Source organism: Prochlorococcus marinus subsp. marinus str. CCMP1375 (assembly GCF_000007925.1).
In the GTDB taxonomy this organism is placed as follows: Bacteria; Cyanobacteriota; Cyanobacteriia; order PCC-6307; family Cyanobiaceae; genus Prochlorococcus_E; species Prochlorococcus_E marinus.
Map to the genome: position 1 here is coordinate 115344 of NC_005042.1, position 56331 is coordinate 171674.

A 56331-nucleotide genomic window follows, 5' to 3' on the forward strand; every position below is an offset into this window, starting at 1 on the left:
AATTGGTAAGGAAAAAGCAGAAGATGGTTTAGTTGAATTAGGTAGGCATAATGTTATCCCTAGTTATTTTGAACAAAATCAATCTGAAGCGCTTGAACTTAGCAAGACAGTATTAGACACCTTATTTGATGTTGTTCCTGATTGGAGCAATACAAAAGTAAGATCATTATTAGGAAGCCTTGGTTTTAGTAATGATGACGTTTTTAAAAAAGTTGCTGATTTAAGTGGAGGCGAAAAAGCCCGTGTTGCATTGGCTTTGATCATAGTCAAGCCTTGTAACTTGCTTCTCCTTGATGAACCTACTAATCATTTAGATATACCAGCTAAAGAAATGCTTGAAGAAGCAATTAAAAATTATGAAGGTTCTTTGGTAGTTGTTTCCCATGATCGTTACTTCATCTCAAAAGTTGCAAATCGAATTGTAGAAATTAGAGATGGTCAGCTAATTTTTTACTCTGGTAATTATGATTATTATAAGGATAAAAAAAGGCAGCAAATAGAAAAAGAAAAAGCATTACTTGATGAAGCAAAAAAAGAAGCTAAAAGAATTGCTAAGAGAAAACTTCAGCGAAAGAGTAAAAAGAAATAGATATCAGTTCATTATGAATTAAATAGAAATTAAATTGTAGCTATAGACTTCTGAACCCTCTTATATCTATAGGCTTAATATCAATTTTGATTGTAATATTATTTCTTAAAATTAAAAATTTCATTTTCTTACTTATTCCATTACTATTTATAGTATTAACGACATCTTGAGGGTTTTTAACATCTTTGTTGTTGATGGAAATGATAACATCATTTACTTTTAGACCCCTTTTTTCTGCAGGTCCACCTGGTAAAACATATATAATTAAAGCTCCTTTTCCATTTGTAGGAGATAAATTAACTCCTATCATTGGATGAATAGCTCTACCTCGTGATGCTAATTGATTTGCAATTTCTATTGCTTTATTGATTGGAATAGCAAATCCTAAACCTGCTCCAGGACCAGAACGAACCAGTGTATTGATTCCAATTACTTCACCTTGAGAATTAAGTAATGGGCCGCCAGAATTACCAGGATTAATTGCAGCATCAGTTTGAATTAAATTTAATCGCTTATCAGATATACCTAGTTGAGATACATTGCGATTTAGATTGCTAATAATACCTAAGGTTACTGTTTTTTCTAATCCATACGGGTTCCCAACTGCTATTGCCCAATCGCCAACTTCAATTTCCTCAGAATTACCTAAATAAGCCTTTGGCCAAGGTCCTAAGCCTTTAAGTCTTACCACCGCTAGATCCGTCAGGTAGTCTTGTCCCACTACCCGACCTGGAATTCTTCTTCCATCAGAGAGCCCGACCATAAGCTCTTCGCTGTTTTCTACTACATGTGCATTAGTAAGAACAAGTCCTTCCGAAGCAAAAATAACGCCACTTCCTTGCCCTCGTTCAATTCTTGGTCTTTGATATTGTCGATTTGGATTAGCAAAGAATCTTTCAAAATTTGGGTCAATCAATAAATTTGGAGGGAATATATTTCTGTTATTAGTAAATACTTTCCGTTGAGTTTCTATAGTAACTACAGCAGGGCCACTTTTTTTTAATGCTTCAGATACAAACGATTTGTTTGCAATTAGTTGAAATTGTTTGCGTTCAATTTGACTAGTTAAAGGAACTATAAATGCTGTTCTTGCTGAGGTATTTGTCCCTAGAATTAATAGACTTAAGGCATAACCATATATAGGTTTGTATTTCTTCATCAACTCAGAAATAGTTTTTGAGGTTAATTTAATGGTCATTTTATTTTTTGTATTCATTGATTTTTTGGGGGCGTTTCCAAAGTGTTTTTCATGCTTGAATTTTCTGAATGCCTATTGCTTGAATTGAGTATAGGAAGTTTTCCTTATAAGCTAGTTCAAAATGATATTGGCTTTTTCACTTCTTTAATAATTGCCTGTTTTATGTTTTTCTCTAATTTTTTAAGTATTTTTCTTTTTTTAATGCAAGTTTTTGCTTAGTCTTTAATTGAGGGAAAGTGAAATGACTTTTTGATGCCTAGAAAATTATGATGAGCTCTATTTTCCCCTTTGTATATGCTTTGATAGTAATTGTGTTGCTATGGCAGGCATTGCGAGTGATGTCTAGAGGTTTGTTTGCTGCGAATGCTCTTGAGAAAGCAGATAACCCCTTGAAAAAAGATCGTACAGGGCAATTTACTATTCATCCTGAATTACTCAATAAAGATGGGAAGATTACTGATGAGGATCTTCTTACTGTACGCTTCTCAAATGATTTGGATCCTCCAAAGCAAACAGAATCTTCGTCTGAATAAAAGATGTGAGATTCTTAAGTCATACAAGCATTCATCGAATTTAAAAGGGAGTTAATTGTGGATCAAAGAACACGTGTAGTTGCAGCAGTTATTAAATCTTTGAGGTTGCCCCCAAGATTCAGATTACGCCTATTAAAGGAAGATCCGGTTCGTCTAGAATTAAGTCTGACTCCTGCTTATGGTAAAGAACCCATACAAGTGGGTTTGGTTGAATCTCTTGATTTGGTAGCGCGTCGTGATCGAGAAGGAAGAATTCCTAGAGATTTGCAAGGTACGTGGGATTGGACTGTTCGTCATGGCAAGGTAAGTACTGGTGGATGGAATCCTTTTTTGAAAGAAGCGTTGCAAACAATGTTTGAAACTGGACTACCTGCAATTATTTATGAAGAGCTAACAGGTGAGGATTATCATCCTGTTGATGGTGCAAGACATGTTCGATAAAAGGTCTATATGAGTATTTTGAGGTCTTCAACGCTTTTTTGTTCTTAACTAGATAGAATTTGTTTAATCTCCTAAAAGACTATGTCACCTGAAGACATTGAGCCTCGTTATGGATTTGTAAATTATGCTGAAATCTGGAACGGTAGATTAGCAATGCTTGGAATTGTTATTGGGTTGAGTACAGAACTATTAACTGGTCAAGGTATTCTTGGTCAAATTGGATTCGGTTAATTGCTAGAAACTTTTGTTGAAGTTTGAGAATGAAAAGTTGAATAAAGATACAGTCCCACATTTTTCTGTTGGTGAGCTTAATCAAGCTATAGGGAATCTTCTTTCAAGAGGATTTGCTCCTACTTTTTTACTTCATGCCACCGTATCAAAAGCCCAATTAAAGAATGGTCATCTATGGTTAACACTAACTGATGGGAAGGCAAGTATTTCTGCTGTCATATGGTCTTCCTCTTTGAAGAATATTAGTTTTCGCCCTGTTGAAGAAGATGGAGTTGAACTTTTAGGAAAATTAAATTTTTGGCAGAATCGAGCAACGTTAGTTGTTCAAGTAATCCAAATAAGGCCAACGCTTTCGACCGTTTTAAGACAATTTGAAGTAGTTCGCTCTTTATTAGTTAATGAAGGTTTGATAGCTGATGAAAGACGCAGACCATTACCAAGGTTCCCCAGTGCAATTGCTATTTTTACTAGTGTGCCAAGCTCTGCCTATGCTGATATGTTGCGGACCGCAAAGGAACGATGGCCGTTAACGAAGTTATTAGTAGTTGCTATTCCTGTTCAAGGTGAAGTATCTGTAAAGATAAGAGAAGCTTTGTCCAAATTAGCTGATTCTTATTTACATCTAGGGGTGCAAGCTCTGGTCTTGGCAAGGGGAGGCGGTAGTCGGGAGGATTTAATGGTTTTTGATAACGAGGAGCTTTGTAGACAATTAGCAGAATTTCCCATTCCAGTAATTACTGGACTTGGTCATGAAGACGATTTGACTGTGGCAGATCTTGTTGCAGATCATAGATCTGCAACTCCAACAGCAGCAATTGTAGATTTATTACCAAGCAGAGAAATGGCAAAAAATAATTGTATTCAGCTTCGTGCAAGGTTCAAAGATTATGTCACTTGGACTATTCAAAATAAAAGTAGGGAAATTTTAGACAGAAAAAATACATTGGTTAATTTTTCCCCTTTTTTACAACTGAGAAAACAGAAGCAACTACTCTCTCAAATGACCAAACTTTTGATTGCACTTTCTCCTACAAGCTTATTAAAAAGAGGGTTTTGTATAGTTCGCAATAATCTTGACACCGCTGTTAAGTCTGTTAAAGATTTAAAAGTTGGTGACCAAGTAACCATTGAATTAAGTGATGGTTATACACATTCAAAAGTTCAGACTATTTTTCCTAATAAAAAGATATAATAGTTAAATCAAATAAGTTTTGGAGAAGCTAAATTGATTAAGAAAGATCAAGACTCAAATAACAATAAATTATTCAATCAAGATAAAGTAAAAGATTTATCCTCTGTAATTAATAAGTTATCTTATGAGGATTCTCTAAAGCAATTAGATGATATTTTAAACAAGCTTCAAAATGAAAGCCTTCTTGTAGAAGATCTACAGGAAAACTATCTTAAAGCAAAATTATATTTGAAGCATTGTGAACAATTATTAGATAAGGTCGAACAAGAAATTCATGAAATAATACCTAGTGAAATAGATGAAATTGCTAATAATTAGTCATTCCGTTTCTTCTGCTTTAATATCAATCGTTGCTGAGCTAGCAGGAATGTTATTATTTATTTCTTCTGGTACGATGTTATTATTTGAACCACATATTGGACAGAGTATTGAATCTGTAATATAAGATGAGCCGCAGTTAGTACAAGTTTTTATATTCGATTTCAAGCTTCTCCAGCTCAACCAAGCTACTCCACTAATTAAGAAAATTATAAAAAATATTAGAAATAATAATCCGCCTGCTATATCTACAAAAAATCTACCTGCAGAAGTAGGCAATATAAAAATAAATATAATACCGAGCCAAATTATTGTTGATGTTCTATTCATATTTTAAATGGAGATATGAATTGTCTTTGTTTTTCTATGACGATTGACTTGATTACTAACTAATCCAATACTCCAACATTGCCCAAAATAAATAATTAATCCAACTAACCAAATCCAAAGAGTTAATACTAAAACACCACTTATAATCCCATATGCTTGAAAACGTGAGCCTAAAGAAAGGATAGTTCTACTTACTGCAGAATTTAGTAAAGTTAATAGCGTACCAATCATTATTGACCCAGGGATTAGTGGTCGAATAGGTACTCTCCTTCTTGGTACTAATGCTTGTAGTAATAGGGCCATAATTGTAAAACCCATAAAAGGAATAATTACTTGGCCAACTTCTATTAAGGGAATTTTTGATAAAGTATTTGTTAATTGAGGACTATTATCTTTTAGGTCTGTCCATACTGCCCCTGGAATCATTCTTAAATAAGAACTTATTTCATCTATAACCATTAATACACCTACTAGAAGCACAACTAAAAATGCTTCTATTCTATTTCTAATGAGTCTAAAAGCTTGCATTCGCAAAGGAATGGGACTTGTCTTAGAAGGCAGGGCATCTTCCCATAGTCTATCGGCTCCTCTTTGAAGCGTTAAATATGCATTTCCTGCAGTGATAATCAAGAACATTGCACCTAAAATTCCAGCACCAAATCCTTGATTTACAAGTTTTATTAAAGTTGTTTCTACCAATCCAACTACTGAAGGTGGAAGTACTTGCGATGCTAAACCAATAATTTGTTGATCAAGACCTTGTTGATTACCTAAAAACCATGACGCGACTGAAAGAGAAATTAATAATATTGGAAAGAAAGATTGTAGTGTGTAGTAAGCAAAGGCGGCACTAAGGTCAACACAGTCACATCGGTTCCATCTTTGAGATGCATACCATAAACTTCTTAAAAACCAGTTAAAATGGCGACGCCAGTGAATTACCACTCTCTATTGATATCAGATATTTTAATTTTAGTGTAAATATAGTAAATTGTTAGTGCTAGCTTCTTATTTTATATTTCTAAATAGATTATTTTTTCTACATTATCTATGTGCTAAGCCTTAGATGAGTAATGATCACTATTTATTGCATTAATATATTACCCCAAGGAATAAGTCTTTCTAAATCCTGTTCGCAATCAGCTGCTATTAAAGGGAAGTTAACTGCACTTAAGTCTTCTCCTACTTGAACTGAAGTTGGAGGATTGTCTAACCATTTTATAGAACATCCAAGTTCCTGTAAAATTAACCATGATGCTGCTAAATCCCATATTTTTGGTGTTGCTTCAAGGGCTCCAAAAGTTTGTCCAATTGCAACGCTTAGCATATTGAGGCTAGATACACCTAATAAGCGTATTTTTCCAGGAAATCTTTTCTTTGGTTGTTTTTGCAATACACTAATTGATCTACTGCATACAGATACACAATCACTTTTTGATAAATTAGTATCTCTAGGGTTTATTTGCTTGTTATTCACCCATACACCTTGCCCTTTAATTGCGACAACTCTTTTTTGAAGTGCTGGTATATCAAGAATTGCTGTTTCTGGATTTCCATCTACAAAACGTGCTATTGAAATTGCCCAAAATGGTATTCCTGCTGCAAAGTTTGTTGTTCCATCAAGAGGGTCTACTATCCAATATGCTTTAGAAGATGGAACTAATTTAGAGCCTTCTTCACTTAAAACACCTTCTTGTTTGTTGGTTATCGTATTAACTCCATCAACAATAAAATTGTCACTCCATCTATCACAGCTAGTTATTAAAGTTCCATCATCCTTTAATTCAGAATTTATTTTACCAAAGTCCCTTAATTGTCTTTCAGCGACTTTGTCAACTAAATCATGAAGCAATTTAAATTGATCTTTATTTAAGATGCTGGGTCTCGTTTCATTCATAATCAAATAACTATAAAAGTCCAATGCATGCTTCTTCATTTAATGATAAGTGATTTGGTAAGTTTTTTTCACTTAAGGCATTAGTATCTTTATCTTCACAATTTTGTAGTTTCTTAATACCTGTCTTTCTCTGTAAGGTAATTAGGTTTGTATTATAATCAGTGATAGATTTAATATGATTAACTTCTGCTTGAGTTAGGTCTCTTTGAGAAACTATAACCTCACGTTGAGTAGTAATTCCTGTTTTAAGTCTTAGTATAGATAATCTTAAAGACTCTTTTGAAGATTGTATTGCTTCATATGAGTTTTTTATACTTTCTTTAGATATGTTTAATTTATAGAAAATCTCTTCCACTTCTTTTCTTATCTCAGTTTTTTTTAAAGCAATTCTTGCTTCTAATTCTTTCACTTTTTCTTTCTTTGCATTGTATCTTGCTTTGCTATAACCACCGTCGAATATGGGCCAATTAAATTGAAGCCCAAGAGTATTATTTTGACTATTAATACTATTATTAGTTCGAGGCGAAGAGACGAATGTTTCGCCTTTGGATAGGGAACTATCAAATGTATTATATATTGATACTGTTGGCTTTTTACCTGCTAGTGCAGCTTTTGCATTATTTTCATTCATTGATATTTGAAGTGAAATCTGATCTAGTTCTTTTCTATATTTAATAGCATAATTAATACTTTCTTCTAGAGAAATTTTCCATATCCCAATAACTTTGGGCTTAGATCCAATAATTGGAGTTGTATTTGGCTTTAGATTTAGTAATTGCGCCAATTTCCTTTGGTATATTTTTTTATTCCCTAATCGATCTGCAAGCAATTGTTTGTCATTAGATAACTGTGTTTTAGCGTCAAGAACATCTAACTTTGAACCTATACCAGACTTAAATCTTATACGTGCTTCATTTAAGGAAATCTTTGAAGTTTTAATTGAATCTTTTGCTATTCGAATGTCTTGCAGTGACTTTTGTAAATTAAAAAATTGATTTTGAGCTTCTAAAACTAAGTCACGCATTTTAATAGTATAAGCAATTCTTTGACGTTCAAATTCATCTCTAGCTGCGGCAATTTGAGGAATTCTTGCAGGATTAATGACATCCCATTTTAATGTTGCCTTCAAGCTTGCTTTTAGTTGGTTGCTTGATGTATTCGTAGATAATTTATTAAATGTATTACCTTTAAGATATTGAGGAAAACCTGTACTTGAGATGTCAAGATTAGGATACCAAGCAGATACTTCACTTTTTAATAAGTATCTTGTTTCTTCTATCCTTTTACGCATTATTTTAAGTTCATAACTATTTGCTTTAATTAGATCCTCTAAATCCTCTAATTTAATTACTTTATTATTTAGAATTTTAAATTTCTCTAGTGATTTTCTTACTTTTTTTGACCTATCGCTGCTAGCAATTTTTACTTTTTCTATTTGACCAATTAATTTGTGTTTACTATCTTTAATTCTTGCAGATGACGATAGAGTTTCATGATTTTTGATTGAATAATCACCTGAAGATGCCAATCCGACATCCAGCATAATATTAGCTAGTGTAATGCCAATAAATACTTTAAAATAAATATTTTTCAAAGGACTAAAGTTTATATTAGCTATCATTTTCTTGTTCTCCAATCAGATGCTCTACAAAGTCGTCTGGACCTAATATAATTTTTATTGGAATCTTTAGATTATTGGCTACTTCTTCAACAGTGACATCATCTAGAAATTTTAATTCATCATGTTTCAACATTACTGATGGCAGTAGAAGTTCATCCCCAAGCTCTTTATTTTTTAGTCCATTAATTATATCTTGACCAGTTAGTAACCCAGTGACGACTTTCTCTTTGCCCCAATATGGGCTAGCTAGTCCAAAAACTTTGAGTGAAAGACCCTCAATTCTATTCATTCTTAAGGATATAGGGCTGAGAGCTTGCTCAACTAGTTTACCTACCACCCAACTACATGTTTTTTTCTTTGAAATTTTTTTGGGTAGATGTTGGGTAACTATATCCATGGCTTCTAGAAATGACCTGATGCTTCCTACTCCATTTTCTTCTTGCGGAAGATCTTCATAAGCCACCCTATGAGGAAGTTGTTTGTTTGCTATTAAATACCATTCATCAGAGAGCCATGCAAACCGACTTCCAATTTTAGATTGGAAGTCGGTTTGCATTCTCTCCACTAAACTAATGACTTTCTTTGCGCATTCTTCATTTACGGGTTGCAATCCATCTTGATCTGGCCTGAAGCGTGTAAGACCTACTGGAACCACTGCGGTTGAAATAATAGCCGGCCATGTTCCCTGCGCATATTGGAATAGATCATTAATTGTTTTGGCGAGATTTTTACCATCATTAATCCCAGGGCATACAACTATTTGGGCATGCAATTGAAGTTTTTTTTCTGCAAACCATTTAATTTGTTCCATTATTAATCCTGCTTTATCGTTTTTTAATAATTGACTACGTAATTTTGAATCAGTGGCATGAACTGATACAAATAAAGGAGATAGTCGTTGTGCTTCAATCCTTTCCCAATCCTTTGGCATTAAATTAGTTAGCGTCAAATATGAGCCATAAAGAAAACTCATACGGTAGTCATCATCTTTTACATAAAGAGTTTGCCTGCGTCCTGCGGGCTGTTGATCTATAAAGCAAAACGAACAATTGTTATTGCATTGTTTGAGACCATCAAACAATGCTTCTGTAAAAATTAGTCCTAAATCATCATCCAAATTTTTTTCGAGTTGAATATTATGCCTTTCGCCATTCTTATCTAAGACTTCAAGTTCTAATTCCTCTTCTGCAATTAAATATTTGTAATCAATCAGGTCTCGAGGCTTTACTCCATTAATTGTTAGCAATTGATCTCCAGCCTCAAACCCTAGATCCTCTCCGATTGACCCTGGATCTACAATTTTGATTAATGCTGGGTCTGGCTTGTAGCCCTTAGTTACCTCGGTTAAAGAAGGTATTGCAGAATTTGGAGAAGGTTCCTTCCACACAGATTAGAGAATTGTTCTTTTAGTTTGCTATCAAATTGTATTATTTTTCCATTTCGAATAGAAAAATTTTTAAGGCCTCCACAAATGGAGAAGCTTGTAGTTTTTTAATCTTATAAGTAATTTGATACATGCGAAAAAGTAAAATCTTTAGATATTTAATTTAATTGCTTTTTAATTTCTTGTGCTGACAGGCTTACTTTGTAAACCTCTGCTTACTATCAACAATTTGAATTGATTTAATCCTGAGCTACTTCTTTTCCACTAAAGACTCCTCTGATTTATCTGAGGGATATTTATCTAGGCCCAGAACCTTGAGATTCTGGGCTAGTGCCCTTGTGGTGTTGCCTGTGTTTCTTCAGGCACCTTGGGTCCACTTTTATCCTTTGTCAGCACTTTTATTTACCTTTGTATTATTAGGATTAGGAATTTCATTAGTTGTATTTTCTGATGATCAATGGGGTCGACTGGGGTCTCTTCTTGTAGGAGTAAGTGGAAGTTGGCTTGGCGGCTGTTTGTTTTGGGGATGGTTGAGAATGCACCCTGTTTTACATCTTCCAGTAGAGGCAGTTGCTTTGCCAGTGGCATTTGTTGGACTTTCCACTAGATGGCGTATCGGTTCTGCTTTTTATTTGGCTTGTTTACTTGGAACAGCTTTTACTGATTTCATGATGGTTTTAACAGGTGTAATGAAAAAATGGCCAGATATAGTTGCTGCGCCTATAGATCAAGCAGCTCAGGCTCTTAACAAAACTTCCTTGAATCTTTTTAACCTTCCAACTTTATTACTACTTTTCATTGCAGCTATTTTGATAGTTTTTTTATCAGATCAAATGAATCAAAGAGGTATTGTTAATTCTCCTGCAGGGGCGGCTTGGTTAGTAGCAGGAACAGCTTTGACAACAACACTTTGGGTTGATGGGCTTTTTCTTATCACTACGATTATTCAACCAAAATTAAGTGGATTGATATAGATCGTAAAAAGATTAACTATGAACTCTGCGCGTATTACTTCTAATTCTTGGGATGTGATTGTTGTAGGTGCTGGTGCTGCAGGGTTGATGACATGCATTGAATTGCCACCTCACTTGAAAATCTTGCTTCTTAATCGTAATACGAGCAAAAGATCTGCAAGTCGATGGGCTCAAGGAGGTATTGCTGCAGTTACTCGAGAAGAAGATAGTTTACAAAGTCATGCAGATGATACCTTCAGAGCAGGATGTGGTTTGTGTGATACTGATGCAGTGAAAATGCTTGTGGAACATGCTCCTCAATGCGTTGAGCGGCTTCAGAAGTTAGGAATGGAGTTTGATAGAGACTCTAAAGGATTAGCTACAACACTAGAAGCTGCTCATAGTCATAGGCGTGTATTACATGTTCAGGATCGCACAGGGAGAGCTTTAGTTGATGTACTGCGAGAACAAGTTGAGAAAAGATCTAATATTGTTCATTGTCGAGGCGTAAGAGTTACGCAGCTTTTGGTTGAGCATAATTGCTGCGATGGAGTACAAGTTTTAGATGGTCCTTTGCTTTATTGGATTCAATCCAAGGCTGTTGTTTTAGCTTCTGGAGGGGGCGGACATTTGTTTGCAAATACAACAAATCCTGCTCAAGCCTGCGGAGAAGGTTTGGCTTTGGCTTGGAAAGCAGGTGCAGCTATAGAGGATCTTGAGTTTTTTCAGTTTCATCCAACTGCACTTAAGCTTCAAGGGGCTACGTCTTTCTTAATTTCAGAAGCTGTTAGAGGTGAGGGAGCTGTATTAGTTGATCGTGATGGCAATAGTCCTGTCGCTCATTTGTTGAGAAAGGATCTTGCTCCTAGAGATCAGGTTAGTAGAGCTCTTGTAAAGACAATGCAATCGCAAGGTGTAAGTCATATAGGGCTTGATTTAATGAATATTCCTCCAGAAAAAATTTTTGCGCGCTTCCCTTCCATTATTCAAAGATGTCGAGAAATGGGTATTGACCCCCTGAATAATTTGATACCAGTTGCTCCAGCAGCACATTATTGGATGGGTGGCGTTGCTACTGATATGCAAGCAGCAACATCAGTTTCAGGACTTTATGCCGTCGGAGAAGTTGCATGTACTGGAGTACATGGTGCAAACCGACTGGCCAGCAACTCCTTATTGGAATGTTTGGTATTTGCAAGTCAAATGTCTGTTATTAATGTAACGGAATCCTCTCGTAAAAATATCATTTCAAATCAAACTTTTCTGACTAAACTTTCAAATAATTTAGATTGTGAGCAAAGTGAGAATGACTTGCAATCTTCTATAGAAGACTTAAGAAAATTATTTTGGAAAGAAGTAGGTGTTAATCGTTCTAAGAAAGGAATGCAAGATGCTTTGAACAATATACGATTAGATTTAGATTCTCTAAATAAGAACGCTTTGTTAGAGTTAGTTAGTAATCAATCAATTGATATATGTAATTCGTTTGATGAAGGTACTCGAAGGAAATTGAATCTTCTTTTGGATTTAAATCATCGTAAATTGACGTGCTTATTAACTTTAAATGCCTGCTTATTTCGGACGGAAAGTAGAGGAGGACATTATCGATTAGATTCACCCGCAACATTACCTTATTGGAGATGTCACTCTAGGCAGAAAAAAGGTCAAACAATCTCAACAAGACCAGTTAGAGAGTAATTTATCAAGAATTATTAGAAATCTCTAGATCCTTTATATTCACTAAGCTCAGCTAATTGATCAAGACTTTTAACTCCAGACTCTATTTTACCTTTTATTTCCCATGACGGGAACCCTGTTATACCTTTACTTTCGCAAAGCTCAGGCTTGCTATTATTTCCATCGATAGCACATTCAATTGATATTAGATTAGATGCTGCTTCTTTACCAAACATTTCCTTTTGATCATGACAGTGAGGACACCAATATGCACTATAAAGAATAATATTTTTCTCTTTTAAGTGATTTGCTAATTCAATTGCTGCTAAAGAACTCTTATTTTCTATAATTGGTCCTAAATTACTATCAATTATTAAAGTTTCTTTTTTATTTGGATCTACTGAAGATGACCAAATAAGTCCTCCTAATAAGACAACAATGGTTATTAATAGTCCTCTAAAAAGCAAGTCTCTCTTTTCCTCCCAGCCTCCACCAATTATCGTTAATATTAAAATTAAGCTTGATATGACAGCAGACAAAATACAGAAAAAACAAAAAGCTTGAATTTTCATGACCATTATTCCCATTAACACAAAACTAAAAATAGTCATGCAAGTAGAGATAATAAATAATCCCCACCAAGTATTCCTAGAAAGGTCTATCTTTTTTCCTGACTCCAAAGGCGAAAAAGGAATTATTGCTAGAAAAAGTATTGCTAAATAACTAAGAAATCCTACAAAAGATAAAGGAATCTCGAAGCCATTGATCGCAAAAATTGTTCCCCAAGCGCTTTTTAAGACTTTGTCACACCCTTCGAGACCACCTGGGCATGAAAGTGAATTGATCCAACCCCATCTTTCCAAGGTGATTGAGCCTGTATCTATCACTCCTATTGTTCCAAGGATTGCGATAAAAATTCTTGCCAACTTGGAACCTTGATCTTGTCTTCGACGACTTTTAAGGCGATTTGTCCCCATTAGTGATTTGATGAAATGCTGAGTTTTGACAATTTTACTGATAGTAGTCTTTTTTTTTAATTTAAAATGGCCATAAAATTATAAAGAACATTGATTTTATTTTCTCTTTCAATAATGATTGAAAGAGACTGCATTAGCCAATTATAGAGAAAACTACTCTTAATTTAGAAAATAATCCAACCGTTGCGTTTGTGCATTTGGGTTGTGAAAAGAATTTGGTGGATACTGAACATATGATGGGCTTACTAGATCAAGGGGGATATTCAATAAGCACTAACCCTTCTGAAGCATCTCTTGTAGTAGTTAATACTTGTAGCTTTATTCAAGATGCAAGAGAAGAATCTGTTCGTGTATTAGTAGGTCTGGCTGAGCAGGATAAAGAAATTATTATTGCAGGGTGTCTTGCTCAACATTTTCAAGAAGAGTTGCTTCAGTCCATACCAGAAGCAAAGGCAATTATCGGTACGGGCGATTATCAAAATATTTTGAATGTTCTTCAAAGAATTGAACAAGGGGAAATAGTTAACCAAGTTTCAAACAATCCAACTTTTGTTGGTGATGAAAAATTACCTCGATTTAGAACCACTGGTAAAGCAGTTGCCTATTTAAAGATCGCAGAAGGCTGTGACTATAGCTGTGCTTTCTGCATTATTCCTAAACTCAGAGGAATGCAACGAAGTCGATCTATTGAATCAATTGTTGCAGAGGCTAATCAACTAGCTAAACAGGGTGTTAAAGAGCTGATTTTAATAAGTCAAATAACCACGAATTACGGATTAGATTTATATGGACGCCCTTGTCTTGCAGATCTTCTAAGGGAACTTGGCGACGTTGAAATTCCTTGGATTCGTGTTCATTATGCATATCCTACTGGGCTGACTTCTGAAGTGATAAAGGCTTTTAGGGAAGTTCCAAATCTATTACCTTATTTAGATTTGCCGTTGCAACATAGTCACCCTGATGTTCTGCGATTAATGAATCGACCTTGGCAGTTAGATTTAAATGCTTCTTTGCTCGATAGAATTAGATCTGAATTGCCAGATGCTATTTTTCGGACATCTTTGATAGTTGGCTTTCCTGGCGAAACTGAAGAGCACTTTAATCATTTGGTTTCTTTTGTTCAAACCCAGCAATTTGATCACATTGGTGTATTTACGTTTTCTTCTGAAGCAGGTACTAAAGCAGCATCTCTTGCTAATCAAATTCCTTTTAGCGTTGCTGAAGCTCGTAAAGATAAGATAATTTCTATTCAACAACCTATTGCTGAACTTAAGAATCAAAATTGGATTGGACGAACTGTAGATGTATTAATTGAGAGAGAAGATAAAGATAGTGCAGAATTTGTAGGACGTTGTGCGCGCTTTTCTCCAGAAGTTGATGGTTTTGTAAGACTGCAAATTAATAATACTTTTACTAATCAACTGAATATAGGGATGATGACTCCTGCTCTTATTACTGGCGCAGATTTATATGATTTAACGGGGCAGGTCGTTTGAGTGGGAATATGACTACAGTTTAAGTGGTTTAAGTATTTAAGTACTTAGAAGAAAATATCTATTTAATGAATTAGGGATTTATTTGATTTTAAGTAAATAAACTATATTAATTTAACGGCTTTTAAGATTTTATTCATAGCAAAAGCTGCTCCGAGGCCTAGACCGACAAGAGCTAAATAGAATAAGATTCCCATTTGAAAGATCAACTTTTCATTATTAGAACAGATTTAGGTGCCTTTTGTGTAAAGCACAGTTAGTTTTTTTAGTCTTGTACATAAGGCTTTCCATTTGTTAGGCAGAACTCAGCTTTTTGCAGTTCTCTCCCAAGATAAAGAGCATGGTCAAGTTTGGTTAAAGGTTTTGGAACGTGCCCTTCTGTGATTTGGATGCCAATCTCTTTAGCACTTTTTCCTTTAAAGACCTTAATAGGGCTACGTTCTTTATTGTCATTGCATTTTAATGGCTCACCTGTTTCTGGATCTGTTGCTAACCCTGTTTCGTCAATATTGTTGCTGAAATGCTCGACTATTAATTCATTTGTTTCATGGCTCACTTTGATTAGAAAATATCCAGATGGGTCCAGTTCAATAAATCTTTGGGAATACTTCTCATCGAGATTATTTATAAACTGTTCTTTTTGGGAAAGAATCTGCTTCATAATTTTAATTTAGCAAAATATTTACAAATAGAAAATCAGAAGCTTGTTAAAAGAAATATTTTGCTCAGAATATTTAAATTCATTTGCAGCAGGTTTATTAAATAATGTGCATTATACTAAGAATTTAATATTGCTTAATAAGTAAGTAGAAGACAATATTTAATTTAGAATTATATTTTTTATAAGTATAAGCAAAAGAAGATTAATAAGAATAAAAGAAATGTAAATAATTCTTGGATTTTTTAATCCTTTTGGGGCTGTCAGTTCGATACCTAAAAACTTAAATAAAGTTTGCTTTTCATTATTGTCATAGGCTAATATTCCTTTTTTTATTGAATCATTACTATCTTCAATAGAAGTTTTATTTGGTTTATTATTTACTTCCATAGAGAAATTAATCTTTGATTGATTATAAGTCAATTTTTGTATGTATGAATGGAACTTCATTGTTTGAAGCATTGATTTCTTCTTTCATCATATTGTTTGCTTTAGGGAGCCAATCTTTAATAATTTGAGCCATTGTATTGTCATACCAACGATGAAGACTGAAACGAGGTGTTGCCGTAAAACCTCTTCTCATCTTTTGATTTCCGCCTGCTCCTGGGTCAAATTCCTTGATACCATTTTTTATCGCCCAAGAAATTGGTGAATAGTAACAGAGTTCAAAATGAAGATTCTTTATTTCTTCTTTACTTCCCCAATATCTGCCCCAAAGAGTTTGATAATCTGTAATACAAAAAGACATTGCAATTGGTTCTTTTGGATTGCCACGATTTGCATTAAATAAAACAATGTTGTTAGCTAAATCTTTATTGGCTAACCTTTCGAAAAATGCTTTGGTTAAATACTTACTTCCCCATGCACCCCATCTAGAGCAATGAGCTTCGTAGAAATTGTGCATCATCTCCATCATTGCTAGGTTAATTTCCTCGCCATTTATTATAGAAATTCTTAAATCTGTTTTTGTAATTGATTGTCTTTCTTTTTTGATATTACGACGTTGATTGGAATTGAACCTTGCTAAATAATCTTCAAAAGATTGCTCACCATGAGAGCTCCAAAGAGTTTGTTTATTAATCCAACTTGAACAATTAGCGGACTCACCATGTTTCTTCCATGATGGATCTACGTACAAGAAATTGCAGCTCGAAATATTATTATTAATTGCAAATTCATCAATAATTTTCATCATGACTTCTGTTATCTCTCTAGAATCTTTTTCAGAAGAAATAAAGAATTTATATCCCTCTATAGGACTAAGTGGGCTCATTCCTATTAATTTTGGGTAATAAGGTACGCTCAAGCGATTCGAGAGATTTGCGAAGGCTTGGTCAAAAATAAATTCTCCATAGCTATGATTTTTTAAGTAAAGAGGAGCTAGCGAAATTAATCTATTATTCTCCCAAAGTGAAAGATGTAATGGTTGCCAACCGTATCTTGATGAGACACTCTCTGATTCTTCTAGTGCATTTAACCAATTCCAATCATAGAAAGGCAGCACCTTTTTGTTGACGAGGTGCGCCCATTTTTCTCGTGGGATTTCTTTGATTGATCGGTGCCAACGAAATGTTGTTGATGATTTCAAGATCTTTTCCGTAAGTATTTGATCATTACTTCATTTTTTCCTAGTTCTTCTATTCCTTTGAGATGCCAAGCATCTGATTTAGTTAATTCTATTGGCAGACTATTTTTGCCTGATGCAGTCCATGTGTATTTTCCACCTAACAGCCTAGGGGTGAAAGTAAGTTGCAATTCATCTACTTTGTCTTCTAATAACAGAGATGTAATAAGTTGAATACCTCCAAGAAGAACTATTCTTGAGCATCCTTTTTGATTTAGATCATGAAGAGTTCCTGACCAATTATCTTGCATTACAATTTGTTGTTCAAATCCCTCTGAAGTAAATATTTGTGTTTTAGCTTTTGGTATTAATAGCCATCTTGTAATGGGTTGTCTGAAGAATTGCCATGTTTGAGGAAATGATGATTGCTTACTAATTATTAAAGAGATTGGTTGAGTAGAGCGCCCTTGAGTATGTCTTTCTCGAATCAATTTTGAGTCATGAATTAGGCAAGTATTTTTATGAATTTTTAGTGTTCCGCTCCCCATTAAAGTTGCATCTGACCATGCTAAAGCTTCCTCTAATACTCTTCTGTCGCCTTCGCCTCCTAGATTGGCTTTCCCTCCATTGGAAGGAGCTAGCCTCCCATCAAGGCTTATTGCTAGAACTAGACGGATCCAAGGTAAGCTCAACTATAATTATTTATATGTGTTGGCTTTTAAGTCATTTAAGCTTGTTATGTCTGTATATATTTCTGCAGCATTGTTAGGACTTTCTTGAAGGCGAATCTTATGAAGACTTGCACCAATACTATGAATAGGATTATTTAATATATCAGCGATATGAAGAGCAATATTTTCTGCCGTGGGGACACAATTGGAAAAGTGAGTGATGTCTTTATTTAAAAAAGTGTGATCGAAAGGTTCTATCACTAAATCTTCTACTAATTGCTCAAGTGAAGCAAGGTCACAAAGCATTCCTGTTCTTTTGTCAATTGTTCCTTTAACTGTAATCTCGACGAAGTAGTTATGCCCATGTCCGTTTGTTCTGGCACATTTCCCATAGATCATTTCATTTTCTTTTTGCGAAAGCTCTTCTCTTGCAAGACGATGAGCGGCCGAAAAGTGTTTTTTAATGGTTAAGAATGCTTCCATATTTTTTCCAAGATAGTCAGCCCATAGTGAGGGTTGTTCATAGAGCCTTAACGAGACTAGCGGCAAATAACACTTTAGTCTGTTCCAGATTATTCGTGTCAATGCTTCTGTAGTTGGCAAGCAGCCTTCTGGCTTGGACATATCAAACTCTGGCCATGTTTGATTTAAGCAGCGAAAATCAAGCTGGCTTGTTACTTGCTGTTTAATAGCATGTTTAACTTCTGAAAGGTTTAGAACCATGCCATCTACATTTAATGATCCTGCCATAGAGACAATCAATTCATAGTTATGTCCATGGCCAGGAGGTATTGCACATTTTCCAAATTGCTTTGAATTATCATTAGCTGATAATTCCGGGAGCGAATATTGGTGACTTGCACTAAATAATGCTCGACGAGTTATTACACAGTGGCGTCCTTTCCCATGTGTATTCATAGATGTGACACCATTCATTGAATTTTCACATCAAGATCACCATCTTAATTACTTATTCGCTCATCTGTTTTTATGACTTATAAATTGAGACCTAATCAAGTGATAAAAAAATTAGGAGGCCGCATTATCTATCTAGTAGGAATGATGGGTTCAGGAAAGAGCACTACAGGGCCGCATCTTGCTAAATTACTGAAATATAGTTTTATTGATCAGGATGAATTAATTGAGAAAGTAGCTAAATCTTCCGTTTCACAGATTTTTAGAGAAGAAGGTGAAAATGGTTTTCGTGATATTGAGACTCAAGTTCTCAAGCAAATTGGTCAAAGACATTCCTTGGTTGTTGCAACTGGAGGAGGTCTTGTAACTCGTTCTGAGAACTGGGGTGTTTTACATCAAGGAATTGTTATTTGGCTGGATCCAAATCGGGAACTTTTGTTTGCAAGGTTGAAGTCTGATAAAACGGTTGTTCGCCCGTTGTTGGACAATAAAGATCCTAAAGACGTCTTGGACTCTTTAATAAAGCAACGCTATTTGTCATATGCTGAAGCAGATTTACATATCTCTATCGAGAGGGAAACACCTGAAGAAGTTGCCTTAGTAATTTTCAAAAAATTGTCTGAAATAATTAGAGTTCAGGAGGATTAAGACGCACAGCAAACCATTGGATATTAAAACCTGGAGTTATCTCTAGGTCGCATGCAGTATCTAATAACCTTTGCGCGGCTTCTACATTAGAAGGATGTTCTTTCAAATCTTCAGGCAGCTCATCCATTTGATTCAACCAATTTTCTAACCATTGAAGAGTTTCTTTTGAAGTAAGTAGTTTTTCATTTTTGCAAGGTTCCATGACTACATAATTTTCATTATCTCGAATTAGTGGATTAGACATTTTTAAGTGATTTATAAAATTGCTGGATCAGTCTCTATTAATTTCTTTTCAAGCTGATCACGCCAAGTAAATAAAGGATCTAATCGAGGATTGTCTGCAAAACCAAGACATCCTTTGCCAAAAAGAGATTCTCCTGATGAAAAAGGAAATCTTAGTAAGGACAATTGAGCTGCTACTGCTATATCTGCAATACTTAGAGAATCTCCAACCAGCCATGGTTGTGAAGAAACAGAATTTGATAGTTTTTCAAGACTGTTGAGTAATGCAGTACTTTGCCCTTGATTCAGAACTTCTGTTAAACCATTCATAAATTCACAAGGCAAGTTGTCAATTAAACCTTTAAATGAGTTTGGTAAATCATTAGGTAATAGCGCTTTTCTTAATGATGGGTCTATTGCTGCTGCTTTGATGAGTTCCAAACGAGCCGCTTTTGCCAAGGTTGTATCTGCCCAATCTTCGATAAGATGAGCCATTGCTGCTTCGTGAGGTTTTTTAGGTAAAAGCTCAGGTTCATTTGTGATAGTTTCTATATATTGAATAATTTCACTTGAGTCAGAGACAATAGTTTCACCATCTTTTAAAACAGGCACCTGCCTTTGACCAGAAAGTTTAAATACATTAATTTGGCCGATTCCAGGAGTGATTTCAACGACTTTGTATTGCAGGTTTTTGGCTTGCAAGAACAACCGGACCTTCAGACAAAATGCTGAATGCTCAAATTGATAGAGTTCCAACATAAAGTTTTCGAGTCAAACAAGGTCAGAGTAGCTATTAAGGATATGAAATAGAGAAAACAATGGGTGAGTTCTTTTCCAATGTTTCTAGATATCCAAAGTATCTCATAACAATTATCCTTGGCGTTTTTTTTGCTGCTATAGAACCATTGGTTCGCAGGAGTAGTAATCCTATAACTGCAATATCCCTTATAGGGGCTTTGATTAGTGGTCTTCTCACACTATTTTTTATTGTTAAAGGTATGGTCTTTCCCTCATCTTTGATTTAGTCATGGCTCAAAGTCGCCGCGTTGAGAAAGTAGCTGCACTGATCCGAAAGGAGATGAGTGAGTTGCTAAGCAATGGGATAAGAGATCAAAGAGTGAATACCACAATGATTACAATTACTGAAGTTGAAGTTTCTGGAGATCTTCAGCATTGCAAGATTTTTGTGAGCATTTATGGAAATGAGATTCAGAAAGATGAAGTTTTTTCTGGCTTAGAAGCCTCTCAATCTTTTCTTAAAGGCGAATTGGGAAGGAGATTACAGATGCGACGAGCACCTGAAGTTGTTTTTAAATTAGATCGAGGAATGGAAAAGGGGATATCTGTTTTGAATCTTTTGGAAAAGCTGGAGGCAGAGCGAAATATTAAAGATAAAAAATTGATTGAATTCCAAGAGTAGCTTTGTCTTCCCCACTTCGAAAAGATCTTCGTCAAAAGGTTGCTCAGCTTGTAGTTGTAAGAGCTAGTGGTCATGCACTCGATTCTCAAAGGAAATATCCCTCATGGGAACTATCGAATTCAGAACTAAAAACGCTTTTGGAAGAAGGAGTGGGCGGAGTAATCTTGCATGGGGGAACTGTTCATGAAATCAAAGATAGATGCAATAAACTCAGCACTTGGTCTAATCAACCAATTCTTCTATGTGCAGATGTTGAAGAAGGAGTAGGCCAAAGATTTGAAGGCGGTTCGTGGATGCCACCTCCTATGGCTTTAGGTCTTAGATACTTGAAAAACCCTAAAGAGGCTCTTTTATTAGCTCAAGAATACGGCAAATGTATTGGGGCTCAGGCTCGTCGATGTGGATTGAATTGGGTGTTGGCACCAGTGTGTGATGTAAATAGCGATCCTTTGAATCCTGTAATTAATATGCGGGCTTGGGGATGTAACCCTAATACTGTGTCTGCCCTTGTATGCGCTTTTCATAGAGGCCTTGTATCTGAAGGAGTCCTCAGTTGTGCAAAACACTTCCCTGGGCATGGTCATACCCAAGTGGATTCTCATTTGGAATTACCAATTGTTGAAAGTGATATTGCCCGATTAGAGGAAATAGAACTAATCCCTTTTAAGGCTCTTATCGAGCAAGGAGTAAATAGCGTTATGTCTGCTCATATACTTTTTCAAGCGATTGATCCTACTTCTTTAGCGACGTTTTCAGAAAAGATATTAAGCGGTCTCCTTAGAGATGAAATTGGCTTTGAGGGCATGGTTGTTACTGATGCTTTGGTAATGCAAGCGATTAGTCATAGATATGGCAGTGGAGAAGCAGCGGTAATGGCTTTCGAAGCAGGTGCAGATTTGATTCTTATGCCTTTGGAGCCTGTTCAAGCTATTGATGCAATTGTTGAAGCCCTCCTTTCTGGGAGGATCCCTTTTGAAAAACTTGAATATTCTTTAGAGCGAAGGAATCGAGAAATGTCAAAGTTAAATATAATAAGTAAGAACTCTATTGAGGAGGATTATTCTTTTCAGATAGGAGAAGAATTTGAGCAATCAAAAGAACTCTCTTTAGTTGATAATATAATTGATATTTCTATAGAAACTAGAAATGATTCAAATTTTCAATATTCTCCAGATTTAGTTAATTTAATTAGAATAGATGATCTTTTACCATGCCCATATCTATCTAGCTCGTCACCGGCTTTGCGGATTCCATCACAATTTGGATGTAAAAATGTTATTTATCATCCCTTGGGAGTTAGCCCTTGGCAAGATAAACCAATGGAGCCATTAGAAATAGACCGTTTTAATCAAGGACCTTTTTTACTTCAATTATTTGTTCGCGGGAACCCTTTTAGAGGTAATAAAGATGCTAATGAGCCTTGGGTAGAAGTTGTTGAACAGTTGCAGCAAAAAAATATTCTTAGTGGTTTAGTTGTATATGGCAGCTTTTATTTCTGGGAAAAGTTATTAGTTGTTTTAAAGTCTTCTATACCAGCTGCGTATAGCCCTGGACAGATGCAAGCAGCGCAGCAAAAAATTCTTGATTTTCTTTTTAAAGCTAATAAGAATCAATTTACTGAAAAAAATAATCGTGTAGAGTTTACAAATTAAATTAGATAATGATCAATATTGTATTGAGAATTTATGAGTATTGATCCAAATTTGCCTTTAAGTGGGAAAACAGTAGTTCTTACAAGGTCCCAAGATCAGCAAGCAGAAGCTCGTATTCTCTTTGAGGAGCAAGGGGCTAAAGTCTTAGATATGCCAGCACTGGTAATTGGTCCTCCGGATGACTGGACTCTTTTGGATAAAGCTTTATTAGATTTGAATAATTTTGATTGGATTATTTTTTCAAGTGCTAATGGCGTTAAAGCAGTTGATGAAAGAATGAAATTCGCTGGTTCCTCTTTATCGAATAAGCCAAAGAATTTGAACATTGCTGCAATGGGAAGAAAAACGGCTGAAAAATTGAAATTACTAAATCTGATTCCTGATTTTGTACCACCAGAATTTATTGCTGATAGCTTTCTTAAGCACTTTCCTCTTTCCAGAACATCTTTGAGAGTTTTGATTCCCAGAGTTCAAACGGGGGGTAGAACACTTTTAGCTGAAACTCTTAGTGATGCAGGTGCTTCTGTGATGGAAGTACCTGCTTATGAATCAACTTGTCCAAAAAATATTCCAATAGAAACTGTTAATGCAATAAACAATGGGAAAGTAGATTTAATTGTATTTAGTAGTGCTAAAACTGCATTCCATACTTCTAAATTGCTACAGAAATTCTTTGGCCATAAATGGAAGGAAATATTATTAGAAGTGAAGATTATTTCAATAGGACCACAGACTAGTATTAATTGTAAAAAATATTTTGATCGCTTAGATGGAGAGGCAATAAAACATGATTTAAATGGCTTAGTTCAGGCGTGTATTCAATCTATTAAAGTTTAGTCTTTATTTATAATTTTCCATGTCCACTCTCTACAAGCTCTTTGAAGTTATCTAGATTATTTTGTAATTCATTCGTTACTAGCTTTCCTAAAATATCTTCTTTCATAAATCTAGCTAATGCCTTAGGTAACTCATAGGAAATAATTAGCTTTACAATGGTGAAGTTTTCTTTCTCTTCATAAAATCTTACAGATCCTTTTGTTGGTAAACCTCCAATAGATGACCATTCTAATTTTTGCTTGTCAATTCTTTCATTGATTTTAGCTTGCCATTTAAAGCGAAATCCATTAGCAGCTAATGTCCATTCAGTTAGATCTGGAAGTGTTGTAGTTTCATTTTCAATAGTCTTAACTGATTCGATCCATGTCATCCAAAGGGGCATTGCTTCAAGATCACTCCATACTTGCCAAACCTGCTCAACAGGAGCAGTTATTTCACTAAATACAGTATGTTCAAGCCATTGTCCCATGTTAATTAACAGATGAATTCTTTTCTAGTTTGATTGCTTTGTTAAGCATTGCAGAAGCGGCTAGATGTCCGCTCATTGTTGCCCCTTCCATTGAGTCTATATAATCTTGCTGTGTAAAACTTCCTGCTAAGAAGAAGTTGCTTACAGGGGTAGATTGATTAGGTCGAAATGGTTCCATTCCCGGAGCTTCACGATATAAAGATTGAGTTAGTTTGACAACATTACTCCAAATTAATTTGAGATTTTTTGCTGATGGGAAAAGATCTCTAACTTGCAAATCTGTGTGAGCAACAATTTCTTCTGTAGATTTGGGAATCCAAGGATCTCCTGGAGTGAGAACGCATTGAAGTAGAGATCCAAGTCCTTTTTTTTGATAATCTTCTGGACTTGTTAGAGCTAGATCTGCAAAACAGCTGAAATCTGCATCTGCTGTATATAAAAGGTTATCTAGGCCAGAAGGAGTTTCGAGATCTTTTTGAGCAGCTTGATTTTTTAGTTCAGTGACCCATCCGTCATATCTGAGTTGAACTGTTGCTACCGGGACTGCTTCCAATTTGTCGATAGCAGCAAATTCAGGGAAAATCCGCCATTCTTTGGGAAGTAAATTTTGAATACCAGGTACATCACATGCAGCAAGATATTTGTCAGCTTTAATTACTTTTTCTCCTTCAGGTGAATTCATAATCATTTCAGTGACCTCGGGATTATCAATACTTTTAAACCGAAGCTCTTTAACTTTGTGCCTCAAATGGAGGCGCCCTCCTCTTGCTTCGATATATTCAAGAATTGGCTTGGTTAGCCATTTGTGCGGAGAGCCTTTGAGAAGATTTAATTTGGAAGCTTCGGTTTTTGCTGCAAACATCATAAATATTGTGAGCATGCATCTTGCAGAGATTGCTTCACAATCAATAAAGCCTAGTGCATAAGCTATGGGGTTCCACATCCTTTTGATGCTATTCAGGCTTCCACCATGACTTAAAAACCATTTTTGAAAACTAATGCTATCTAGAGCACGAATTGTTTTCATTGCTCCATCATAATCAATTAAACCTTGAACAATAGGGCTTGTGCCTAGTGCTAAAGCATTTCTCAATTTATCTACCCAATTAAGTTGTGGAGTAGTGAAGAAAGCTTTTAATCCATTAAATGGAGCTCCAATAGCAAATCGAAAATCTAGAGATTTTACATCTCCTCCTTTGTTAACAAATAAATGGGTGTGCTCTTTTGCTAAAAGATTATCAATTGCCCCTACTTTGTCCATTAGAGCAAAAAGGTTTGCGTAATTAAAGAAAAAGACATGAAGACCCATTTCAATATGATTACCCTCATTGTCTTCCCAGCTGCCAACCTTCCCTCCTAAGAAGGGTCTAGCTTCATAGAGATCGACTTTATGGCCAGCATCTACAAGATCTACTGCTGCTGAAAGTCCTGCGAGTCCAGCGCCAACTATCGCAACTTGCATCGCTTTATTTAGAACAGTCTAGTAATGTCATTAACAATAGAGGAAATGTTGTAGAAGACAAAATTGAATGTTTATTAATAAAGTGAGGTTATGGTATAGCTAACTATTTTATGAGTGGTTCTTCCTTGCCAAATACCGAAACTCATACAGCAAATGATGGCAAAGGTATTTTAATTACCCAAGCTGCAATGGTTCAGTTGGCGCGACTTTGCCAAGAAAAAGGGTCTGACCAGTTGCTTCGTGTTGGAGTCCGTTCAGGTGGATGTAGTGGGATGAGTTACACGATGGATTTTGTAAATTCAGATGCTATAGAGCAAGAGGACGAAGTTTATGAATATCAACCATTTGATGGAACTGCATTTCGAGTGATTTGTGATCCCAAAAGTCTTTTATATATTTATGGAATGCAATTAGATTTCAGTAATGAATTAATAGGTGGTGGGTTTAATTTCACTAACCCAAATGCCACACAAACTTGTGGGTGTGGTAGCTCTTTCGCAGTTTAGATATCTATGTAAAGCTACAATTTACTCACTATTGGTAATCTAATGGATTCAGTAAATGAAAGCCTTTTTGATAGTGCTATGTCTAGATATAAATCTGGGGCAGATGCCAGTGAGGTAATAAAAGATTTTGTAAGCATTACTAATGCAGCACCTAACCAATCTTCTGGATGGACTTGTTTGTCATGGCTACAATTGCTTTGTGATCAGCAATATGAAGCTCTTAAATCAGCTCGAATTGCGGTGAAATTAAATGCCCAGGACCCTCAATCTAGAATTAATTTAAGTGTTGCTCTGCTTGAAACAAATTCGAAGGGAGTAAGAGAACATATTGAATTTGTCAAAAGAGCCTTGTTACTTGTTCCAGAGTTGCAAGAAGAATTAAAAGAGTCAATTGAAGATGGACTGAATCGTAAGCCTAATTGGGATGCTTTGAAAAAGATTCAGGTATGGTTGGATCTTTAATGTGGCTCGATTACTTCTTATAAGTAATGGCCATGGAGAAGATTTTTCCGGAGCATTATTAGCTGTTGAGCTTAAACAGTTAGGTCATAATGTTGACGCTTTCCCTCTGGTAGGTAAAGGTAATGCTTATAAGAAAGCCGGGATTAAAATAGACGTTAGGCGGAAAGAATTCAGCACAGGTGGATTGGGATATACAAGTTTTCTTGGTCGTATAACAGAACTTCTTCAGGGGCAACACTTCTACTTGCTATGGAGTTTTATTCGTTTGCTGGTTTCTTCATCGAAATATGACCTTTTAATTGTTGTTGGAGATGTACTGCCAGTACTTGCTGCATGGATGAGCTGTAAGGATTTTGTTGTCTACCTGGTTGCTTATTCAAGTCATTATGAGGGCGTATTAAAATTGCCATGGCCTGCTGCTAATTGCTTAAGAAGTCGGCGGTGTTTAGAGCTTTATACTCGTGACAACCTTACTGCTGAAGATCTTGGTGAGCAATTGAATCGATCCGTTGTGTTTTTTGGAAATCCATTTATGGATCCAGTCTTAACGCCTAAGAAACAATTCCCAGAAAAAATTTTTCGCTTAGGCGTATTGCCAGGCAGTCGCCGACCTGAGCTTGATAATAATTTGTTGATGGTTTTGCGAGTTTTGAAGTGTTTGCCAAAACCCATCTTTGCTAATACAACTTTTAGTTTTGATATGGCTTTAGTTGATGCTTTGAGCACTTCAGATCTTAATGAATTAATTGCTAGTAATGGTTGGCATATAATTGAGCATTCTTTGCAAAGTAATTCCTTTACTTTAAGCAGTGGCTTTTGTTGGTTAAAAGTTCATAGAGAGTCTTTTGTAGAGCTGTTGCAGAGTAGTGACGCTTTTCTTTGTATGGCTGGAACGGCAACTGAGCAGGCTATTGGTCTTGCAAAACCAGTTATTCAATTACCAGGTAAAGGGCCTCAATTTACGTCTTCATTTGCTGAAGCTCAAAGAAGATTGCTTGGTCCCACAGTGTTCTGTGCAGAGACGAACATTACTGAGGGAAATAATATCTTTTTTGACACATCACATTTAATTTTAGAGGTATGCAATCGAATGACTAAAGCCAATAAGTTACAGAGCCTTTGTTATCAACAGGCTGGCTTAAGGCTTGGGACCAAAGGAGGAACCAAGCGTATTGCCCAATCTATAAACCATCTGATTCTCTAATTTAAATAGACATCCAATTTAGGGAATAATCTATTTAATAGGAGTGAGTAATCGCTTTTAAAGCATTAGTTAACTCAGGGTATCTGAATTTAAAGTTAACCTGAGCCAGTCTGTTAGAAACTACTTGTTGTCCCTCAAGAACAACCTTGGCACCATCGCCCAACAATATTTTTAATATTGGGCCTGGAACAGGTAAGAGATTTGGTCGATTAAGAGTTTTTCCCAAAAGATTAGTGAACTGCCCCATAGACACAGGGTTTGGACTCACTCCATTGAAGATCCCTGACCAACTGTTGTTTGTAAGCGCATTTTCTAGTATTTGACATAGATCAGTTCTGTGTATCCAACTCATCCATTGGAGGCCATTACCTATAGGACCTCCAAATCCTGCTCGAAAAATAGGAAGCATTTTGCCTAATGCCCCACCATCTTTTTCTAGTACAATTCCTGTTCTGATTATTACCAATCTTGTCCTTGTAGGTTTAGTTGATGCTATAGCTTCCCATTGGGAGCACAGTTTTGCTAAAAAATCTTGTCCTGCTGGACTGTTTTCATTGAAAACATCAGTCTGACTGGTTCCATAAAACCCTATTGCTGAGCTATTGAGCATTACTTTTAGTGGCTTTTTCAACTTGGAAATTGCTTTCACAAGATATTCTGTTGTCCTAAGGCGACTGCTTTCTATCTCTTTGCAATGCTTGGGGGTCCAACGTTTGTTTGCGATTGGTTCGCCAACTAAATTAATTACCCCTTCAGAATTTTCGAGTGCCTTCATTAGCGGACTGTCTTCCTGCCAACTTTTCGCACTTGCAGGATTTGCATTTAAATAATTAACTTCATTGAGATTTCTTTTTTGTTGAATATTTCGCTTGCTTTTGCGACTCACAACTGTGAGCTGATGACCGGAATTAGCTAGTCTGGGAACTAATTCAGAACCAATAAACCCTGTACAACCAAGAAGAAGTAAACGCATAAAACCTCATTTATTGATAGATCTAAAAAGAGTGCTAGAAATTGGATTGTATACAGAGTATTTTAAATTGAAAGATTGTTATGTCTGTAACCCCTTCTCCTATAGAAACTAATGCTCCCAAACCTTTAAAGAAAGGATCCTTGGTGCGTGTTAACCCTGAGGCATATAAGAATAGCCTTGAATCTTTAGCAAGCGATCAATCCTCTCCTGAATATATTTTCGAAGGTCCTGGAGAACTTGTAGCTATTAAACAAGACTATGGACAAGTACGCTGGAGAAGACCAGTACCTGATGTTTGGTTAAGGCTTGACCAATTACAAGCATGGACAGAAGGAAGTTAATTTTAAAAAAACGGATTTAGAAAGCTGCTAAGTGATGCTTGTCTTTTTTTAAAAGTAAACGTTGCGCAGTTGCTTTGCGAAGCATTTCACTGCCATCGTGAAGATAGTTTTCTACATATCCCGCTGTATATCTATCTAATTCATTGATTCCATCTTGTATTTGTGAAAAGCAGTGATAAAGATTTAAACTAAAGTTTTTTGCGTAATTAGGAGTGGGAATTGTTTGATATAGCTCTTGCGCTTTTTTTATCTTTTTCTGACTTTTATTTATATATTCACAGAAAGTTTCCATAAGTTCATCGTCATATGGATCAGCTGAAAGCTCTTTCAGCTGTTGAGGGAAAGGCTTTAGTATTTCTCCCATTAATCTATCTACAGGAGTATAAACAATTTTTATCCATTGAGATATTGCTTGATCCTGTTGAGAACTTTCGGCTTTAGAGGTTTTAAAACTGTTAGTAGATTTTCTAGAACTTGTTCTTTGTTTCTGATAAGCTTCTCGATTAGTTGAATCTCTTAAGCTTTCCCAAGCTGCATTTAATGCGAGAATTTTTTCTTCGTCACCACCAGCATCTGGATGATATTTTTTAGCTAAATTTCTATATGCAGCTTTTATTTCTGAAAAAGGAGCATTTTCAGAAACTCCTAATATTTTATATGGGTCTTCTTTCATGAATAAATACTTCTTAAGGAGTTCTAAATGTATCCATCTTTCTTTGGTTGGCTGGTTGAAAGATTGTTAAACATAGAAGTAGATAAATATCTCTCGCCAAAACTAGGAAAAACAACCACTAACCTTTTATTTTCCATTTCGGGCCTTTTCCCTATTTTTAGAGCAGCCGCTAGAGCTGCGCCACTACTAATTCCGCTAAGGAGACCTTCTTCTTTTGCAAGTTTCCTCCCAGCTTCCATTGCTTCTTGATCATTAATCTCTATTACTTCATCAATTAGTGATATATCAAGTACTTTTGGAATAAAACCAGCACCGATTCCTTGAATGCTATGAGGGCCAGGCTCTTTCCCTGAAAGTACTGCACTTGATGAGGGCTCAATTGCATAAATCTTTAGCGCAGGATTACGAGCTTTTAGAACTCTTGCGCAACCAGTAATTGTTCCGCCAGTGCCTATTCCAGCTATTAAGCCATCAAGTTTTCCTTCGCAATCTGACCAAATTTCTTCAGCGGTTGTCGCTTCATGAATCTGCGGATTAGCTGGATTATCAAATTGTTGTAATAGGTAAGAATGCGAAATTGAAGCTACTAATTCTTTGGCCAAGTTGATAGCCCCTTGTATTCCATCTTTCCCTGGGGTTAGTTGAAGTTCTGCTCCATAAGCTCGAAGCATTGACCTCCTTTCGGTACTCATCGTGTCAGGCATTGTAAGAATTAATCGATAGCCTTTCGCTGCTGCAACCATTGCGAGAGCGATTCCTGTATTACCACTTGTTGGTTCTATTAAGACAGTTTCACCAGGTTTAATAGTTCCTTGTTTTTCAGCTTCAACCACCATGGCGCCTGCTATACGGTCTTTTACAGATGCTGTGGGATTAAAACTTTCAAGTTTTGCTAATACCTCCGCTTTACATCCAAACGCTTTTGGGAGGCGATTTAGTCTTACTAGTGGTGTTTGCCCCACTAAGCTTGTTATGTCATTTGCTATTGGCATTAATTTCCTTTTTGAGGTTGCCTTTTTGAGACTTTTAACTTGATTGATTTACATACTATTTTCATTTCAAAGCGAAAATCAATAAAATCAATCAGTTTGAGAAACTACTGTGTATTTAATTGAGCTTGCTCTGAAATTGAGTCCATTGCCGCTGTCTGTTCAGCGTAAGAAGTTAGAAGACGCTAAGGCGCTCTACAATCAATTGAAAGAGTCACTGAAGAAAGGAGATCCCAGATTGTTGGAGATTAGCTGCGAACAAGTTGAAGATAAAAAAATTGCTGTTTTGGTCAGTGAAGTTTTGGCAGTGCAAATGTATGAAAAGACAGCTGGAGCTGGAGGTAATAGGCGGCCTGGTTTTTCCTTTGATGAGTAAGTGCTATGGGTGGAAATCCAAAAGAAATTTTGAGTTCTCAAAGTAGCACCAATAGTCTCACTCTCAACAATATTTCTTATTCTTGGAAGGCTGGGACTAAGGCTTTAGATAATTGTAGTTTTTCAATTCCAACCCCTGGGCTATGGATGCTAGTGGGTGCTAATGGTAGCGGAAAAAGTACATTATTTCGTCTTATTAGTGGATTGATTGCTCCACAAAGTGGACAAATTATTTGTTCATTAAAACCTGCTTTGATGTTGCAAAACCCAGATCATCAATTGCTTCTGCCTAGTTGCGCTAGTGATTTATTGTTAAGTCTTCCACCAGAGTTGAATACTCAGCAACGAAATGAACGCATAGCTTTTCATCTCAGGCAAGTTGGATTGTCAGATATGGAAGATAGGCCTATTCACACCCTTAGCGGTGGGCAGAAGCAACGTCTTGCTCTTGCCGGGGCTTTAGCAAGTGAGGCAAATTTATTGTTACTAGATGAACCTACTGCTTTATTAGATAAATCTAGTCAAAAATCTATTTTAGATATCTTAAGAAGAATTTCTAGAAAATCTTTAAAAGATCCAATTACAGCTCTTTGGATCACTCATCGTCTTGAAGAGCTTACATATTGTGATGGTGCTGCAATAATGGAACAAGGGCGGTTGGGACAATGGTTTTCAGGAGCTGAAGTAATCGAGAAATTAAAGTAACTTGCCGTGCGAGGGGTATCAAGGCTAGGTTCTCTTTGAGCAATCCTCGGTAGCTCAGCGGTAGAGCGATCGGCTGTTAACCGATTGGTCGCAGGTTCGAATCCCGCCCGGGGAGTTTTTTACCTTCACAAGTTTTCCTGAGTACTCAGGAAAACTTGTTGTCTTGTAATGACTGGAACTAAGCGAAAAGAATCGTTCACCAGATTTCACGGTAGGTAAGAAATGCCATAAATGTGTTGAGGATAAGTTGGGGATTTTTCGAAGTGTGTTTGGGAGGATTTCTTTTGTTGCAATAAGGCATGAAGAAGGGCGGGGTATTTTGATCCCGCCGTTTGAGTCAAGCACTTATTTTTAAGATCAATCGTGCTTGAACTGCTGACCTAGGTCTAACCCTCTGAGGTCAGGATTCAACTGGAAGAAGTACCTGTTTTATGCATATTCAGGACACTATCAAATTTCCAGTATCCTCTTCTTTTGCCAGCTCTTACAATGCTTCGTTAGATGCTCTCTTGCTGGATGAGTGTGCGATAGGGCAAGTAAACAGGCTCAAACAGGATTTTGTACATTTATTTGTATGTGAAGTGTTCGCAAGTTATTCAGACAGCAGTGCCTCTTGAGTGTTGAAGTTCTCCATAAAGGAGAAATCATGGTTCACCCAACTTATTGTGAGACTATATTCCTTTCAAATACATCGCGGACACGTCCAAATAATTGAACAGATTTAGGAATGACATAATCAAAAAAAAGCTCATTGATTAATTCACTAAAACGAAACAAAAGTAGATCATTATTAGTTTCTTGCACATCTTCTTCCAAGTCAATCAAGTCCTCTAGTCCTGAAAAATTAAACCTTCCCTTTCTTAATTCCCTAGACATATCTATTATTTTTTTGAACAATTCTTTCTCAGTATCAGCAAGTTCTTCAGGAGAAGAAATGTTTTTAGTAGAATACTTTGCTTCGTAACTTGCACCTAGTTTAACGTCACACTTTTGACAAAAAAATATTCCTGGATTGTTAGTGAAGCCGCAACATCTACATTGACTCATGATAAGATTAGTTTTTCACCGTTTAATTAGATTGCCAATCTATTATTTAATAGATTTTCTCTCTCTGAGCATTGCCCTAGTTACATTTATAACTGTTTTGGCTCGTGAATGATCGCCAGACTCTTTAACTAAAGTATTCATTAAAGCACTAAAAGCATTAGTGTTTGTATCTGTATCAGTATCCCCCCCATAGCCACCTCCTTTGAGATAATAATGAACATCTCCGGCTGTAGTCTTAAGAGTCATTACTTTATTTTGTGTTACTTCAAATCCAGCTACATCATTATAAAAATATTCAGACATATCATTAACTCCTTCTAATCCTGTGCGTATATTTTTTGCGGTATGGTAAGAGAAAATTTGATCTTTACCATAATTTAAAATACAAATACCCCTAGTATCAGCTCTAAAAATTTTATCCTTACCTTTACGATATTTTTTGTTATTACCTTCTATATCCCATACAAACCAAAACCAATCTGGAGATTGCACTAACATATTTTCATCTATTCCACAGGCTTCTCTTGCTACTTTGTATTGGGACTCAGCAAAGATCCTATATTCATCCTCAATTTGCGCATCTGTCATCGCTCCTCCTGTATATGAAAGCTTTTTTTTATATACCCAATAAGCAAGGCCCCAAAAGATTATGGGGCCAATTACCGTGACAATGCTTACAAGTCCAAGGAGAGCAATAAATATCACTAAATACAACCAGTAATCACGGAAAAAGTAATTATTGATTTTGTCTCTCTTGCTTGCCATTGAATTACACCCTAAAGACTTTAGTAAGTGTACTCTAGAATAATATAGAATGACTAGATCTCTTAAGAAAAAGCCTTTTAAAGCCTATCGGCAATATTCGCGAGCGAATCTTTTAGTCTGGAAGGAGAAACAGTCTCGTTCTTCAGATCACTTTGAAGTTGCTTACACAGACCTATTAAGGCGGGATCAATATTTACTGACGAGAATTCGATTGTATTAATAATATTGTGGATTAACTTCTTTTCTTCATGTTTATCTATTGAATACTTGCATTCATTTAAAATTTCCAACAATGAAATCTTTTGTTTGGATAGTTCATTTTGAGATGTTTTAATATTATCTATACTCCTTGTCTTGACAAGTATTTTTTTATTTAAATATTCTAGAATCTCTAACGATGCCAGCCTAAATATACTAAATAAAAGTAATACTAATGTGGTAAATAATATATCACTATTGGAGTATATCTGCCGAAAATATATATAAAAAAAGTAGGTTATTATTAATGCTATTGGATAATATATTCTAGAAGCATAAGCTGCATACTTAAACCTAAAATCTTTAATAGACTTTTTTTGATTGGGATAATTAATTCCAATTAGCGTAAGACAGTTTTCTATTAGAGCTACAGATAAGAGAATAAATCCTAATGATATATTATTTTCAAAAAGCACAAAAAATAATGCTAATATACAAATTGTAAAAGGAATTGCTGATTTCATATTGTTTATTAGATGTCGTTTAATATCTGAGATTTTTTATTTTCATAATCTTCAGTTGTAATCAATCCTTGATCTAATAGAGACTTAAGTTTATTCAATCTTTCTTCCGGGCTTGTTGACTGAGGGTTGGATGTTTTCTGACTTAAGTTGTTCTGATTCATAACATTGGATAAATTCGCTCCAGCACCAAGACCAAGACCTGCACCGATGAAAGCTGCTGCTGCTCCTCCATCACTGTCTGCTGCATTCTCGAGCACATCAAAACTTCTTTCTAAACTATAAGTTTCACGATTATTGCCTATTGCCTCACCTTTAATCTTTATAGAAGCTGCTTTTGCTAAAGCATTTTTAACTTCAACAAATGATGGGTCGTCTCCAATTATAGATATGCCTTCAACAAAAAAATCTTCTGCATAAATACCAAAGGACTTCCATTGATAAGCTAACCTTTCACCACAAGCATGTGAAAGTAATTTTGTAGAAGAAGCAATCCTAAAAACATCATTTTTTTGTGAGATATCAGATATAGATTGTGTTATTTCACTTTGAATATATGGAAGAATAAATGATCTCAATTCTTTTGGAGAAAAAGATTGAGCAGTGCCAACTATTTGCCTAAAAAAACTTTGATGATCATTTATCCTCAACCTTATACTTCCATAGGCACCAATAGGCAAACTTAGATTATATTTTGAATCAAATATCTGGACTGGGTTACTTGTACCCCAATTATAATCTGTTGAAGTGGTACTAGTAATAAACCAAACATCATATGGTATTGATTGTTCACCACCAGGAAATAATTTTCGAATAAATGGTATGTTATTTGATTCAATTGGGTATGTACCTGGTGGTAATGTCCCTATCAATTCACCAGAATTAAGCAAAATAGCTTTCTGTGTTTCTTGTACAATTATTTGCGAGCCATATCCAGGGGTATTCTCCGGATGCTTCCAGACCAAAAAATCCTTGGGATCCTTATCGCATCGTATCGATAGTTGCATATTAATAATATGACTATGCAATATTAGATTAGCTCAAAATCTTTTTTATATTTCTAATTAATCTCAAAATAATAAGTAGCGATTTCTACAATACCCATCAATAAAGGAAACCGTGTAGTAAATTGTTGTTTAGTGATTACTATTTGAGCCCAATCCAATGAAGCCTTGCATTTTGTTAATAGAAGATGACAAGGATATGCGAGAGTTGGTGGGAGGTCACCTAGAACATACAGGCTTTGATGTTCAAGTCGCTGAAGATGGCATAAAAGGTCAAGCTTTGGCCCTGCAATATAAGCCTGATTTAATTCTTCTCGACCTTATGCTTCCAAACGTAGATGGTCTAACTCTGTGTCAAAGGCTTAGAAGAGATGAAAGAACTTCTTCTATCCCTATTCTTATGATTACGGCTTTAGGGGCAACAAAAGATAAGGTTACAGGTTTTAATTCAGGCGCTGATGATTATCTAACAAAACCTTTTGATCTTGAAGAATTGCATGTACGTATTAAAGCTTTACTTAGGAGAACTAATCGTGCTCCTTTGGGCAGTACTGGTCACCCTGAAATTCTTAGTTATGGACCTATGACACTAGTACCTGAAAGATTTGAAGCCATTTGGTTCGAATGCCCTGTTCGATTAACTCATTTAGAGTTTGAATTGCTTCATTGCCTTCTTCAGCGTCATGGTCAAACCGTTGCACCCTCATTAATACTTAAAGAGGTTTGGGGATATGAACCTGATGATGATATTGAGACTATTAGAGTTCATGTTCGTCATCTGAGAACAAAGCTTGAACCAGAACCTCGAAAGCCTAGATTTATAAAAACAGTTTATGGAGCTGGATATTGCTTGGAATTACCTAAGGGTGAACAGATAAAACAATTTCGAGAATTAGTGTTGAATAAGGTTTCTCAGAAAGAGACATAATATGTTTGGAAAAGTGTTAGGAATGGATTATTTAAATTAGATCTATCAATGCAATTTCCCAGGCGATTTTTTGATTGACATAACTTTTTAAATGAAGCTTAAGCTGTTCTAGCCTTTTTATTATTATTGAGTTAGTTTTTTTAATCCAATAATATTGTTGCATCCAATTTATGAGCCAGATTTGTTGCTCAGCAGTTAGTTTTTCTGTAATTTCTTTTGCTAATAATAAAGCATCCAATGCCTTGATCGGAAGCCTTTCAACTTTAAACCATATGCTTTCTGGTATCGCATCAATAATCTCTAAATTTTGTTTTAATAAGTAAGGAGAGCCATTTGATAAATAAAACAGTTCTTTGTGCATATTGGTCAATGTTTTTTTTATATTAGTCTTGATAAGTATTTCATTAAGAAGATCATTCTCAAATGGCTTAAATGGGATGATTTGACATCTAGACTTAATTGTATCTAATAGTCTTTCTGGCCTAGATGAAATTAATATTAAGACACTACTTGTTGGCTCTTCTATTGTTTTCAGAAGTGCATTTGATGCTGATTCGTTTAATGTATCTACATCCTCTAATAAAGCCATACTTAATGTTGATTCGACTGGCTTCTTATTTAAAAATACCTTTAAATCCTTTATTTGCTCTACTCTAATTTGAGGCTCTATATGATTTTTAAAACTTTCATTTTTTGCATCTGATTGCTTTATTAAATTCCCTTGCATTAAGTATGTTGGCTCAATTAAATAAAGGTCAGGATGATTGCCTGAAATTAAACGATTACGTATATTTTTGCTGTTTATAGATTGATCAGCGATTCCTTCTAAAAATCGAAATGCAATTTCTTTTTGCAATACTCCTTTAGGCCCTTTAAAAAGATATGTTGGAGCAACGCGACCTTGTTCAAGCGAAGACGATAGTAATTCTATTGCTAACTTTTGATATTTAAACTCTTTAAAAAGCTCTTTAAGATCTTTCATTTTTCAATGAGGAAATATTTTGAAAATAATTAATTAATTTATTTTCAATTTGTTTACTTACTATGTCTTTTTTTTGATTAGCAGGAATAACAAGCCAGTTATCATTTTTTGCTATATAGGAAAAGCCATCAGAAACGCGCTTAAGAAATATCTCACCTTCTGATTCGATTCTATCTTTGCGTGTATTTTCCCTTCTTTTAATGCTTTCAGAAACTGGAATTTCAAGAAGAAAGGTTAGATCTGGTGTTATTCCTTGAGTTGCAATATTTTCCAATTCTTTTATCAATGATTTATCTAATCTTCTACCAAAGCCCTGGTATGCCAAGGTTGAACTGCTAAATCTATCGCTAATTACCCAGTCACCATTGTTGATTTTAGGTTGTATCACTTGACTTACGTGTTGTGCTCTATCAGCTGCATATAATAAAAGCTCTGTAAGGGGTTTAGGTGATTCATCTGTCGGGCTTGTCCCTAAGAGTAATTGTCTTAATGATTTCCCTAATCGCGTTCCTCCAGGTTCACGTGTGATGAATAACTTTGCAGCTGATGGCATCAATCCACTTAAAGGCAACCATTGAGCAAGGTGTTCTATTTGTGTGCTTTTACCACAGCCATCTATTCCTTCAAGTACTAAGAAAATTCCTTTCATGATGTTTTCAGATAAAGTGCATTTATTACGACAGTTATTGAACTCAAAGCCATTAAAAAAGCAGCAATTGGAGGTGACAGAAGTATTCCAAAACGTGGTAATAATATTCCTGCAGCGATTGGCAATGCAATGATGTTATAACCAAAAGCTAGGAAAAGATTTTGTTTTATTTTATTCATAGCTCTTTTAGCTAATGAGAATGCTTGTGGTACTCCCTCCAGGCTGTCTCCAAGTAATACTAAGTCTGCAGAATCTTGTGCTATTTCTGTTCCAGTGCCAATTGCGATTCCAAGATCAGAACTTGCTAATGCTGGTGCATCATTAATTCCATCTCCAACCATCGCTATATTCCCATAATTTTTTAAATTTTCTAGATATTTTAATTTATCTTCTGGTAATTGTTGCCAGTTTAAAAGTTGAGATTCGAACCCAAGTTCATTCCCGATTCTTAAAACTGCCTCTCTCCTATCACCACTCATTATTCTTAGGATTTGACCTTGTTTTCTTAATAGGTTAATCGCAAATTTTGCATCATTACGAATTTGATCATCAATAATTAAAATGCCAGTTAATTCTTTATCAATGGAAATTGAAACTACTGATTTACCTATTTTTGTAATACTTTCTAAATAAAGATCTGTTTTTTTATTCCATGAAACTCCTTCATTTCTAGCCCATTCAATTGTTCCTACACGTACAATTCCTTTTATACCTTCTAATTCCCCAAAAATTCCTTTTCCAGGAATACTTTTGGTATTAAAAGCCTTTAATAAAGGTAAATTAAATTCTTCTGCTTTTTGTAGAATTGCATAAGCGATTGGATGTCTACTATTATTTTCAATGCTTGCTGCTATTTGAATTAGTTTATCTTTATCAGTTGTTAATAGAGTTTCTGTTACCACTGGTCTGCCTACTGTGAGAGTACCTGTTTTGTCGAATATAATTTGATCAATTGAGGCAGCTTTTTCTAGAACATCTCCTCCTTTAAAAAGCCAACCTTTTTGTGCTGCTTTACCTGAAGCAACGCTTATTACTGTTGGTGTTGCAAGGCCTAGTGCGCATGGACAAGCAATCACTAAGACAGCAATTGATAATTGAATTGCCAGACCTAAAGGAGTTTGAGCTTCTGAGCCAAAAGATGAATGCAACATATGTTCATGGCTATTAATTAATCCTTGACCAGAGCTGTTAAGTACCTCAGGCCATAAGTTTGAACCTATTTGCCACCAGAAAATAAATGTAAATATCGACAATGCCACTACTCCATAACAAAATTTCCCAGCAACTTGATCCGCAAGACTTTGAATAGGTGCTTTTCTTGCTTGTGCTTGCTCAACTAACCTAATAATTCTTGCTAAAGCTGTTTCTGCTCCTATGCGATTAACTTGAACTATTAATGTTCCATCTAAGTTTAGTGTTCCTGCAGAAATTTCTTGCCCAGAAGTTGCTGTTAAAGGTAAAGGTTCTCCAGTGAGGCTTGAAATATCAATTGACGATCTTCCTTCAAGCACAATTCCATCAATTGGGATTCTGTCTCCGGCTAATACTTCAATTTTTTCACCGACTTGTAATGCGCCTACTCTGATTTCTTTGATTTGATTTTCGTTATTTAAAAGCCTTGCCTTATTAGGTTGTAATTGAGCTAATTCTTTAAGTGCTTGGCCTGTTCGAAATCTTGCACGTTCCTCTAGGAATCGCCCTATTAAAACAAATCCCAAAAGCATGACTGGTTCATTAAAGAAACATGGCCATCCAACACTTGGCCAAATTAGAGAACTAAGACTGGTTAAATAAGCACTGACAACCCCTATCCCAACCAGAGTGTCCATTGTTGGGGTGAAGTTAATAGCAGATTTGAATCCGTTTTTTAATATTGTTAGCCCTGGACCAAATAATGCAAAAGTTGCAAGACTTGCATGGAATGGCAAAGTCCCTAAAACAGGAATATTTATTTCCCCTCCTTCAGCTAAATGTCCAATTATTGATAGAACGAGTAGGCTCAATGGTATTAGCAATTTATTCCATTGCTTCCAAGGATTTTTTGCTTGATCTATTTCATTTTCATATTCTGATCCTGATTGCTTTTTTTCTTGCGCAGGGAAACCTTTATTTGTAAGTGCCTTTATAATTTCCTCAATATCTTCAGTGTGATTTTTTAGTTCAATGAAGGCAGTTCTTTCGATTAAATTAACGCTTGCATACTCAACATTATCTTGAGCAAGAAGAGTTTTTTCTACTGAAAGAACGCATCCTCCGCATTTCATTCCTTCTACGGTTAAGAAAACGGATTTATTGGAAGACCTAATTTTTCTCCTACTCAAGGATCAAATTAAATTTTAATACGTTAAAGCTAACAAGTCTTTGGAAATAAATATTTTTGCTTTTAAAAAAAATTAAGTCTTTTAAGCAAGAAATCAATAATAAGGGCAGGATGGTATAAGAACTGTTTCAAGTAAGTCATCGTGCCTAGCAGCAATAACAAAGACAATTTTCTTGATAAGGCATTCACTGTAATTGCAGAAGGGATAGTCAAGATGATGCCGATTGCAGCAAAAGAAAAGCAAGCCTACATTTATTATCGTGAGGGTTTTGCTGCTCAAAATAATGGTGATTATTCTGAGGCGCTTGAAAATTATGAGGAGAGCCTCAAATTAGAAGAAAATGCTATTGATAGAGGCGAAACACTCAAGAATATGGCAATCATATATATGAGTAATGGTGATGAGGACAAAGCTTTGGATACTTATCAAAAAGCCTTAGAACAAAATCCAAAGCAACCATCTTGCCTTAAGAATATGGGCTTAATATATGAAAAACGAGGCAGAGCACTACAGCAAAATGGTAAACAAGATGAGAGTGACATTTGGTTTGATAAAGCTGCTGAGGTTTGGACTAAAGCAGTGAGGCTATACCCTGGGGGATATCTTGATATTGAAAATTGGTTAAAAACAACAGGAAGAAGCAAAGTTGATATTTACTTGTAAGATTCAAAGCAATTTCAATTCAGGTTTTAATATTTAAGACAATTTCAAATACTTCATTTATATTCGAAACTTCTTGTATATCAATCTTGCCTTCTTGCTTTGATAATGAATCTTTGTTGGTTGCTTTAGGGATAATTGCTGTTTTAAAACCCAGTCTTTCGGCCTCACGAAGCCTTAATTGCATTTGACCAACTGAACGTAGTTGCCCTCCAAGACCAATCTCTCCAATCAAAACTGTTCCTTTTGGAAGCGCTGTTTTTTTATAACTAGAAATGACCGCTGCTGCTATTCCTAAATCAGCAGCAGGCTCTTCAACTGCTAAACCACCTGCAACAGCCAAATAACAATCATAACGAGATAGTGCAATATTCATATGTTTTTCAACTACTGCAAGTATTTGATGAAGCCTATTAGTTTCTATCCCTGTGGCTGTTCTGCGAGGAGATGGATAGCTTGTTTGATTAATTAGAGCTTGCAAGTCTATTGCTAGAGGTCTTGTGCCTTCACAGGAAACAATGGTTGCTATCCCTGGAGCATTTTCAGAGTCTAGGAAAAGTTCGCTTGGATTATTAACTTCAATAAGCCCTTTGCCTTGCATTTCAAAAACACCAAGTTCATTGGTCGCGCCAAATCTATTTTTTATTGTTCTAAGGATCCTATGGCTTGCAAAACGATCTCCTTCAAAAGTCAAGACAGCATCAACTAGATGCTCGAGAACCTTTGGTCCTGCAAGCATTCCTTCTTTTGTGATATGACCGACAATTAATAAAGTTATATTTTTTGCTTTTGCTATTCGTTGTAATGCTGCAGAGCATTCTCTTACTTGTGTAACAGAACCTGGAGTGCTCCCGATTGTTTCATCGTGTATTGCTTGGATGCTGTCGATTATTGCTACAGCAGGATTAAATCGTTCAATTTCATTGAGGATTGCTTCAAGATCTGTCTCGGCAAGTAAATGAAGATCAGAGTCTGCTTTTCCAAGGCGATTCCAGCGAAGTTGTACTTGATTACTGGATTCTTCAGCTGTGATATAAAGAATTGATTTGTAACGAGCCATTTCAGTTGCACTTTGCAATAGCAAGGTACTTTTGCCGATTCCTGGATCTCCTCCAATCAGTACTAAAGAGCCTGGAACTAAGCCTCCACCTAGTACTCGATCCAATTCCTTGTATCCGCTTGAGATACGTTTAACAGACTTTTCCTGTAAAGAAGATATTCGTTGAGATCTATTGTCTAACAGTTCATTTGAGTGATTGCTCCCTTTCCTTTTAGGTCTTAGATTTGATGTGGAAATTACTTCTTCAACTACTGAATTCCATTCCCCACAAGTGCTGCATCGTCCAAAAAATTGTCGTGTTTCTGCCCCACATGTTTGGCAGATATAGATAGTGCTAGTTCGTGTCACTCGGGTTTCTAAAGAAAGTTTTTTGTAGTTGAATGAAGTAGTTTTTTAGATGATTTTAAACGTTTGGTTAAGATTGACTTTGTTACGCGGACTAAGCCAAAGACAAAATGACGGCCGCCAGTCCATCTAAAGAAATCATCCTTGTTGCTGATGATGAAGCGAGTATTAGGAGAATCCTAGAAACTCGCTTATCTATGATCGGTTATCAAGTTGTGACTGCATGCAATGGGAATGAAGCATTGCAGCAGTTCCATAATTGTGAGCCTGATTTGGTTGTGCTTGATGTAATGATGCCCAAATTAGATGGCTATGGAGTAATTCAAGAATTGAGAAAGGAATCAGATGTGCCGATAGTAATGCTTACAGCTTTAGGAGATGTTGCAGATCGAATTACTGGACTTGAATTAGGAGCTGATGATTATGTGGTTAAGCCTTTTAGTCCAAAAGAGCTTGAGGCGCGGATACGGTGTGTATTACGCCGTGTCGAGAAGGAACAAATTGCGGGGCTCCCTAATTCAGGTGTAATACAGGTCGCTGCATTTCGCATAGACACTAATAGGCGCAAAGTTTATCGCGGTGATGAACGAATTAGGCTAACTGGCATGGAGTTTAGTTTGCTTGAGCTTCTTGTCAGTCGTTCTGGCGAACCGTTTAGCAGAGGGGAGATTTTGAAAGAAGTTTGGGGCTATACACCTGAAAGACATGTTGATACAAGAGTGGTTGATGTTCATATTTCTAGACTTCGTTCAAAGTTAGAAGATGATCCAGCTAATCCTGAGTTGATCCTTACTGCCAGAGGGACAGGTTATTTGTTTCAGCGTATTGTTGATCCTCTTTCGTTAGATCATTAGTAATCATTCTGTGGACAACGAATCTCGTTCCAAAGCAATTCGCCCTAAAGCTATTAGACGATTAGTTATTTGGTATCGTCGAAACTCTGCTGTTACTACTCTTGTTGATACGGCTACCAATTCTGCTTCTGCTGCAGGTAATGTTGCAGGATCGGTTGTATCTAGTGCAGGATCTGTTGTATCTAGTGCAGGATCAATAGCGAGGAGTACTCTTCAGCCTCTAGTTTTCGATCCTTTAAGAAGGCTTCAAGCTGGCCCAAATGAATTAGATAGAAATGATATTGCTAATTCCAAAAGATTGTGGGTAGCAGTTGATGGGATGGGAGGTGATAATGCTCCAGGAAGTATTTTGGAAGGCTGTCTACAAGCAATAGATCGTCTCCCTCTCTGCATCAAATTTGTTGGAGAAATTGAGAAGATTCATAGTGCTGCGGATGAATTAGGAATTTCAGATTTGTTAAATCAGTTAATTTCGGCGGGAAATATAGAACTTGTAGCAAGTGGTCCATCAATTGGTATGGATGAAGAGGCAACTGCCGTAAGGAAGAAACGAGATGCAAGTATAAATATTGCAATGGATTTAGTTAAAAAAGGGGAAGCATTGTCTGTTTATTCCGCTGGTAACTCAGGTGCATTAATGGCTGCAGCCATTTTTCGTTTGGGCCGTTTGGCAGGAATTGATAGGCCTGCTATAGGTGCATTATTTCCTACAAAAGATCCTGGACAGCCTGTTTTAGTTTTAGATGTAGGAGCGAATATGGATTGCAAGCCAGCATATTTGCATCAATTTGCATTATTAGGGAATATCTACTCTCGAGATGTTTTGCAAGTGCAAAATCCTAGGATAGGTCTTCTTAATATAGGTGAAGAAGAATGCAAAGGGAATGATCTTTCTTTACGTACTTTTGAGTTACTAAAAGAAGAAGAACGTTTGGATTTTGTGGGTAATTGCGAGGGGAGGGATGTGTTATCTGGAGATTTCGATGTTGTTGTATGTGATGGTTTTACTGGAAATGTTTTACTCAAATTTCTTGAGTCTGTTGGAAGTGTCTTATTAGATGTTTTGCGAGCAGAGTTGCCCAGAGGTAGACGTGGGAAAGTGGGATCTGCCTTTTTGAGAAATAATCTAAAACGTATCAAAAAACGTTTAGATCATGCGGAACATGGCGGAGCATTGCTACTTGGAGTAAATGGTATTTGTGTGATTGGTCATGGAAGTAGCAAAGCATTGTCAGTTGTGAGTGCTCTTAGAATCGCTCACTCTGCAGCAAGTCATGGAGTTATGGATGATTTAGCTGCGCTTCAACCGCCACAGCCTTAACTGAGATGAATCGAATTGTTTTAGTGTGGTTGTATTGATAAATACGAGGTAATTTTTTTTCTTTGACTGGGAATTCCTCAAATGGTTACGGAGTGTCTTTGGTAGGCAGTGGCAGTGCTACTCCATCACAGATAGTTTCTAATGATCAGCTTGCTTTACGAGTTGATACTAATGATGAATGGGTGAAAACCAGAACAGGTATTCGCGAAAGAAGAATAATAGGAGCAGATGAATCTTTAACGGACCTTTGCGTTGCTGCAGCTAAAGCAGCTGTAGATATGGCTGGATGGGGTGTCGAAAGTATTGAAATGGTTTTGATTGCCACTTCTACACCAGATGATTTGTTTGGGATGGCACCAAAAGTTCAATCTAAATTAGGTGCTACTCGAGCAGTGGCTTTTGATCTTACAGCTGCTTGCAGTGGCTTTTTGTTTGGTTTGGTTAGTGCAGCACAATTTTTGCAGAATGGGTCTTTTAAGAGAGCCGTGGTGATAGGGGCTGATCAATTAAGTGGTTGGGTTGATTGGGACGATAGAAGCAGTTGTGTCCTTTTTGGCGATGGAGCAGGCGCAATTGCTATAGAAGCTACGGCAGAAGAAGATGATTTAATTGGCTTCAAGATGAAGTCAGATGGAAGTCGTGGAGATTGTTTGAATTTGGCTCAAAAGAGGAATTTTGTACCTTTGGTTGAGTCTTATCAAACTCAAAAAGGAGATTTTTCTCCAATTAAGATGAATGGCCAAGAGGTATACAAGTTTGCCGTAAGAGAAGTACCTTCTCTTCTGAAAGATGTTTTGCAAACTTATGGAATTGTTCCAGAATCATTGGATTGGCTGCTTCTTCATCAAGCTAATCAAAGAATTTTGAATGCTGTGGCAGATCGTTTTTCAATTCCTCATCATAAAGTTTTGACTAATCTTGCAAATTATGGAAATACTTCAGCAGCAACTATTCCAATCATGCTTGATGAAGCTGTTCGTGATGGAAAGGTGCAATCTGGACATTTAATTGCTAGTAGTGGATTTGGAGCTGGTTTGAGTTGGGGGGTTGCGTTGTTTAGATGGCACGGGCCGTTTTAGGCTTGTTCTTATTTGGTTAAAAATGTCATGACAATTGCGTGGGCTTTTCCTGGACAAGGATCACAAAAATTGGGAATGGCTGATGAAGTGATTTCTCTTAAAGGGGCAATAGAGAGGTTTAAATCAGCATCCGAAATTTTAGGGAGGGATTTGTTAGCTATTTGTAGGGGCCAAAGTAATTGTAAGGATGAATTGGGAGACTTGAATGACACTCGGAATACTCAGCCAGCAATGTTTGTAATTGAGTCATTGTTGATAGATGATCTGAAAAGGCAGGGAAGGAAGGCTGATTTACTCGCTGGCCATAGCTTGGGGGAATTCGTTGCTCTTTATGCAGCAGAAGTGTTTGATGTACAAACTGGATTGGTTTTACTTAAAACTCGCTCTGAATTAATGTCAGCAGCGGGAGGGGGGGCTATGACTGCGGTTTTAGGTTTTGATAGGAAACAACTTGAAGATTTGGTTGGAAATACATCAGGAGTAGTAATCGCTAATGACAACAGTTCTGAGCAAGTTGTTCTATCTGGTACTCCAGATGCTGTGAATTCAGTTGCTGGACAATTAACTTGCAAAAGAATTGTTCCACTTAAAGTGTCGGGCGCTTTTCATTCTCCTTTTATGAAAGCAGCAGCAAATGATTTTGCATTGCAGTTGGATGATGTTTTATTTAGTGATGGAGTTGTACCCGTTCTTAGTAATGTTGACCCTTCTCCTGTTCAAGATGGAGACTTATTGAAAGAAAGACTGAAGCGTCAAATGATAACAGGAGTTCGTTGGCGTGAGACCATGAAAACAATGGAGACTAAAGGAGTAAAAACATTTGTAGAAATAGGCCCTGGGAAAGTGCTTAGCGGTCTTGCCAAGCGATCAATGCAAGGGATTACTCTTAGTCAAGTATCTTCTGCAAATGATTTAGGACATTGAATTTAAAAGACGTAAGCAAGTCTATTTCTCCAAGACCTAGTTTTGTGTATAGGCTAGTGAGTTATTTTTTGGTATTTCCTATTTTTAGAATTTTATTTCGAGGGCGCACTTTAGGTAATGAGAATGTTCCTAAACATGGACCGTTGGTTGTGGTTGCAAACCATGGCTCACATCTTGACCCACCTTTTTTAGGCCATGCATTAGGCAGACCTGTTGCATTTATGGCAAAAGCCGAACTCTTTTATATACCTTTCCTTTCGTTTGTTATTCGAGCATGTGGAGCATATCCAGTTAGTAGAGGAGCAAGTGATCGAGAGGCTATTAGGACAGCAACGGCTAAATTGAGGGCAGGATGGGCAACGGGAGTATTTTTAGATGGTACCCGTCAAGAAGATGGGAGAGTAAATAAACCTATGGCTGGGGCTGCTTTATTGTCCGCTCGAACAGGCGCGGCAATTATTCCAGTTGCGGTAATTAATAGTCATAGAGCTCTTAGGAAGGGTTTGTTTTTACCTAGATTGGTTGCCATACATTTACGTATAGGCAAGCCAATAATGCCTCCACAAAGTCGTAAGAGAATTGATTTAGATAAGACAACTTTTAAGCTTCAAGAAGCAATCAATTCAATGCTTGATGAAGGACTGATGTCAGACAAATGAAATAACTTTATTCACCTAATTGATTTTTGATAATTTTTGGCATTAGTTCCTTGAAATCTTTCCCTGTTGCCACCCATGCAATAGCACGAATGATATCAATATTCTTTTTTCTTTGACTTTCGTGCTGACAGAACGCTGTGCAAGGAATAGATAAACTGGTAAGCCTTATTCCTCTACTTCCTGTGATAATTTCTCCAACTATCTTTGCTCTATTAATATGATATTCGCTAGTTATTAATAAAATATGATTTATATTTTCATCTGCAAGATCATCTACTATCGATGTGAAGTTTGTAAGAGTATCTTTTGCTCTGTAATCTCTCTTTACCAATGCAGTTGATATACCTTCTTTTTGGATTAGCCAATCCGAATACTCTGGATTACTTCCTCCACTAATTAATAATGGCATTTTTAATTCTTTGGCAAACTTTATTCCTATTATTTCCCGATCAACTTCTCCTCCTAAAACAAGTATTAATTGAGGTGAATTATTGCTCAGCCTTGATTTTAAGAAAGGAACTAATGGTTTCATTATAATGATTAATGTCAAAAAACCTAATATTATTAGTGGGATTTTTCTTATTAACTTCATTTAATTCATTCCACGGGAGAAGTAGGGTAAATAGGAAGAATTTCTTCCCAGTTACTTTTAATATTATTTTTGTATGAATCTAGACTTATTCGTAAGAGAGTTTTAATATCTATTTGAACATTTTCACTAGCATTAATTGCTGGAGTCACTTCCATTTCTTTAGATAAAAGATAGGGTGACTTCAACTCTTTAATCTTAATATTATTTATATTTTCATCAGATTTAATTACCTCATATTTGCCTGCTACTGTTCCTCTCCTTTTTAGAGGTTGTGTAATCCAAAATGATTTTTTAGTATCTTCCTTTATGTGGGTTTCTAGGGCAAGTCTATAGGCCATTAATTCAAAGCTGCTAATACCATCAATGGAACAATTTAATTGCTGAGCAATAGTCCTGGCTAAAACTATTGTGACTCTTGTGCTAGTAAAACTTCCAGGGCCTGTGGCTACAGCTAGTCGTTCTATTTGATACCAATAATTAATGGGTAGTATTGTTTCTATGCAATTAAATAACTCCTTCGAAAGACCTCTGCCAACATCAAATATCGAACTGTTAAAAATTGGTTTTTCATTATTTAGCTCTATTAGACCAATTCCAAGCTTTTCTGTGGTGCTATGGAATGCTAAAAGAAACTTTTCATCTTTGCTAAATGTTTTTGATTGGCCAATTATCTTCATTTAGGTAAAGCTTCATTTGGACATATCCTTAGCCATCGTCCATCATCCCTAGAAAAACTCTTACAAGCTTGAACATCCCATTCAATTTCTGTGCTTCTTTGCTCTAGATCTATCAGACTGATATGGATTACTGGGTCTTGTGGTTCAAAATCAGGTTTTAAGTTCAAATGTTTGACTCCATGTTGCTTCTCTACCGCGTGATAGGCCTTGCAGCGATCGACCCATTGACAGTTAACACATATGCACATTTCTTTCTCCTCTGAAGATCAAAATAGTATCAAGGGTAATGGATCATTTTTGGCCAAGGAGCTTTTGGGAAGCCTCCAGCCTGAGATATGGCCTTTTCTATTGGAAGATCTTCCAATAGGAACGGTTTTAGTGGGTGGGGCAATAAGAGATAGATTGCTCAATAATTATAATTCTATTCCAGATCTTGATTTTGTTGTACCAAAACATGCTTTTCAGATTAGTAAAGATTTAGCAAAAAGATATGGAGGTACCGCAGTTCATCTTGATCAGCACAGAGATATTGCTAGATATGTCATTAATGATTGGAAGATTGATATCGCAAGTCAGATTGGTAAGGATTTAAATGACGATTTACTGAGAAGGGATTTTACAATTAATGCGATTGCCTTAAATATTTTTCCTACTCCTGCATTCATTGACCCTGCAGGTGGTCTTGATGATTTGCATAACAAAAAACTTGTCGCAATTTCAGAACAGAATTTCATTGACGACCCCTTAAGAATCCTTCGTGGATTAAGACTAGTGTCTGAGTTGAACCTGAAATTAGAATCTCAGACAGAATCGTTACTTAAAAAAAATGCAGGTTTATTAAATAGAGTTGCATCAGAAAGAATAAAAGTCGAGTTAGAAAGATTAGTTCAAGGCCCTTGGGCTAATGATGTAATTCCTTTGGTTATAAAAATGGGATTACTGCGGCCTTGGTCTCTATCGAATAATGAAGAATATTTTCATTCTTTATCTTTAAAAAATGTTTCTTCTTTCACAGCCAAGGAATTAAAGATTGCCTTGCCCTTAGTTCGATTGTCAAATTTATTAAGTGTAGAAGGATTAGTAAAATTGGGTTTTAGCAAAAAAACAATAAAGTCGTGCAATCTTCTGAAAAATTGGCAGAAAAGAAATGATGGTTTGAGTTTTAGAGGTCTTAACGAAGTTGACCGCTTACAGTTACATATTGACCTGGAAAACCATTTGCCTGCCTTAATTCTTATGCTTCAAACGATTGATCAGAAGATTTGGTTAGAGCGATGGAGGGATCTTTCTGACCCTTTATTTCACCCTTCTTCACCAATTGATGGAAACACTTTGAAAGATACTTTTGATGCTCCTGAAGGCCCATGGATTGGTGCCTTAATTCATTTTTTAAGCAAGGAAAGAGCCTTTGGACGCTTGCGTAATCGTGAAGAAGCTTTTGAATTAGCTCGTTACTGGTGGGAACATAACAAACCTTTTTGTGATTAACTACACATAAGGAAGTTAGTTTTCTCCTTGATGCGGTTTATTCCACCTAGCCCTTTTGTTTCATGAGTGTTCGTCTTTACATCGGTAATTTGCCGCAAAATTTAAAAATTAAGGAGTTAGAAGCGCTCTTTGCAAGCATTGGTAAAGGAATTCGCTTTAAGGCGGTTTTCGATAGAGATACTAAGGCATGTCGGGGATTTGGATTTGCCAATATTAACGATGAGAAGATGGCCGAAGAAGTTATTGAAAAGCTCAATGGATATGATTTTAACGGCACTAATTTGAGGGTTGAGCGCTCAGAACGCAAAGAATCTAATTCAACTTCTGGACGACGCAACAATGGCCCTGGAAGCAACAAAGGGAAGCCTGTAAGTCGTAAAGATGTTAAGAAAGTTGTTCATAGTGATGCTCCTAGTAAAGAAGCACCAGATCCTCGTTGGGCCGGAGAATTTTCAAAATTAAAGGAACTTCTTGCTAATCAGAAAACAGCTGTCTGAGAATATAGCTTTAGTTTAATTTAAATAATGAGCACTCATTTTGTTTGAGCTATTAGATAACTAATTGGCAGTTCCAACATTTTCACGAATTTGTTTACATAAGCTCTGTTATTGAAAACGTCATAGTCAAGTCTTTCTATTGAATTAAGAATTCCTCTGTATAGCCTTAAAGATGTCCATACTGGCCATCTCGCGTCTGCAGAAAGCCATTTCACTCCTTCTTCAGAGATGTCAAACCAATCTCTAGCTCGTTTCAATTGAAATGCCATCAGTTCTTTCCATTGAGGATTGATTTCTCCTTGCATTAGATCTTCTTCAGAGTATCCAAATTTCTTTAAGTCTTCTTGAGGCAAATAAATACGACCTCTTGTTCGATCTTCGCCGACGTCTCTAAGAATATTCGTGAGTTGATTAGCAATTCCAAGAGCAACTGCTGCTTGAGAAGGATCTGGTTGCTCACTCCAAGGAGCATTAGTGTACGCAGGATCTATGCCCATAACATTTTGAGTCATTAGGCCTACTGTTCCAGCAACCCTATAGCAATAGAGCTTTAGTTCTTCAAATGTTGAATACCTAGTTTTCTCCAAATCCATTCTTTGACCTTCAATCATGTCTAAATATGGTTGAATTGATTGTGGGAAATTTTCAATAGTGTCAGCCATTACTCCATCTAATTCATCTTGTACATTTCCTTTGAAAATTCCCCTGGTACGTAATTCCCATTGATCCAATCGATCAGCTAATTCTGTTTTCGAACATTGTTGTGCTTCTTTGCTATCCATAAGCTCATCAGTTCTCCTACACCAAACGTATATTGCCCAAATGGCTTTTCGTTTATGAGGAGGAAGTAGAAGGGTTCCTAAATAAAATGTTTTTGCCCATTGTGCGGTTTCCTTTCTACATATTTCATAGGCACCATCAAGATTTACTGAATTTTCAATATTCATTACGGTGATTCTTAGGACTCAAGGTTGATTGCTCAGATTTAAAGAGCATTCTTCTGGTTGGTTTCCAATAATTTTTTTGTATATTGATTAACTTTATCAGCACAAAGTTTTCCACTAAGTACAGCGCCTTCCATAGATGCAAGATATCGTTGCATCGTGTAATCACCTGCAAGGAAGAAATTGGTGATAGGTGTTTTTTGATCTGGCCGTAGTTTTTGACAGCCTGGTGTTGATTTATATACAGATAGAGGAGTTTTTATAACCTTATATTTTCTAAGAACAGCCTGATCATTTCCAGTAAAATGGTCAGGGAATAGTTTTTTTAGTTCTTCCATAGTAGCTTCGATTATAGCTTCTTCACTTTTATTTATCCAATCTTTAGCAGGAGCAAAAACAAGCTCTAACATAGATCTATTAGGATCTTCATATTCCTTGCAAGTGATACTCATATCAGCATATACACTTAGCAAAGGAGAACGACTAAATAATAAATGATCAATATCTGTTAGCTTTTTATTAAACCAAAGATGAATATTTATAACTGGTACTCCCCTTAATCCATCTAACTTTTTAAATGTATCAATACCTTTCCATTCTTGTGGAATAAGTAATTTAAATAAATCTACTGGTAGCGCACTTACATAGGCATCAGCAATGATTTCATTAGATTCGCCTAGAGATGTTTGCATAATACTGAAACTTTTGACACTGGAATCATCATTTAAATTAATTTTCTTAAGCGGACTATTCATATGAACTTCTCCTCCTAACGATTGAATATGATCCACTATTGGTTGACATAATCTTTCTGGAGGTGCGCCATCAAGAAAAGCCATCTTTGATCCATTTTTTTCTTGAAGAAATCTATTTAAAGCAGTTAGTAATACAGTAGAAGATATTTCGTCCGGATTAATAAAATTAAGTGCTTTGCTCATGGCAATAAAAACTTCATCGTTAACCCTTTCTGGAATATTTTGTGCTCTTAACCATTCACTCCAAGATAACGAGTCGCATTCTTCTACATATTTTTGACCTCGAAGCATCGCAGGAATGAGTCCAACGCCAAAAGAAAGCTTTTCTGAGATCGTTAGCATGTCATTATTTTTTAATATTGCAGCTATTCCATTAATTGGTGCAGGTAGATCAGGAAAATCAAAACGACTATATGTTCCGGGTTCTTCAGGCTGATTAAAAATCATTGAATGACTTTTCCATTGCAATCGATCTTGAATCCCTAATTCTTCAAAGAGCTGGAGCATATTTGGATAAGCGCCAAAAAAGATGTGAAGCCCTGTTTCATACCAGTCTCCTTCTTCATCTTTCCAAGCTGCGACTTTCCCTCCCAAGACATCTCGAGCTTCGAAGAGAATAGGGGTGTGCCCTTGGTCAGCCAAGTATTTTGCACATGTCAGACCTGCTAAACCTGCTCCTGCAATGGCAACACGCATACTTTTTTAATAGATTGAATGCAACTTTAATGAGAAAAGGGGCCTAAAATTTCTAAATATTCAATTATTTATTTTGAATTTCTTCTTTTCAGCATTTTTTCATGACAGATCCCCTCTTAAAATGCACTACAAGGCACATACGCATTTTTACTGCCATTACTCAAAACAATAATTTGATTGAGGATAGCGATCATTTAACAATGGATTTAGACCCTGACAACGAGTTTCTTTGGGAAAACCAAGCTATAGAGAAAGTACAGAATCGATTTTCTGAATTAGTTGAATCGCAAGTTGGTCAAGAATTGAGTGATTACGTATTAAGAAAAATTGGTTCAGACCTTGAATCTTATATTCGGCAGATGCTGCAAGCAGGTGAAGTGAGTTATAACCCTGATTCCCGAGTTCTTAATTATTCAATGGGACTTCCTAGAACACCCGAATTATTGTGACAAGACCACCATTTAGATCTTCAAGAAGGTCTTCATCATCTAATCCTAGAAGAGATGATGATGTTAGATACGGCCGCAATACAGGCCGCTCAAATAGAAGTTCATTTGGCAATTTAACTGCATCCCAGAGTGGTTCGTTAGGTCAGGAAAACATCACTATGAATACAGGAACTATTGCAATTCTCGCTGGAGTTCTAGTGCTGGGCGTAGGAATAGGTAGTGCAATCACTAGCACTACTCAAGGTGGGGAGGGGAATATTGCTAGTCAACAACAATTAGATATGGCAGTTCCAGATCCTGAATTTTGTAGGCAATGGGGAGCTAGTGCTTTTGTTATTGATATTGAAATGTATACAACCCTCAATCCTTCTACTAGCTTTGTGACTCAACCAGCATTGCAGCCTGGATGTGTAATACGTAGAGAGAATTGGTCTCTTTTGCAAAAGCAAGGTGCAATTACAAATGAAGATGTTAGAGAATGTAAGCAGCGTATGAATACTTTTGCTTATATAGGATCAATTCGTGATAATCCAATTGTTCGATGTGTTTATCAGGCGGATGTTAAGGATAATAAATTTATTATTAAGGGTGTAGAAGATGAAGGTATTCGAGTGAATCAGGAGGCTATTCAGTTCTAAGATTAAGTTAACTTTACTCTTTTAGTTTTCTACGGATAGGACTATCATCACTAGCAAAAATAGGTAGAATTTCTTTTGTAAAAGCCTCTGCGGCTCTAGATGTATAACGATTAGGATTGCTTATTAACTTAAGCTCTCTTTTTACTTCTAAATCTGCTACAAGTGGTTTGTGAACGGTTCCAGCCAGAAGCTCTCTTTCAATAGATACTACAGGCAGGAAAGCTGCGCCTAGGCCTGATTGCACAGCATTTTTAATTGCCTCTAAAGAATTTAATTCCATTTCTATACGTAGACGTTGTACATCTAATCCAGAATCTTTAAGTAATTGATCTACTACTTTTCTTGTTGTTGATTGTGAATCAAGTGTGACAAATCCCAGGCGATATAAATCTTCCTTCGTTAACTCTTTCATTCTTGCTAAAGGATGCTTTTGTGAAAGAATCAAAGCCAATTGATCAGTTGCATAAGGAATGATGTGCAGTAATTCATTGAGTTCGTTAGGTAATTGACCTCCGATAATTGCGAGATCAATTTGCCCATTGGCAACGCTCCAGCCAGTTCGCCTAGTGCTATGTACTTGCAGTTGCACCGAGACTTCAGGAAATTTTTGGCGGAATAATCCGATCATCCTAGGCATTAAATATGTGCCGGTTGTTTGACTGGCACCAATAATTAAAGAGCCACCCTTCAGATTGTGTAAATCTTCAATAGCTCCACAAGCTTCATCGCATTGAGTCAGAATCCTTTCGCAGTATTTAAGTAATAATTTTCCAGCTTCGGTTAGTTGAGCTTTTCTTCCTCCTCTGTCAAAGATTGCTATTTCTAATTGCTTTTCCAAGTTTTGAATTTGAAGGCTTACAGCTGGTTGAGTCACATAAAGACTTTCCGCAGCCTTCTTGAAGCTACCCTCATGGACAATTGCCTTGAGGATGCGAAGTTGATCTAGAGTGAAAGGCAGTTCGGCCATAGCGGCTGCCAAATGGGCAGCAAACATGCACACTTAAATTACTTGTAACTCTAAGTCCCTCTGAATCGAAAAATTGTTAGAGAAAAGTTCTGCCACAAATGTTTCCAGAATCTAATCATCACAGCAGCCTAGTAATGCTTGCTCTTTTGCTTGTATTTGCAATCATTCATAGTGGAGGAGCTGCTCTAAGGGTTAAGGCAGAGTCTTTTATTGGACCAAGGCTATGGAGACTGATTTTTGCTTCTTTAAGTATTCCACTAGCAGTTTTATTGATTTCTTACTTCTTAGCTCATCGTTATGATGGGATTCGTCTTTGGAATCTTCAAGGTGTACCTGGAATGGTCCCATTTATTTGGTGCATTTCAGCAATAAGCTTTTTGTTTTTGTATCCAGCTACCTATAACCTTTTAGAAATTCCTGCTTTAGCAAAACCTCAAGTAAAACTTTATGAAACTGGGATAATAAGGGTTAGCAGACATCCTCAAGCAATTGGTCAAATACTTTGGTGCTTAGCACATGGACTTTGGATTGGGAGCAGTTTCATGCTTGTTACCTCTGCTGGTCTCATAGGCCATCATTTATTTGCTGTTTGGCATGGTGATAGAAGGTTAAGGGCAAAATTTGGAGAAGATTTTGAAAAAATTAAAAAGAATACATCAGTAATTCCTTTTATTGCCGTCTTAGATGGCAGACAAAAATTGCAATTGAAAGAATTTATACGTCCTTCACAGTTGGGGATATTGCTTGCAGTGGCTACGTTCTGGTGGTCTCATCGTTTTATTACATTGGGAACGGAATTGTTTTTATCTTCCAAGTTCTCAGAACTGTTTCCTTGAAATGTCTACACTCACAAGAACATGAAAAAACAGCATGCAATCAGCAGCTGAAATTGCTTGGTTAATTCCATTGCTTCCTTTGCTCGGTGCTCTTGCATCGGGGTTGGGCTTAATTGGTTTCAATAAGGCTATGAATGGTTTTAAAAAACCGGTAGCAATAATACTGTTGACTTGTGTAGGAGTTTCAGCGGTATTGAGTTACGCAGTACTGTTTGAGCAAATATCTTCCCCTCATTCAGTTGAGCATCTTTTTATCTGGGCAAGTGCTGGAGACTTTACACTTCCGATGGGGTACGTAGTTGACCCTTTAGGCGCTGTAATGCTTGCGTTGGTAACAACCATTGCGCTTTTAGTGATGGTTTACTCCCATGGTTATATGTCTCATGATAAAGGTTATGTCAGGTTTTTTACTTATCTAGCTTTATTTAGTAGCTCTATGCTCGGGCTCATAATTAGCCCCAATTTATTAGAAATATACGTTTTCTGGGAATTAGTGGGCATGTGCTCTTACTTGCTAGTTGGTTTTTGGTATGACAGGGATGGTGCCGCACATGCAGCGCAAAAGGCTTTTGTTGTTAATAGAGTTGGTGATTTTGGACTTTTACTTGGAATTCTTGGATTGTTTTGGGCCACGGGAACCTTTGATTTCAATGGAATTGCAGTAGGACTTTCTAATGCAATTGAAGTAGGAAGTGTACCTTTGTGGGCAGCTTTATTGCTTTGTTTTTTGGTCTTTTTGGGACCTATGGCAAAGTCAGCTCAGTTTCCTTTACATGTCTGGTTGCCAGATGCGATGGAGGGGCCTACTCCTATTTCTGCATTGATTCATGCGGCAACTATGGTCGCCGCTGGTGTGTTTCTTGTGGCAAGGCTTGAACCTCTTTACAGTCAGTTT

The 56331-nt window shown here is 36.4% G+C and carries 67 protein-coding genes and 1 tRNA gene (2 of these 68 running past the window's edge); 34 read left to right on the forward strand and 34 right to left on the reverse strand.

What is annotated here, in order from left to right; all coding sequences use genetic code 11:
- A protein-coding gene (locus tag PRO_RS00530) for an ABC transporter ATP-binding protein (RefSeq protein WP_011124260.1) crosses the window boundary here: on the forward strand, positions 1-589 show its end. Its footprint begins 1121 nt before the window's first position; the window shows 589 of its 1710 coding nt (coding positions 1122-1710); its start codon lies beyond the left edge, outside the window; the stop codon is at positions 587-589.
- A gap of 40 nt (positions 590-629) precedes the next feature.
- Here the strand turns inward: PRO_RS00530 and PRO_RS00535 are convergent, their stop codons facing one another.
- Positions 630-1805, reverse strand: a complete 1176-nt coding sequence (locus tag PRO_RS00535; protein WP_011124261.1) for a trypsin-like peptidase domain-containing protein — start codon at positions 1803-1805, stop codon at positions 630-632.
- A 248-nt stretch (positions 1806-2053) separates the two neighbouring features.
- On the opposite strand from PRO_RS00535, the gene PRO_RS00540 reads away from it, so the two are divergent.
- The 5 genes from PRO_RS00540 to xseB all read left to right on the forward strand — a co-directional run bounded on the left by PRO_RS00540 (position 2054) and on the right by xseB (position 4502).
- Positions 2054-2320 (forward strand): DUF2973 domain-containing protein, encoded by a 267-nt coding sequence (locus PRO_RS00540; protein WP_011124263.1) that lies wholly within the window; start codon positions 2054-2056, stop codon positions 2318-2320.
- Positions 2321-2377: 57 nt separating this feature from the next.
- Positions 2378-2761, forward strand: coding sequence for a hypothetical protein (locus PRO_RS00545; protein WP_011124264.1), 384 nt, complete (start codon positions 2378-2380; stop codon positions 2759-2761).
- Positions 2762-2842: 81 nt separating this feature from the next.
- Positions 2843-2992 (forward strand): chlorophyll a/b-binding protein, encoded by a 150-nt coding sequence (locus tag PRO_RS00550; RefSeq protein WP_011124265.1) that lies wholly within the window; start codon positions 2843-2845, stop codon positions 2990-2992.
- A gap of 37 nt (positions 2993-3029) precedes the next feature.
- The gene (gene xseA, locus PRO_RS00555) at positions 3030-4184 is read left to right on the forward strand and encodes an exodeoxyribonuclease VII large subunit (protein ID WP_011124266.1); all 1155 of its coding nucleotides are present in this window, start codon (positions 3030-3032) and stop codon (positions 4182-4184) included.
- Between the two features lie 33 nt (positions 4185-4217).
- Positions 4218-4502 (forward strand): exodeoxyribonuclease VII small subunit, encoded by a 285-nt coding sequence (xseB, locus tag PRO_RS00560; protein WP_011124267.1) that lies wholly within the window; start codon positions 4218-4220, stop codon positions 4500-4502.
- Here xseB and PRO_RS00565 read toward each other — a convergent pair whose 3' ends face one another.
- From PRO_RS00565 to PRO_RS00585, 5 genes are all read right to left on the reverse strand, one after another.
- Positions 4503-4832, reverse strand: coding sequence for a hypothetical protein (locus PRO_RS00565; RefSeq protein ID WP_011124268.1), 330 nt, complete (start codon positions 4830-4832; stop codon positions 4503-4505).
- A 3-nt stretch (positions 4833-4835) separates the two neighbouring features.
- Complete coding sequence (locus tag PRO_RS00570; protein ID WP_011124269.1) at positions 4836-5777, reverse strand: YihY/virulence factor BrkB family protein; 942 nt, start codon at positions 5775-5777, stop codon at positions 4836-4838.
- A gap of 139 nt (positions 5778-5916) precedes the next feature.
- On the reverse strand, positions 5917-6729 hold the full coding sequence (locus PRO_RS00575) for an inositol monophosphatase family protein (protein WP_011124270.1): 813 nt from the start codon (positions 6727-6729) through the stop codon (positions 5917-5919).
- 10 nt (positions 6730-6739) lie between these two features.
- Entirely contained in the window at positions 6740-8272 is a 1533-nt protein-coding gene (locus PRO_RS00580; protein WP_164923195.1) for a TolC family protein, read from the reverse strand.
- 67 nt (positions 8273-8339) lie between these two features.
- Positions 8340-9737, reverse strand: coding sequence for a TIGR03279 family radical SAM protein (locus tag PRO_RS00585; RefSeq protein ID WP_011124272.1), 1398 nt, complete (start codon positions 9735-9737; stop codon positions 8340-8342).
- A 311-nt stretch (positions 9738-10048) separates the two neighbouring features.
- Between PRO_RS00585 and PRO_RS00590 the strand changes: the two genes are divergently transcribed.
- Together PRO_RS00590 and nadB are read left to right on the forward strand one after the other, a co-directional pair.
- Complete coding sequence (locus PRO_RS00590; RefSeq protein WP_011124273.1) at positions 10049-10708, forward strand: DUF3120 domain-containing protein; 660 nt, start codon at positions 10049-10051, stop codon at positions 10706-10708.
- An 18-nt stretch (positions 10709-10726) separates the two neighbouring features.
- Positions 10727-12385 carry an L-aspartate oxidase gene (gene nadB / locus PRO_RS00595; protein WP_011124274.1) on the forward strand — a complete coding sequence of 553 codons (1659 nt, stop codon included), beginning with the start codon at positions 10727-10729 and terminating at the stop codon, positions 12383-12385.
- 14 nt (positions 12386-12399) lie between these two features.
- On the opposite strand, the gene PRO_RS00600 is transcribed toward nadB, so the two are convergent.
- Entirely contained in the window at positions 12400-13341 is a 942-nt protein-coding gene (locus tag PRO_RS00600; protein WP_011124275.1) for a vitamin K epoxide reductase family protein, read from the reverse strand.
- Positions 13342-13481: 140 nt separating this feature from the next.
- Between PRO_RS00600 and rimO the strand changes: the two genes are divergently transcribed.
- Positions 13482-14837, forward strand: coding sequence for a 30S ribosomal protein S12 methylthiotransferase RimO (rimO, locus tag PRO_RS00605; RefSeq protein WP_052039709.1), 1356 nt, complete (start codon positions 13482-13484; stop codon positions 14835-14837).
- A 101-nt stretch (positions 14838-14938) separates the two neighbouring features.
- Here the strand turns inward: rimO and petL are convergent, their stop codons facing one another.
- The 6 genes from petL to PRO_RS00635 form a co-directional block, all read right to left on the reverse strand.
- On the reverse strand, positions 14939-15031 hold the full coding sequence (gene petL, locus PRO_RS09660) for a cytochrome b6-f complex subunit PetL (RefSeq protein WP_011124277.1): 93 nt from the start codon (positions 15029-15031) through the stop codon (positions 14939-14941).
- A 68-nt stretch (positions 15032-15099) separates the two neighbouring features.
- Positions 15100-15495 (reverse strand): DUF4346 domain-containing protein, encoded by a 396-nt coding sequence (locus PRO_RS00615; RefSeq protein WP_011124278.1) that lies wholly within the window; start codon positions 15493-15495, stop codon positions 15100-15102.
- 159 nt (positions 15496-15654) lie between these two features.
- Positions 15655-15882, reverse strand: a complete 228-nt coding sequence (locus tag PRO_RS00620; protein WP_011124279.1) for a hypothetical protein — start codon at positions 15880-15882, stop codon at positions 15655-15657.
- Positions 15883-15904: 22 nt separating this feature from the next.
- Positions 15905-17080, reverse strand: a complete 1176-nt coding sequence (locus PRO_RS00625; protein ID WP_011124280.1) for a GNAT family N-acetyltransferase — start codon at positions 17078-17080, stop codon at positions 15905-15907.
- A complete protein-coding gene (locus PRO_RS00630; protein WP_011124281.1) occupies positions 17077-17748 on the reverse strand; it encodes a RibD family protein in 672 nt (223 codons plus the stop codon). The genes PRO_RS00625 and PRO_RS00630 overlap by 4 nt, the downstream gene beginning before the upstream one ends.
- Positions 17749-17754: 6 nt before the next feature.
- Positions 17755-18663: a 6-pyruvoyl trahydropterin synthase family protein gene (locus PRO_RS00635; RefSeq protein WP_011124282.1), complete on the reverse strand. Its 909-nt coding sequence runs from the start codon at positions 18661-18663 to the stop codon at positions 17755-17757.
- A gap of 54 nt (positions 18664-18717) precedes the next feature.
- Here PRO_RS00635 and PRO_RS00640 point away from each other — a divergent pair, with 54 nt between their 5' ends.
- Positions 18718-19290, forward strand: a complete 573-nt coding sequence (locus PRO_RS00640) for a shikimate kinase (protein ID WP_011124283.1) — start codon at positions 18718-18720, stop codon at positions 19288-19290.
- On the opposite strand, the gene PRO_RS00645 is transcribed toward PRO_RS00640, so the two are convergent.
- Both PRO_RS00645 and PRO_RS00650 read right to left on the reverse strand, forming a co-directional pair.
- Complete coding sequence (locus PRO_RS00645; RefSeq protein ID WP_011124284.1) at positions 19271-19534, reverse strand: chlororespiratory reduction protein 7; 264 nt, start codon at positions 19532-19534, stop codon at positions 19271-19273. The two genes, PRO_RS00640 and PRO_RS00645, sit on opposite strands and share 20 nt — an antisense overlap.
- Before the next feature lie 11 nt (positions 19535-19545).
- The gene (locus PRO_RS00650; RefSeq protein WP_011124285.1) at positions 19546-20271 is read right to left on the reverse strand and encodes a glutathione S-transferase family protein; all 726 of its coding nucleotides are present in this window, start codon (positions 20269-20271) and stop codon (positions 19546-19548) included.
- Positions 20272-20330: 59 nt separating this feature from the next.
- Here PRO_RS00650 and PRO_RS00655 point away from each other — a divergent pair, with 59 nt between their 5' ends.
- The 4 genes from PRO_RS00655 to PRO_RS00670 are packed head-to-tail and all read left to right on the forward strand — an operon-like array spanning position 20331 to position 23421.
- Positions 20331-20537: a DUF751 family protein gene (locus tag PRO_RS00655; protein WP_011124286.1), complete on the forward strand. Its 207-nt coding sequence runs from the start codon at positions 20331-20333 to the stop codon at positions 20535-20537.
- Between the two features lie 2 nt (positions 20538-20539).
- Positions 20540-20932: a 30S ribosome-binding factor RbfA gene (gene rbfA, locus PRO_RS00660; RefSeq protein ID WP_011124287.1), complete on the forward strand. Its 393-nt coding sequence runs from the start codon at positions 20540-20542 to the stop codon at positions 20930-20932.
- Positions 20933-20934: 2 nt separating this feature from the next.
- A complete protein-coding gene (locus tag PRO_RS00665; RefSeq protein WP_011124288.1) occupies positions 20935-22584 on the forward strand; it encodes a glycoside hydrolase family 3 protein in 1650 nt (549 codons plus the stop codon).
- 33 nt (positions 22585-22617) lie between these two features.
- A complete protein-coding gene (locus PRO_RS00670; protein WP_011124289.1) occupies positions 22618-23421 on the forward strand; it encodes a uroporphyrinogen-III synthase in 804 nt (267 codons plus the stop codon).
- 7 nt (positions 23422-23428) lie between these two features.
- Here the strand turns inward: PRO_RS00670 and PRO_RS00675 are convergent, their stop codons facing one another.
- Together PRO_RS00675 and zds are read right to left on the reverse strand one after the other, a co-directional pair.
- Positions 23429-23890: an SRPBCC family protein gene (locus PRO_RS00675; protein ID WP_011124290.1), complete on the reverse strand. Its 462-nt coding sequence runs from the start codon at positions 23888-23890 to the stop codon at positions 23429-23431.
- Between the two features lies 1 nt (position 23891).
- A complete protein-coding gene (gene zds / locus PRO_RS00680; protein WP_011124291.1) occupies positions 23892-25352 on the reverse strand; it encodes a 9,9'-di-cis-zeta-carotene desaturase in 1461 nt (486 codons plus the stop codon).
- Positions 25353-25462: 110 nt separating this feature from the next.
- Here zds and PRO_RS00685 point away from each other — a divergent pair, with 110 nt between their 5' ends.
- Genes PRO_RS00685 through PRO_RS00695 form a run of 3 tightly spaced genes read left to right on the forward strand, consistent with a single transcriptional unit; the run spans position 25463 to position 27524 of the window.
- Positions 25463-25858 (forward strand): HesB/IscA family protein, encoded by a 396-nt coding sequence (locus PRO_RS00685; protein ID WP_011124292.1) that lies wholly within the window; start codon positions 25463-25465, stop codon positions 25856-25858.
- Between the two features lie 42 nt (positions 25859-25900).
- Positions 25901-26320: a hypothetical protein gene (locus PRO_RS00690; RefSeq protein ID WP_011124293.1), complete on the forward strand. Its 420-nt coding sequence runs from the start codon at positions 25901-25903 to the stop codon at positions 26318-26320.
- A 1-nt stretch (position 26321) separates the two neighbouring features.
- Entirely contained in the window at positions 26322-27524 is a 1203-nt protein-coding gene (locus PRO_RS00695) for a lipid-A-disaccharide synthase-related protein (protein WP_011124294.1), read from the forward strand.
- 34 nt (positions 27525-27558) lie between these two features.
- Here the strand turns inward: PRO_RS00695 and PRO_RS00700 are convergent, their stop codons facing one another.
- On the reverse strand, positions 27559-28497 hold the full coding sequence (locus PRO_RS00700; protein ID WP_011124295.1) for a TIGR01777 family oxidoreductase: 939 nt from the start codon (positions 28495-28497) through the stop codon (positions 27559-27561).
- 80 nt (positions 28498-28577) lie between these two features.
- On the opposite strand from PRO_RS00700, the gene PRO_RS00705 reads away from it, so the two are divergent.
- A complete protein-coding gene (locus PRO_RS00705; protein ID WP_011124296.1) occupies positions 28578-28838 on the forward strand; it encodes an NAD(P)H-quinone oxidoreductase subunit O in 261 nt (86 codons plus the stop codon).
- A 16-nt stretch (positions 28839-28854) separates the two neighbouring features.
- Here the strand turns inward: PRO_RS00705 and PRO_RS00710 are convergent, their stop codons facing one another.
- Positions 28855-29511, reverse strand: a complete 657-nt coding sequence (locus tag PRO_RS00710; protein ID WP_011124297.1) for a J domain-containing protein — start codon at positions 29509-29511, stop codon at positions 28855-28857.
- A gap of 23 nt (positions 29512-29534) precedes the next feature.
- Positions 29535-30503, reverse strand: coding sequence for a cysteine synthase A (gene cysK, locus PRO_RS00715; protein ID WP_011124298.1), 969 nt, complete (start codon positions 30501-30503; stop codon positions 29535-29537).
- A gap of 109 nt (positions 30504-30612) precedes the next feature.
- Between cysK and PRO_RS00720 the strand changes: the two genes are divergently transcribed.
- From PRO_RS00720 to PRO_RS00730, 3 genes are all read left to right on the forward strand, one after another.
- On the forward strand, positions 30613-30876 hold the full coding sequence (locus tag PRO_RS00720; protein WP_011124299.1) for a hypothetical protein: 264 nt from the start codon (positions 30613-30615) through the stop codon (positions 30874-30876).
- A 5-nt stretch (positions 30877-30881) separates the two neighbouring features.
- Positions 30882-31580: an ABC transporter ATP-binding protein gene (locus tag PRO_RS00725; protein ID WP_011124300.1), complete on the forward strand. Its 699-nt coding sequence runs from the start codon at positions 30882-30884 to the stop codon at positions 31578-31580.
- Positions 31581-31623: 43 nt separating this feature from the next.
- A tRNA-Asn gene (locus PRO_RS00730) sits at positions 31624-31695 on the forward strand.
- Positions 31696-32240: 545 nt separating this feature from the next.
- On the opposite strand, the gene PRO_RS00735 is transcribed toward PRO_RS00730, so the two are convergent.
- From PRO_RS00735 to PRO_RS00750, 4 genes are all read right to left on the reverse strand, one after another.
- The gene (locus PRO_RS00735; protein ID WP_011124301.1) at positions 32241-32627 is read right to left on the reverse strand and encodes a hypothetical protein; all 387 of its coding nucleotides are present in this window, start codon (positions 32625-32627) and stop codon (positions 32241-32243) included.
- Positions 32628-32669: 42 nt separating this feature from the next.
- Positions 32670-33392, reverse strand: coding sequence for a hypothetical protein (locus tag PRO_RS00740; RefSeq protein WP_011124302.1), 723 nt, complete (start codon positions 33390-33392; stop codon positions 32670-32672).
- Positions 33393-33469: 77 nt separating this feature from the next.
- Positions 33470-33685: a hypothetical protein gene (locus tag PRO_RS00745; protein ID WP_164923196.1), complete on the reverse strand. Its 216-nt coding sequence runs from the start codon at positions 33683-33685 to the stop codon at positions 33470-33472.
- Between the two features lie 437 nt (positions 33686-34122).
- The gene (locus PRO_RS00750; RefSeq protein ID WP_164923197.1) at positions 34123-35139 is read right to left on the reverse strand and encodes an SPFH domain-containing protein; all 1017 of its coding nucleotides are present in this window, start codon (positions 35137-35139) and stop codon (positions 34123-34125) included.
- Positions 35140-35275: 136 nt separating this feature from the next.
- Between PRO_RS00750 and PRO_RS00755 the strand changes: the two genes are divergently transcribed.
- Positions 35276-36043, forward strand: a complete 768-nt coding sequence (locus PRO_RS00755; protein ID WP_011124305.1) for a response regulator transcription factor — start codon at positions 35276-35278, stop codon at positions 36041-36043.
- Positions 36044-36074: 31 nt separating this feature from the next.
- On the opposite strand, the gene PRO_RS00760 is transcribed toward PRO_RS00755, so the two are convergent.
- Genes PRO_RS00760 through PRO_RS00770 form a run of 3 tightly spaced genes read right to left on the reverse strand, consistent with a single transcriptional unit; the run spans position 36075 to position 39995 of the window.
- A complete protein-coding gene (locus PRO_RS00760) occupies positions 36075-37025 on the reverse strand; it encodes a DNA polymerase III subunit delta' (RefSeq protein WP_011124306.1) in 951 nt (316 codons plus the stop codon).
- Positions 37012-37674: a dTMP kinase gene (gene tmk / locus PRO_RS00765; RefSeq protein ID WP_011124307.1), complete on the reverse strand. Its 663-nt coding sequence runs from the start codon at positions 37672-37674 to the stop codon at positions 37012-37014. The genes PRO_RS00760 and tmk overlap by 14 nt, the downstream gene beginning before the upstream one ends.
- Positions 37671-39995 (reverse strand): heavy metal translocating P-type ATPase, encoded by a 2325-nt coding sequence (locus PRO_RS00770; RefSeq protein WP_011124308.1) that lies wholly within the window; start codon positions 39993-39995, stop codon positions 37671-37673. The genes tmk and PRO_RS00770 overlap by 4 nt, the downstream gene beginning before the upstream one ends.
- A gap of 141 nt (positions 39996-40136) precedes the next feature.
- On the opposite strand from PRO_RS00770, the gene PRO_RS00775 reads away from it, so the two are divergent.
- Positions 40137-40658: a photosystem I assembly protein Ycf3 gene (locus PRO_RS00775; RefSeq protein WP_011124309.1), complete on the forward strand. Its 522-nt coding sequence runs from the start codon at positions 40137-40139 to the stop codon at positions 40656-40658.
- A 19-nt stretch (positions 40659-40677) separates the two neighbouring features.
- On the opposite strand, the gene radA is transcribed toward PRO_RS00775, so the two are convergent.
- Positions 40678-42063, reverse strand: coding sequence for a DNA repair protein RadA (gene radA, locus PRO_RS00780; RefSeq protein ID WP_011124310.1), 1386 nt, complete (start codon positions 42061-42063; stop codon positions 40678-40680).
- A 107-nt stretch (positions 42064-42170) separates the two neighbouring features.
- Between radA and rpaB the strand changes: the two genes are divergently transcribed.
- The 5 genes from rpaB to PRO_RS00805 all read left to right on the forward strand — a co-directional run bounded on the left by rpaB (position 42171) and on the right by PRO_RS00805 (position 46897).
- Positions 42171-42914 (forward strand): response regulator transcription factor RpaB, encoded by a 744-nt coding sequence (gene rpaB / locus PRO_RS00785; RefSeq protein ID WP_011124311.1) that lies wholly within the window; start codon positions 42171-42173, stop codon positions 42912-42914.
- Positions 42915-42924: 10 nt separating this feature from the next.
- Positions 42925-44235 (forward strand): phosphate acyltransferase PlsX, encoded by a 1311-nt coding sequence (plsX, locus tag PRO_RS00790; RefSeq protein ID WP_011124312.1) that lies wholly within the window; start codon positions 42925-42927, stop codon positions 44233-44235.
- 62 nt (positions 44236-44297) lie between these two features.
- On the forward strand, positions 44298-45314 hold the full coding sequence (locus PRO_RS00795; protein WP_011124313.1) for a beta-ketoacyl-ACP synthase III: 1017 nt from the start codon (positions 44298-44300) through the stop codon (positions 45312-45314).
- 27 nt (positions 45315-45341) lie between these two features.
- Positions 45342-46238, forward strand: a complete 897-nt coding sequence (fabD, locus tag PRO_RS00800) for an ACP S-malonyltransferase (protein WP_011124314.1) — start codon at positions 45342-45344, stop codon at positions 46236-46238.
- Positions 46235-46897 carry a lysophospholipid acyltransferase family protein gene (locus tag PRO_RS00805; protein WP_036892123.1) on the forward strand — a complete coding sequence of 221 codons (663 nt, stop codon included), beginning with the start codon at positions 46235-46237 and terminating at the stop codon, positions 46895-46897. The genes fabD and PRO_RS00805 overlap by 4 nt, the downstream gene beginning before the upstream one ends.
- Before the next feature lie 7 nt (positions 46898-46904).
- Here PRO_RS00805 and PRO_RS00810 read toward each other — a convergent pair whose 3' ends face one another.
- The 3 genes from PRO_RS00810 to PRO_RS00820 form a co-directional block, all read right to left on the reverse strand.
- Positions 46905-47429: a YdcF family protein gene (locus tag PRO_RS00810; RefSeq protein WP_225866394.1), complete on the reverse strand. Its 525-nt coding sequence runs from the start codon at positions 47427-47429 to the stop codon at positions 46905-46907.
- Positions 47430-47494: 65 nt separating this feature from the next.
- Positions 47495-48166, reverse strand: coding sequence for a tRNA (adenosine(37)-N6)-threonylcarbamoyltransferase complex dimerization subunit type 1 TsaB (gene tsaB / locus PRO_RS00815; RefSeq protein WP_011124317.1), 672 nt, complete (start codon positions 48164-48166; stop codon positions 47495-47497).
- Positions 48163-48414: a Ycf34 family protein gene (locus tag PRO_RS00820; RefSeq protein WP_011124318.1), complete on the reverse strand. Its 252-nt coding sequence runs from the start codon at positions 48412-48414 to the stop codon at positions 48163-48165. The genes tsaB and PRO_RS00820 overlap by 4 nt, the downstream gene beginning before the upstream one ends.
- Here PRO_RS00820 and PRO_RS00825 point away from each other — a divergent pair.
- Both PRO_RS00825 and PRO_RS00830 read left to right on the forward strand, forming a co-directional pair.
- Complete coding sequence (locus tag PRO_RS00825; protein WP_011124319.1) at positions 48407-49654, forward strand: CCA tRNA nucleotidyltransferase; 1248 nt, start codon at positions 48407-48409, stop codon at positions 49652-49654. The two genes, PRO_RS00820 and PRO_RS00825, sit on opposite strands and share 8 nt — an antisense overlap.
- Positions 49655-49716: 62 nt before the next feature.
- Positions 49717-50151 carry an RNA recognition motif domain-containing protein gene (locus PRO_RS00830; RefSeq protein ID WP_011124320.1) on the forward strand — a complete coding sequence of 145 codons (435 nt, stop codon included), beginning with the start codon at positions 49717-49719 and terminating at the stop codon, positions 50149-50151.
- 35 nt (positions 50152-50186) lie between these two features.
- On the opposite strand, the gene PRO_RS00835 is transcribed toward PRO_RS00830, so the two are convergent.
- Together PRO_RS00835 and pds are read right to left on the reverse strand one after the other, a co-directional pair.
- Positions 50187-51098: a phytoene synthase gene (locus PRO_RS00835; protein WP_011124321.1), complete on the reverse strand. Its 912-nt coding sequence runs from the start codon at positions 51096-51098 to the stop codon at positions 50187-50189.
- A gap of 38 nt (positions 51099-51136) precedes the next feature.
- A complete protein-coding gene (gene pds / locus PRO_RS00840) occupies positions 51137-52546 on the reverse strand; it encodes a 15-cis-phytoene desaturase (RefSeq protein WP_011124322.1) in 1410 nt (469 codons plus the stop codon).
- A gap of 101 nt (positions 52547-52647) precedes the next feature.
- Between pds and PRO_RS00845 the strand changes: the two genes are divergently transcribed.
- Together PRO_RS00845 and PRO_RS00850 are read left to right on the forward strand one after the other, a co-directional pair.
- Positions 52648-52995 (forward strand): NAD(P)H-quinone oxidoreductase subunit M, encoded by a 348-nt coding sequence (locus tag PRO_RS00845; protein ID WP_011124323.1) that lies wholly within the window; start codon positions 52648-52650, stop codon positions 52993-52995.
- Between the two features lie 158 nt (positions 52996-53153).
- Positions 53154-53633 carry a DUF3172 domain-containing protein gene (locus PRO_RS00850; protein ID WP_164923256.1) on the forward strand — a complete coding sequence of 160 codons (480 nt, stop codon included), beginning with the start codon at positions 53154-53156 and terminating at the stop codon, positions 53631-53633.
- A gap of 13 nt (positions 53634-53646) precedes the next feature.
- Here PRO_RS00850 and PRO_RS00855 read toward each other — a convergent pair whose 3' ends face one another.
- Positions 53647-54600, reverse strand: coding sequence for a LysR family transcriptional regulator (locus PRO_RS00855; protein ID WP_011124325.1), 954 nt, complete (start codon positions 54598-54600; stop codon positions 53647-53649).
- Between the two features lie 98 nt (positions 54601-54698).
- Between PRO_RS00855 and PRO_RS00860 the strand changes: the two genes are divergently transcribed.
- Together PRO_RS00860 and PRO_RS00865 are read left to right on the forward strand one after the other, a co-directional pair.
- On the forward strand, positions 54699-55436 hold the full coding sequence (locus PRO_RS00860) for an NnrU family protein (protein WP_011124326.1): 738 nt from the start codon (positions 54699-54701) through the stop codon (positions 55434-55436).
- Between the two features lie 34 nt (positions 55437-55470).
- On the forward strand, positions 55471-56331 hold the start of the coding sequence (locus tag PRO_RS00865; protein WP_011124327.1) for an NAD(P)H-quinone oxidoreductase subunit 5. The gene runs 1143 nt beyond the window's last position; 861 of the gene's 2004 nt are visible here — the first part of the coding sequence; it begins with the start codon at positions 55471-55473; its stop codon lies off the right edge, out of view.

Excerpts from the sequence above, each read along its gene's own strand:
- PRO_RS00670 (WP_011124289.1), top strand. The coding sequence starts at position 22,618 with ATGAGTATTGATCCAAATTTGCCTTTAAGTGGGAAAACAGTAGTTCTT.
- PRO_RS00615 (WP_011124278.1), bottom strand. The coding sequence starts at position 15,495 with ATGAAGCAGATTCTTTCCCAAAAAGAACAGTTTATAAATAATCTCGAT.
- PRO_RS00600 (WP_011124275.1), bottom strand. The coding sequence starts at position 13,341 with ATGGGGACAAATCGCCTTAAAAGTCGTCGAAGACAAGATCAAGGTTCC.
- rpaB (WP_011124311.1), top strand. The coding sequence starts at position 42,171 with ATGACGGCCGCCAGTCCATCTAAAGAAATCATCCTTGTTGCTGATGAT.
- PRO_RS00760 (WP_011124306.1), bottom strand. The coding sequence starts at position 37,025 with ATGAAAGATCTTAAAGAGCTTTTTAAAGAGTTTAAATATCAAAAGTTA.
- PRO_RS00580 (WP_164923195.1), bottom strand. The coding sequence starts at position 8,272 with ATGCTGGATGTCGGATTGGCATCTTCAGGTGATTATTCAATCAAAAAT.
- cysK (WP_011124298.1), bottom strand. The coding sequence starts at position 30,503 with ATGCCAATAGCAAATGACATAACAAGCTTAGTGGGGCAAACACCACTA.
- PRO_RS00705 (WP_011124296.1), top strand. The coding sequence starts at position 28,578 with ATGTCTGTAACCCCTTCTCCTATAGAAACTAATGCTCCCAAACCTTTA.
- PRO_RS00740 (WP_011124302.1), bottom strand. The coding sequence starts at position 33,392 with ATGGCAAGCAAGAGAGACAAAATCAATAATTACTTTTTCCGTGATTAC.
- PRO_RS00860 (WP_011124326.1), top strand. The coding sequence starts at position 54,699 with ATGTTTCCAGAATCTAATCATCACAGCAGCCTAGTAATGCTTGCTCTT.
- PRO_RS00690 (WP_011124293.1), top strand. The coding sequence starts at position 25,901 with ATGGATTCAGTAAATGAAAGCCTTTTTGATAGTGCTATGTCTAGATAT.
- PRO_RS00575 (WP_011124270.1), bottom strand. The coding sequence starts at position 6,729 with ATGAATGAAACGAGACCCAGCATCTTAAATAAAGATCAATTTAAATTG.
- PRO_RS00710 (WP_011124297.1), bottom strand. The coding sequence starts at position 29,511 with ATGAAAGAAGACCCATATAAAATATTAGGAGTTTCTGAAAATGCTCCT.
- zds (WP_011124291.1), bottom strand. The coding sequence starts at position 25,352 with ATGCAAGTTGCGATAGTTGGCGCTGGACTCGCAGGACTTTCAGCAGCA.
- PRO_RS00565 (WP_011124268.1), bottom strand. The coding sequence starts at position 4,832 with ATGAATAGAACATCAACAATAATTTGGCTCGGTATTATATTTATTTTT.
- PRO_RS00845 (WP_011124323.1), top strand. The coding sequence starts at position 52,648 with ATGACAGATCCCCTCTTAAAATGCACTACAAGGCACATACGCATTTTT.
- PRO_RS00820 (WP_011124318.1), bottom strand. The coding sequence starts at position 48,414 with ATGTGCATATGTGTTAACTGTCAATGGGTCGATCGCTGCAAGGCCTAT.
- PRO_RS00540 (WP_011124263.1), top strand. The coding sequence starts at position 2,054 with ATGATGAGCTCTATTTTCCCCTTTGTATATGCTTTGATAGTAATTGTG.
- PRO_RS00620 (WP_011124279.1), bottom strand. The coding sequence starts at position 15,882 with ATGGAAGTAAATAATAAACCAAATAAAACTTCTATTGAAGATAGTAAT.
- PRO_RS00535 (WP_011124261.1), bottom strand. The coding sequence starts at position 1,805 with ATGAATACAAAAAATAAAATGACCATTAAATTAACCTCAAAAACTATT.
- PRO_RS00725 (WP_011124300.1), top strand. The coding sequence starts at position 30,882 with ATGGGTGGAAATCCAAAAGAAATTTTGAGTTCTCAAAGTAGCACCAAT.
- PRO_RS00825 (WP_011124319.1), top strand. The coding sequence starts at position 48,407 with ATGCACATTTCTTTCTCCTCTGAAGATCAAAATAGTATCAAGGGTAAT.
- PRO_RS00810 (WP_225866394.1), bottom strand. The coding sequence starts at position 47,429 with ATGAAACCATTAGTTCCTTTCTTAAAATCAAGGCTGAGCAATAATTCA.
- PRO_RS00640 (WP_011124283.1), top strand. The coding sequence starts at position 18,718 with ATGACTTATAAATTGAGACCTAATCAAGTGATAAAAAAATTAGGAGGC.
- PRO_RS00850 (WP_164923256.1), top strand. The coding sequence starts at position 53,154 with ATGAATACAGGAACTATTGCAATTCTCGCTGGAGTTCTAGTGCTGGGC.
- PRO_RS00655 (WP_011124286.1), top strand. The coding sequence starts at position 20,331 with ATGGGTGAGTTCTTTTCCAATGTTTCTAGATATCCAAAGTATCTCATA.
- PRO_RS00700 (WP_011124295.1), bottom strand. The coding sequence starts at position 28,497 with ATGCGTTTACTTCTTCTTGGTTGTACAGGGTTTATTGGTTCTGAATTA.
- PRO_RS00685 (WP_011124292.1), top strand. The coding sequence starts at position 25,463 with ATGAGTGGTTCTTCCTTGCCAAATACCGAAACTCATACAGCAAATGAT.
- PRO_RS00835 (WP_011124321.1), bottom strand. The coding sequence starts at position 51,098 with ATGAATATTGAAAATTCAGTAAATCTTGATGGTGCCTATGAAATATGT.
- PRO_RS00755 (WP_011124305.1), top strand. The coding sequence starts at position 35,276 with ATGAAGCCTTGCATTTTGTTAATAGAAGATGACAAGGATATGCGAGAG.
- PRO_RS00645 (WP_011124284.1), bottom strand. The coding sequence starts at position 19,534 with ATGTCTAATCCACTAATTCGAGATAATGAAAATTATGTAGTCATGGAA.
- tsaB (WP_011124317.1), bottom strand. The coding sequence starts at position 48,166 with ATGAAGATAATTGGCCAATCAAAAACATTTAGCAAAGATGAAAAGTTT.
- fabD (WP_011124314.1), top strand. The coding sequence starts at position 45,342 with ATGACAATTGCGTGGGCTTTTCCTGGACAAGGATCACAAAAATTGGGA.
- PRO_RS00635 (WP_011124282.1), bottom strand. The coding sequence starts at position 18,663 with ATGAATGGTGTCACATCTATGAATACACATGGGAAAGGACGCCACTGT.
- rbfA (WP_011124287.1), top strand. The coding sequence starts at position 20,540 with ATGGCTCAAAGTCGCCGCGTTGAGAAAGTAGCTGCACTGATCCGAAAG.
- PRO_RS00830 (WP_011124320.1), top strand. The coding sequence starts at position 49,717 with ATGAGTGTTCGTCTTTACATCGGTAATTTGCCGCAAAATTTAAAAATT.
- PRO_RS00735 (WP_011124301.1), bottom strand. The coding sequence starts at position 32,627 with ATGAGTCAATGTAGATGTTGCGGCTTCACTAACAATCCAGGAATATTT.
- PRO_RS00650 (WP_011124285.1), bottom strand. The coding sequence starts at position 20,271 with ATGTTGGAACTCTATCAATTTGAGCATTCAGCATTTTGTCTGAAGGTC.
- PRO_RS00550 (WP_011124265.1), top strand. The coding sequence starts at position 2,843 with ATGTCACCTGAAGACATTGAGCCTCGTTATGGATTTGTAAATTATGCT.
- pds (WP_011124322.1), bottom strand. The coding sequence starts at position 52,546 with ATGCGTGTTGCCATTGCAGGAGCAGGTTTAGCAGGTCTGACATGTGCA.
- petL (WP_011124277.1), bottom strand. The coding sequence starts at position 15,031 with ATGGGAATCTTATTCTATTTAGCTCTTGTCGGTCTAGGCCTCGGAGCA.
- PRO_RS00675 (WP_011124290.1), bottom strand. The coding sequence starts at position 23,890 with ATGGGACAATGGCTTGAACATACTGTATTTAGTGAAATAACTGCTCCT.
- tmk (WP_011124307.1), bottom strand. The coding sequence starts at position 37,674 with ATGAAAGGAATTTTCTTAGTACTTGAAGGAATAGATGGCTGTGGTAAA.
- PRO_RS00855 (WP_011124325.1), bottom strand. The coding sequence starts at position 54,600 with ATGGCCGAACTGCCTTTCACTCTAGATCAACTTCGCATCCTCAAGGCA.
- nadB (WP_011124274.1), top strand. The coding sequence starts at position 10,727 with ATGAACTCTGCGCGTATTACTTCTAATTCTTGGGATGTGATTGTTGTA.